At 70.7% G+C, this 54,476-nt stretch carries 59 protein-coding genes and 1 pseudogene (1 of these 60 running past the window's edge); 23 read left to right on the forward strand and 37 right to left on the reverse strand.

Annotation, left to right across the window (positions count from 1 at the left end; translation table 11 throughout):
- The 3 genes from AB0B45_RS40445 to AB0B45_RS40455 form a co-directional block, all read left to right on the forward strand.
- The coding region (locus AB0B45_RS40445; protein WP_358142401.1) for a fatty acid desaturase at positions 1–597 on the forward strand (597 nt) is incomplete at its 5' end.
- 143 nt (positions 598–740) lie between these two features.
- On the forward strand, positions 741–1,700 hold the full coding sequence (locus AB0B45_RS40450; protein ID WP_358142404.1) for a LysR family transcriptional regulator: 960 nt from the start codon (positions 741–743) through the stop codon (positions 1,698–1,700).
- 231 nt (positions 1,701–1,931) lie between these two features.
- Positions 1,932–2,282: an STAS domain-containing protein gene (locus AB0B45_RS40455; RefSeq protein WP_358142406.1), complete on the forward strand. Its 351-nt coding sequence runs from the start codon at positions 1,932–1,934 to the stop codon at positions 2,280–2,282.
- Positions 2,283–2,431: 149 nt separating this feature from the next.
- Here AB0B45_RS40455 and AB0B45_RS40460 read toward each other — a convergent pair whose 3' ends face one another.
- Positions 2,432–3,040 (reverse strand): DUF5994 family protein, encoded by a 609-nt coding sequence (locus AB0B45_RS40460; RefSeq protein ID WP_358142409.1) that lies wholly within the window; start codon positions 3,038–3,040, stop codon positions 2,432–2,434.
- 389 nt (positions 3,041–3,429) lie between these two features.
- Positions 3,430–3,702 (reverse strand): GlsB/YeaQ/YmgE family stress response membrane protein, encoded by a 273-nt coding sequence (locus AB0B45_RS40465; protein ID WP_358142412.1) that lies wholly within the window; start codon positions 3,700–3,702, stop codon positions 3,430–3,432.
- Positions 3,703–4,185: 483 nt separating this feature from the next.
- Here AB0B45_RS40465 and AB0B45_RS40470 point away from each other — a divergent pair, with 483 nt between their 5' ends.
- A complete protein-coding gene (locus tag AB0B45_RS40470) occupies positions 4,186–4,365 on the forward strand; it encodes a hypothetical protein (protein ID WP_358142415.1) in 180 nt (59 codons plus the stop codon).
- Between the two features lie 46 nt (positions 4,366–4,411).
- Here the strand turns inward: AB0B45_RS40470 and AB0B45_RS40475 are convergent, their stop codons facing one another.
- From AB0B45_RS40475 to AB0B45_RS40500, 6 genes are all read right to left on the reverse strand, one after another.
- On the reverse strand, positions 4,412–5,617 hold the full coding sequence (locus AB0B45_RS40475) for a helix-turn-helix transcriptional regulator (protein WP_358142418.1): 1,206 nt from the start codon (positions 5,615–5,617) through the stop codon (positions 4,412–4,414).
- A gap of 191 nt (positions 5,618–5,808) precedes the next feature.
- Positions 5,809–6,300 (reverse strand): universal stress protein, encoded by a 492-nt coding sequence (locus AB0B45_RS40480; RefSeq protein WP_358142421.1) that lies wholly within the window; start codon positions 6,298–6,300, stop codon positions 5,809–5,811.
- Positions 6,301–6,400: 100 nt separating this feature from the next.
- Positions 6,401–6,724, reverse strand: a complete 324-nt coding sequence (locus AB0B45_RS40485; RefSeq protein ID WP_358142424.1) for an STAS domain-containing protein — start codon at positions 6,722–6,724, stop codon at positions 6,401–6,403.
- Positions 6,725–6,854: 130 nt separating this feature from the next.
- A complete protein-coding gene (locus AB0B45_RS40490) occupies positions 6,855–7,364 on the reverse strand; it encodes a DUF5994 family protein (RefSeq protein ID WP_358142427.1) in 510 nt (169 codons plus the stop codon).
- 825 nt (positions 7,365–8,189) lie between these two features.
- Positions 8,190–10,352, reverse strand: coding sequence for an MMPL family transporter (locus AB0B45_RS40495; RefSeq protein WP_358142429.1), 2,163 nt, complete (start codon positions 10,350–10,352; stop codon positions 8,190–8,192).
- A gap of 23 nt (positions 10,353–10,375) precedes the next feature.
- Positions 10,376–10,924: a TetR/AcrR family transcriptional regulator gene (locus AB0B45_RS40500; RefSeq protein ID WP_358142432.1), complete on the reverse strand. Its 549-nt coding sequence runs from the start codon at positions 10,922–10,924 to the stop codon at positions 10,376–10,378.
- Between the two features lie 266 nt (positions 10,925–11,190).
- Between AB0B45_RS40500 and AB0B45_RS40505 the strand changes: the two genes are divergently transcribed.
- Positions 11,191–11,577, forward strand: a complete 387-nt coding sequence (locus AB0B45_RS40505) for a DUF6221 family protein (RefSeq protein ID WP_358142435.1) — start codon at positions 11,191–11,193, stop codon at positions 11,575–11,577.
- Positions 11,578–11,642: 65 nt separating this feature from the next.
- On the opposite strand, the gene AB0B45_RS40510 is transcribed toward AB0B45_RS40505, so the two are convergent.
- A complete protein-coding gene (locus AB0B45_RS40510) occupies positions 11,643–11,930 on the reverse strand; it encodes a hypothetical protein (RefSeq protein WP_358142438.1) in 288 nt (95 codons plus the stop codon).
- Between the two features lie 449 nt (positions 11,931–12,379).
- On the opposite strand from AB0B45_RS40510, the gene AB0B45_RS40515 reads away from it, so the two are divergent.
- A complete protein-coding gene (locus AB0B45_RS40515; protein WP_358142441.1) occupies positions 12,380–12,667 on the forward strand; it encodes a hypothetical protein in 288 nt (95 codons plus the stop codon).
- Positions 12,668–12,706: 39 nt separating this feature from the next.
- Here the strand turns inward: AB0B45_RS40515 and zwf are convergent, their stop codons facing one another.
- The 5 genes from zwf to AB0B45_RS40540 all read right to left on the reverse strand — a co-directional run bounded on the left by zwf (position 12,707) and on the right by AB0B45_RS40540 (position 18,166).
- Positions 12,707–14,026: a glucose-6-phosphate dehydrogenase gene (gene zwf, locus AB0B45_RS40520; RefSeq protein ID WP_358142443.1), complete on the reverse strand. Its 1,320-nt coding sequence runs from the start codon at positions 14,024–14,026 to the stop codon at positions 12,707–12,709.
- Positions 14,027–14,029: 3 nt separating this feature from the next.
- Positions 14,030–15,649 (reverse strand): glucose-6-phosphate isomerase, encoded by a 1,620-nt coding sequence (gene pgi, locus AB0B45_RS40525; RefSeq protein WP_358142695.1) that lies wholly within the window; start codon positions 15,647–15,649, stop codon positions 14,030–14,032.
- Between the two features lie 76 nt (positions 15,650–15,725).
- Positions 15,726–16,682, reverse strand: a complete 957-nt coding sequence (locus AB0B45_RS40530; RefSeq protein ID WP_358142446.1) for an acetylxylan esterase — start codon at positions 16,680–16,682, stop codon at positions 15,726–15,728.
- 24 nt (positions 16,683–16,706) lie between these two features.
- Positions 16,707–17,414: a hypothetical protein gene (locus tag AB0B45_RS40535; protein WP_358142449.1), complete on the reverse strand. Its 708-nt coding sequence runs from the start codon at positions 17,412–17,414 to the stop codon at positions 16,707–16,709.
- A complete protein-coding gene (locus tag AB0B45_RS40540; RefSeq protein WP_358142452.1) occupies positions 17,411–18,166 on the reverse strand; it encodes an FCD domain-containing protein in 756 nt (251 codons plus the stop codon). Before AB0B45_RS40540 ends, AB0B45_RS40535 begins: the two co-directional genes overlap by 4 nt.
- Before the next feature lie 73 nt (positions 18,167–18,239).
- On the opposite strand from AB0B45_RS40540, the gene AB0B45_RS40545 reads away from it, so the two are divergent.
- The 6 genes from AB0B45_RS40545 (at position 18,240) to AB0B45_RS40570 (ending at position 24,044) form a co-directional block, all read left to right on the forward strand.
- The gene (locus tag AB0B45_RS40545) at positions 18,240–19,421 is read left to right on the forward strand and encodes a (Fe-S)-binding protein (protein WP_358142455.1); all 1,182 of its coding nucleotides are present in this window, start codon (positions 18,240–18,242) and stop codon (positions 19,419–19,421) included.
- Complete coding sequence (locus tag AB0B45_RS40550; RefSeq protein WP_358142458.1) at positions 19,421–20,935, forward strand: FAD-binding oxidoreductase; 1,515 nt, start codon at positions 19,421–19,423, stop codon at positions 20,933–20,935. Before AB0B45_RS40545 ends, AB0B45_RS40550 begins: the two co-directional genes overlap by 1 nt.
- Positions 20,932–21,186: a hypothetical protein gene (locus AB0B45_RS40555; protein WP_358142461.1), complete on the forward strand. Its 255-nt coding sequence runs from the start codon at positions 20,932–20,934 to the stop codon at positions 21,184–21,186. Before AB0B45_RS40550 ends, AB0B45_RS40555 begins: the two co-directional genes overlap by 4 nt.
- Positions 21,170–22,627 (forward strand): amino acid permease, encoded by a 1,458-nt coding sequence (locus AB0B45_RS40560; protein ID WP_358142463.1) that lies wholly within the window; start codon positions 21,170–21,172, stop codon positions 22,625–22,627. Before AB0B45_RS40555 ends, AB0B45_RS40560 begins: the two co-directional genes overlap by 17 nt.
- Positions 22,624–23,673 carry an LLM class flavin-dependent oxidoreductase gene (locus AB0B45_RS40565; RefSeq protein WP_358142466.1) on the forward strand — a complete coding sequence of 350 codons (1,050 nt, stop codon included), beginning with the start codon at positions 22,624–22,626 and terminating at the stop codon, positions 23,671–23,673. The genes AB0B45_RS40560 and AB0B45_RS40565 overlap by 4 nt, the downstream gene beginning before the upstream one ends.
- A gap of 95 nt (positions 23,674–23,768) precedes the next feature.
- Complete coding sequence (locus tag AB0B45_RS40570; protein WP_358142468.1) at positions 23,769–24,044, forward strand: iron-sulfur cluster biosynthesis family protein; 276 nt, start codon at positions 23,769–23,771, stop codon at positions 24,042–24,044.
- A gap of 35 nt (positions 24,045–24,079) precedes the next feature.
- Here the strand turns inward: AB0B45_RS40570 and AB0B45_RS40575 are convergent, their stop codons facing one another.
- Complete coding sequence (locus AB0B45_RS40575) at positions 24,080–25,024, reverse strand: sugar kinase (protein ID WP_358142471.1); 945 nt, start codon at positions 25,022–25,024, stop codon at positions 24,080–24,082.
- A 71-nt stretch (positions 25,025–25,095) separates the two neighbouring features.
- Between AB0B45_RS40575 and AB0B45_RS40580 the strand changes: the two genes are divergently transcribed.
- Complete coding sequence (locus AB0B45_RS40580) at positions 25,096–25,704, forward strand: bifunctional 4-hydroxy-2-oxoglutarate aldolase/2-dehydro-3-deoxy-phosphogluconate aldolase (protein ID WP_358142474.1); 609 nt, start codon at positions 25,096–25,098, stop codon at positions 25,702–25,704.
- Between the two features lie 3 nt (positions 25,705–25,707).
- Here the strand turns inward: AB0B45_RS40580 and AB0B45_RS40585 are convergent, their stop codons facing one another.
- The 5 genes and pseudogenes from AB0B45_RS40585 to AB0B45_RS40605 form a co-directional block, all read right to left on the reverse strand.
- Complete coding sequence (locus AB0B45_RS40585) at positions 25,708–26,682, reverse strand: acetylxylan esterase (protein WP_358142477.1); 975 nt, start codon at positions 26,680–26,682, stop codon at positions 25,708–25,710.
- A gap of 92 nt (positions 26,683–26,774) precedes the next feature.
- Positions 26,775–27,785: a hydroxyacid dehydrogenase gene (locus AB0B45_RS40590; protein WP_358142480.1), complete on the reverse strand. Its 1,011-nt coding sequence runs from the start codon at positions 27,783–27,785 to the stop codon at positions 26,775–26,777.
- Positions 27,782–28,447, reverse strand: a complete 666-nt coding sequence (locus AB0B45_RS40595) for a ThuA domain-containing protein (RefSeq protein WP_358142696.1) — start codon at positions 28,445–28,447, stop codon at positions 27,782–27,784. Before AB0B45_RS40595 ends, AB0B45_RS40590 begins: the two co-directional genes overlap by 4 nt.
- Positions 28,444–28,896 (reverse strand): aldehyde dehydrogenase family protein, encoded by a 453-nt coding sequence (locus AB0B45_RS40600; RefSeq protein ID WP_358142697.1) that lies wholly within the window; start codon positions 28,894–28,896, stop codon positions 28,444–28,446. The genes AB0B45_RS40595 and AB0B45_RS40600 overlap by 4 nt, the downstream gene beginning before the upstream one ends.
- Positions 28,808–29,020: pseudogene (locus AB0B45_RS40605) on the reverse strand (sugar kinase); the annotation flags it as partial. The gene AB0B45_RS40600 and the pseudogene AB0B45_RS40605, both read right to left, overlap by 89 nt.
- Between AB0B45_RS40605 and AB0B45_RS40610 the strand changes: the two are divergent.
- On the forward strand, positions 28,974–29,099 hold the full coding sequence (locus AB0B45_RS40610) for a hypothetical protein (RefSeq protein ID WP_358142701.1): 126 nt from the start codon (positions 28,974–28,976) through the stop codon (positions 29,097–29,099). The pseudogene AB0B45_RS40605 and the gene AB0B45_RS40610 overlap by 47 nt on opposite strands.
- A 92-nt stretch (positions 29,100–29,191) precedes the next feature.
- Here the strand turns inward: AB0B45_RS40610 and AB0B45_RS40615 are convergent, their stop codons facing one another.
- Entirely contained in the window at positions 29,192–30,079 is an 888-nt protein-coding gene (locus AB0B45_RS40615; RefSeq protein ID WP_358142483.1) for a LysR family transcriptional regulator, read from the reverse strand.
- 62 nt (positions 30,080–30,141) lie between these two features.
- Here AB0B45_RS40615 and AB0B45_RS40620 point away from each other — a divergent pair, with 62 nt between their 5' ends.
- Both AB0B45_RS40620 and AB0B45_RS40625 read left to right on the forward strand, forming a co-directional pair.
- Entirely contained in the window at positions 30,142–31,116 is a 975-nt protein-coding gene (locus AB0B45_RS40620) for an aldo/keto reductase (RefSeq protein ID WP_358142486.1), read from the forward strand.
- A gap of 90 nt (positions 31,117–31,206) precedes the next feature.
- Positions 31,207–32,502 carry an alpha/beta hydrolase gene (locus AB0B45_RS40625; protein WP_358142488.1) on the forward strand — a complete coding sequence of 432 codons (1,296 nt, stop codon included), beginning with the start codon at positions 31,207–31,209 and terminating at the stop codon, positions 32,500–32,502.
- A gap of 7 nt (positions 32,503–32,509) precedes the next feature.
- On the opposite strand, the gene AB0B45_RS40630 is transcribed toward AB0B45_RS40625, so the two are convergent.
- Positions 32,510–33,409, reverse strand: a complete 900-nt coding sequence (locus AB0B45_RS40630; RefSeq protein WP_358142699.1) for a phosphotransferase — start codon at positions 33,407–33,409, stop codon at positions 32,510–32,512.
- Positions 33,410–33,496: 87 nt separating this feature from the next.
- Here AB0B45_RS40630 and AB0B45_RS40635 point away from each other — a divergent pair, with 87 nt between their 5' ends.
- Complete coding sequence (locus AB0B45_RS40635) at positions 33,497–33,955, forward strand: hypothetical protein (protein ID WP_358142491.1); 459 nt, start codon at positions 33,497–33,499, stop codon at positions 33,953–33,955.
- A gap of 42 nt (positions 33,956–33,997) precedes the next feature.
- Here the strand turns inward: AB0B45_RS40635 and AB0B45_RS40640 are convergent, their stop codons facing one another.
- The gene (locus tag AB0B45_RS40640; RefSeq protein ID WP_358142494.1) at positions 33,998–34,609 is read right to left on the reverse strand and encodes a class I SAM-dependent methyltransferase; all 612 of its coding nucleotides are present in this window, start codon (positions 34,607–34,609) and stop codon (positions 33,998–34,000) included.
- 66 nt (positions 34,610–34,675) lie between these two features.
- Here AB0B45_RS40640 and AB0B45_RS40645 point away from each other — a divergent pair, with 66 nt between their 5' ends.
- On the forward strand, positions 34,676–34,804 hold the full coding sequence (locus AB0B45_RS40645; protein WP_358142499.1) for a hypothetical protein: 129 nt from the start codon (positions 34,676–34,678) through the stop codon (positions 34,802–34,804).
- On the opposite strand, the gene AB0B45_RS40650 is transcribed toward AB0B45_RS40645, so the two are convergent.
- From AB0B45_RS40650 to AB0B45_RS40665, 4 genes are read right to left on the reverse strand one after another with little or no spacing between them, the layout of a single operon-like run.
- Positions 34,789–35,031, reverse strand: coding sequence for a helix-turn-helix transcriptional regulator (locus tag AB0B45_RS40650; protein ID WP_358142503.1), 243 nt, complete (start codon positions 35,029–35,031; stop codon positions 34,789–34,791). The genes AB0B45_RS40645 and AB0B45_RS40650 overlap by 16 nt on opposite strands.
- Positions 35,032–35,568, reverse strand: a complete 537-nt coding sequence (locus tag AB0B45_RS40655; RefSeq protein ID WP_358142506.1) for a hypothetical protein — start codon at positions 35,566–35,568, stop codon at positions 35,032–35,034.
- A gap of 59 nt (positions 35,569–35,627) precedes the next feature.
- Complete coding sequence (locus tag AB0B45_RS40660) at positions 35,628–36,704, reverse strand: Gfo/Idh/MocA family oxidoreductase (protein WP_358142509.1); 1,077 nt, start codon at positions 36,702–36,704, stop codon at positions 35,628–35,630.
- Positions 36,701–37,387 (reverse strand): TIM barrel protein, encoded by a 687-nt coding sequence (locus AB0B45_RS40665; RefSeq protein WP_358142512.1) that lies wholly within the window; start codon positions 37,385–37,387, stop codon positions 36,701–36,703. The genes AB0B45_RS40660 and AB0B45_RS40665 overlap by 4 nt, the downstream gene beginning before the upstream one ends.
- A gap of 44 nt (positions 37,388–37,431) precedes the next feature.
- On the opposite strand from AB0B45_RS40665, the gene AB0B45_RS40670 reads away from it, so the two are divergent.
- Positions 37,432–38,403, forward strand: a complete 972-nt coding sequence (locus AB0B45_RS40670) for an adenylate/guanylate cyclase domain-containing protein (RefSeq protein WP_358142515.1) — start codon at positions 37,432–37,434, stop codon at positions 38,401–38,403.
- Positions 38,404–38,481: 78 nt separating this feature from the next.
- On the opposite strand, the gene AB0B45_RS40675 is transcribed toward AB0B45_RS40670, so the two are convergent.
- Genes AB0B45_RS40675 through AB0B45_RS40700 form a run of 6 tightly spaced genes read right to left on the reverse strand, consistent with a single transcriptional unit; the run spans position 38,482 to position 44,888 of the window.
- Positions 38,482–39,444: an LD-carboxypeptidase gene (locus AB0B45_RS40675; protein WP_358142517.1), complete on the reverse strand. Its 963-nt coding sequence runs from the start codon at positions 39,442–39,444 to the stop codon at positions 38,482–38,484.
- Positions 39,441–40,349 (reverse strand): ABC transporter ATP-binding protein, encoded by a 909-nt coding sequence (locus AB0B45_RS40680; protein WP_358142519.1) that lies wholly within the window; start codon positions 40,347–40,349, stop codon positions 39,441–39,443. The genes AB0B45_RS40675 and AB0B45_RS40680 overlap by 4 nt, the downstream gene beginning before the upstream one ends.
- Positions 40,346–41,299, reverse strand: a complete 954-nt coding sequence (locus AB0B45_RS40685; RefSeq protein WP_358142522.1) for an ABC transporter ATP-binding protein — start codon at positions 41,297–41,299, stop codon at positions 40,346–40,348. Before AB0B45_RS40685 ends, AB0B45_RS40680 begins: the two co-directional genes overlap by 4 nt.
- Positions 41,292–42,110 carry an ABC transporter permease gene (locus AB0B45_RS40690; RefSeq protein WP_358142525.1) on the reverse strand — a complete coding sequence of 273 codons (819 nt, stop codon included), beginning with the start codon at positions 42,108–42,110 and terminating at the stop codon, positions 41,292–41,294. The genes AB0B45_RS40685 and AB0B45_RS40690 overlap by 8 nt, the downstream gene beginning before the upstream one ends.
- On the reverse strand, positions 42,107–43,096 hold the full coding sequence (locus tag AB0B45_RS40695) for an ABC transporter permease (protein WP_358142527.1): 990 nt from the start codon (positions 43,094–43,096) through the stop codon (positions 42,107–42,109). The genes AB0B45_RS40690 and AB0B45_RS40695 overlap by 4 nt, the downstream gene beginning before the upstream one ends.
- Positions 43,089–44,888: a peptide ABC transporter substrate-binding protein gene (locus AB0B45_RS40700; RefSeq protein WP_358142530.1), complete on the reverse strand. Its 1,800-nt coding sequence runs from the start codon at positions 44,886–44,888 to the stop codon at positions 43,089–43,091. Before AB0B45_RS40700 ends, AB0B45_RS40695 begins: the two co-directional genes overlap by 8 nt.
- Positions 44,889–45,042: 154 nt before the next feature.
- Here AB0B45_RS40700 and AB0B45_RS40705 point away from each other — a divergent pair, with 154 nt between their 5' ends.
- Positions 45,043–46,239, forward strand: coding sequence for an epoxide hydrolase N-terminal domain-containing protein (locus AB0B45_RS40705; RefSeq protein ID WP_358142533.1), 1,197 nt, complete (start codon positions 45,043–45,045; stop codon positions 46,237–46,239).
- 223 nt (positions 46,240–46,462) lie between these two features.
- Here AB0B45_RS40705 and AB0B45_RS40710 read toward each other — a convergent pair whose 3' ends face one another.
- Complete coding sequence (locus AB0B45_RS40710; RefSeq protein WP_358142536.1) at positions 46,463–47,062, reverse strand: hypothetical protein; 600 nt, start codon at positions 47,060–47,062, stop codon at positions 46,463–46,465.
- Here AB0B45_RS40710 and AB0B45_RS40715 point away from each other — a divergent pair.
- Positions 47,052–47,174 carry a hypothetical protein gene (locus AB0B45_RS40715; RefSeq protein WP_358142539.1) on the forward strand — a complete coding sequence of 41 codons (123 nt, stop codon included), beginning with the start codon at positions 47,052–47,054 and terminating at the stop codon, positions 47,172–47,174. The genes AB0B45_RS40710 and AB0B45_RS40715 overlap by 11 nt on opposite strands.
- 6 nt (positions 47,175–47,180) lie before the next feature.
- Here the strand turns inward: AB0B45_RS40715 and AB0B45_RS40720 are convergent, their stop codons facing one another.
- The 3 genes from AB0B45_RS40720 to AB0B45_RS40730 form a co-directional block, all read right to left on the reverse strand.
- The gene (locus AB0B45_RS40720) at positions 47,181–51,275 is read right to left on the reverse strand and encodes a hypothetical protein (RefSeq protein WP_358142542.1); all 4,095 of its coding nucleotides are present in this window, start codon (positions 51,273–51,275) and stop codon (positions 47,181–47,183) included.
- Between the two features lie 85 nt (positions 51,276–51,360).
- Positions 51,361–51,744 carry a cupin domain-containing protein gene (locus AB0B45_RS40725; RefSeq protein WP_358142545.1) on the reverse strand — a complete coding sequence of 128 codons (384 nt, stop codon included), beginning with the start codon at positions 51,742–51,744 and terminating at the stop codon, positions 51,361–51,363.
- A gap of 28 nt (positions 51,745–51,772) precedes the next feature.
- Positions 51,773–52,393 carry a methyltransferase domain-containing protein gene (locus tag AB0B45_RS40730; protein WP_358142548.1) on the reverse strand — a complete coding sequence of 207 codons (621 nt, stop codon included), beginning with the start codon at positions 52,391–52,393 and terminating at the stop codon, positions 51,773–51,775.
- 55 nt (positions 52,394–52,448) lie between these two features.
- On the opposite strand from AB0B45_RS40730, the gene AB0B45_RS40735 reads away from it, so the two are divergent.
- Together AB0B45_RS40735 and AB0B45_RS40740 are read left to right on the forward strand one after the other, a co-directional pair.
- A complete protein-coding gene (locus tag AB0B45_RS40735) occupies positions 52,449–53,270 on the forward strand; it encodes an alpha/beta hydrolase (protein WP_358142551.1) in 822 nt (273 codons plus the stop codon).
- 328 nt (positions 53,271–53,598) lie between these two features.
- On the forward strand, positions 53,599–54,476 hold the 5' portion of the coding sequence (locus AB0B45_RS40740; RefSeq protein WP_358142554.1) for a GNAT family N-acetyltransferase. The gene runs 13 nt beyond the window's last position; only the first 878 of its 891 coding nucleotides appear in the window; the start codon lies at positions 53,599–53,601; its stop codon lies off the right edge, out of view.

Genomic DNA, 54,476 nt, shown 5'->3' on the forward strand with positions numbered 1-54,476 from the left:
CCTTATCGGTACGGCATCGGCGTGCGCGGGCAGCTTCGGGGGCTTGCCCACGCGCATATGGGCTGGATGTTCACCGACGATCCGACTTCGCGTGAGCGCTACGCGCCTGACCTGCTCGCCGATCCGGCGATGGTCAGGGTGGCGCGCGCCTTTCCCGCGCTGTGCGTCGTATCGCTGGCGCTGCCGTTCCTGGCGGGCTGGGCGATCGGCGGCGGCCTGTACGGCGGGCTGACCGCGTTCCTGTGGGCCGGGCTGGTCCGCGTCGCCCTGCTGCAGCACGTGACCTGGAGCGTCAACTCGCTGTGCCACGTGATGGGGAGCAGGCCCTTCACGACCCGTCGCCACGATCGTTCGACCAACCTGTGGCCGCTCGCGGTGCTGTCGTTCGGGGAAAGCTGGCACAACGGCCACCACAGCGAGCCGACCTGCGCCCGGCACGGCCTCGACCGGCACCAGGTCGATCCCTCCGCGGGGCTGATCCGCCTCTTCGAGCGGTTCGGGTGGGCGACCGACGTGCACTGGCCCGACCCTGGCCGCACGGAACGACGCCGCCGCGCCGACGTCCCCGAACAAGCCCGCGCGCCGACGGCACGCTGAACCATGCCTCTGGCGATGGCTGCCGGCTGGGCCCGCAGCGTTGGGTCGGTTCAACCGCCACAAGCCCGCCGGCCACCGCGGGGACCTAGGGTGAAGGGAGACGGTCCGCATCAGCGCCGCCCAGGTGGAAAGGGGTGGCGGGCATGGAGCTACGCCAACTCCGCTACTTCGTGACGCTGGCCGAGGAACTGCACTTCGGCCGTGCGGCCGCCCGCGAGCACATCGTGCAGTCCGCGCTGAGCCAGCAGGTGCAGCGGCTCGAGCGCGAGCTCGGGGTACGGCTGCTGAATCGCAGCACCCACCACGTCGAGCTCACCCCGGCCGGTGCGGTCTTCCTCGTCGAGGCGCGCCAGATCCTCGACCACGTGGGCCGGGCGGCGCACGCCGCGCGCAACGCCGTCGCCTCCCCCCGCACGCTTCGGGTCGGCATCATCGACGCCGGATACGATTCCATGCCGCAGATCCTGCGCGCCCTACAGCAGCGTCATCCCGATCTGACGATTCACCAGGTCGAAGCCGGCACCCCTGAGCAGTACCGGCAACTGGCCGACGGGCGTCTGGACATCGGGATCGGCCGAGCCTCCCACACCCCTGCCGATGTGGCCTCCGAACTGATCCGGCTCGACCCGCTCGGCGTGCTGGTCCCCGACGATCACCCCTTCGCCATGCAGAACGGCGTGCCGGTCGCCTCCCTGGCCGACGAACCGCTCCTGCTCGGCGAGGACGCCCAGACGCCAGAGTTCAACCAGTTCGTCATCGAGCTGTGCCGCTCGGCCGGATTCTCGCCCATCGTCTACGAGGGGACCGTCGAGAGCACCCGTGCCGCCGCCGACCTCGTGCTCCAGCGCCGCTGCGTGCTGTGCGTCCCTTCCTCCTCCCGCACCTCCAACCGGCCGGGCACCGTCTGGCGCCCCCTCGTCGAACCGGTGACCCACTACCCGTGGTCGCTCCTATGGCGCTCCGGTGTCCCGTCCGCCCACGTTGCCGCCGTCATCGACAGTGCCCGGCAACTGGCACGCCGGCTCGGCTGGCTGGAAACCGCAGGCTCGATCTCCGGCCGGGAACCGCCAACGGTCATCAGCAGCGGTGATGACTCTTCCTGACATTGCTCGTTTCCCCCGTAGTGAGATGCGGCTTCACTGGGACCAGCACCGGTCAAGGCCACGAGCCGCGTCCGCTTCTGGCCATCGATACGGGCCCTCGCCAACGGGGGTGTTCAGGCGACGCCCCGCCATCACGAGCGGGCTTTCTCACCGGGGGTCTCCGCTCAAAGGGAAGACGGGGCCGGCAGTCGCCTGCTCAACGCCGACGGCATCCATCGATTGGAGGGCCGAATGGACCTGTCGACACACGCTCACCTCCCGTGGACGGTTTGCCACGTCACAGGAGACGTCGAACTCCTCAATGCGCACGCGCTCCGCGAACATCTGCTGGACGCTCTGGAGCAGCCAGGACACCGAGTTCTCCTCGACCTGTCCGCCGTGACCTTCATGGACGCCAGCGGGCTTGGTGTGCTCGTCTTCATCAAACGCATGGCCATACTGCGGGGCGGGGCTCTCCGTCTGCTCGCCCCATCCTCGGCGGTCTGCCGGCTACTGATGGCCAGCGGGTTGTCCGGCCATTTCACCGTGGGCCCCGATCTCGTGGTCGCGGAGCAGCCCGAGCCGGGACTCGAGGCCACCTGATCTCCAGTCGGGGGGCTCGGACGGCGACCCTCCTCTCGCGAGCAGAACGATCGGCTCGTGCGAGCCAGGGCACCCGGCGGAGGCAACGGGTCAGCGTGACACGCTGACGAGCCCATCATGTGCGGTGATCACAACGTCGAGGTGGCGGCTCACCGGATGGCAGCCGCCGACGGCACGCCCGCATCCTTCTGGCGGACATCGACCCGTCCACCTTCGTTCTCCCATTCGTCTTGTCCCGCGCCTCGTCCTTCCCGAGCGCGGGGCGCCAGAGGAGGATCTCGCGTGATGCTCGGGTCGGCGATGACATCCGTGGAAGACCCGCCGTTCATGCCCGCAGTGACCGCCGCGAACGCGGCCCTCGCCACCGCCGGCGTGGCACGCGGCGGTATCACCTGAAGCGTGATCTCCGGCTTTCCCCTGATGCTCAGGGTGACCAGCCGGCTGTCCATGGATCGGAACCATCCCACCCTGACCGCCCTGCCGGGAGCCGCGATCCGGTGCGGGATGTCGTCCCACGCGTCCACGTGCAGCCCGACTCGGAGGGTCATCTCCCCGAGGCGCTGGTCGACGGCCGCGATGAGTGCCGGTAGTTCGGCCGCCGCGTCGGTCGAACGGGGCCACCACGCGCCGTCCACTGGCCCCACGCGGTCAGGCGCGGGCGCGAGGCTCAGCCGTACGGCGGATGCTGGGGCCGGAGATCTCGGCGGAACGCGAGCGGCGGGAATCGTCCGGGGTGAGGTTTCTTGCCTTGTCGCCATGATCGACCGGCCGTCTCGGCCCGACTGGGACCGCAGTGGTGGAACGCCTCGGACGACGCCGACTTGATTACCGGCGTTCGAAATGCCCTCAGTGCATCTATTGTACGCCCTTCAACAGATCTTCGGGAACAAGTGTCCGCACAAGGCCCACCCCTAGGATTGCGCAGTCAACGCTGAGTCTTTTTCGTTCTGCAGCGCCAGGTAACCGGGAGCGCGTTTGCGGCCATCCCGAATTGAGCGAGAGGCAGAGAAATCCTTTTGCCGCCATGGCTCTCGCCCGCACGGCTGCGCCACATGGTGAACCCGTGAGTCCGCAGGTTCAGCGACGCAGCCAGGCGATCCGAGGATCCGCCCCGGCCGGCCGTTCACCGGCCGGCGGCCAGGCGATGTCACCGGTGGACGCTTCGACGCACGTTGATCATGTTGAAGACGATCAGGATCGCTGCCGATCCTGCGATCGCGGCGATCCACGTGGAGAGGTTGAAGAACTCGCCGGTACTGCCGACGTCGAAGAACAGAGCGGTGAGGGCGCCGCCGAACAGTGCGCCCGCCACACCGAGCAGGCAGGTGACGACGATGCCTTGCACGTCCTTTCCGCCCATGACGAGCTTGACGACGCATCCTACGATGAGGCCGAGAATGATCCAGGCGATGATGCCCATGACCGACTCCTGAGTGACGATGAATGTACTGGTCGATTTCGTGTCGGATTGTGACAGGAGAGTCGCCGCATTTCACCGCCTTCAGCTCCAAGCCTTTCCGACCAGCCAGGCCTTAAGGTGGCCCCATCGGTTACGTGGACCGGAGCAACATCTTCAATATACGCCCAAAAATTCTCCCCGGATAGCATTAACCGGGCTGACTTCTACCGAAAGAAGTGTAATCGAGTTCGCTAAGCAATTGTGAACGCCGGCAATCATGCCGACAAGGCAAGAAACCGCCGAGATCTCCGGCCCAAGCATCCGCCGTACGGCTGAGCATCGCGCGCCGCGCGTGACCATGCGGGGCCCGTGGACAACGCATGGTGGCCCCGCTCGACAGGAACGAGACGCGGGTCAAGACGACTGGGAGGATGCGGGCGCGTGAGGACGTACCGCATGTTGTCCCCCAAGGGAGATGGCCCGCCAGGCCGCACAGAGCCCAGGTTGCGCTTCGACGGAGAACAAGAGGCGGTGGGGGTGATCGCACGCACGCTGGACGAGGGGCGCAGCGTCATGTTGACCCGGTCGAGCCATGGCCGCGAGACCGAGAGGAACAGCGTGGTCCTCAACCCGGCCGACGCGGGCGTCGAAGAAGGCAGCGCCGAGGCCGGGCAGTGCCTGTAGCAGGGTAAGCCTCCCCTGCAGGTCGGTAGCCAAGCGGTACGAGCCGCTACAGCAGGATGCGGCGTCTGTGCCTTGCCCCCTGGGGAGGGATGTGGACTCTGGCGAGCTCTCGCATGGCTCGCAGGGCACCGGTCTGCCTGGCCAGGACGAGAGCCTGCTGGGCGGTTTCGACCGACCGTTCGCGCTCGTGGGCGTCGGCGTACGCGTGGGCCATACGAGCCAAGGCATAGGCGGCGGCATAGCTCGATCGCGCCTTCGGCGGTTCCTGTTCCAGGATCTCGATCGCGCCCATGGCGTGGCCGAGGTCGACGAGACACCCTGCGCACAGTGTGTTGTGGGCCTCGGTGGAACAGTCGAACCGGTAGTGCGTGTCGTCGCCGGGCTCGGCGAGTGACTGAGCGGACTCCTCCAGGCGGCGACGGCACATGTCCAGGTCCCCGGCGAGGGCGTGACCTTGCGCTTCGTGATGCCGGGACAGCGCGTCCACCTGTGGAGGGAGGTGGGTGCGTTCGCGGGCGGCGACGGCGAGGTCGACGAGCCGTCCTGGATCGCCGGCGGTGTCGGCAAGACCGCCGCGCTGGGCGAGCGTGTAGGCCATGAGCAGCGTGTCCGCTGCTTCACGAGCGTCGCGTATGGCCTCGTCCGACCATGTCAGAGCCCCGTCTGGGTCGCCGGCCTCGTGGTGCATGCGGCTGATCAGCTCCGCGTTCTCCGCGGCGAGCAGCAGGAACGCCTGCCTCACAGGCGAACTGGCGTCGCGATGGAATTCCTCGATCCCGGCGAAGACCGGCCGCAGGGCGTTGATCACGTCGGCGGGCCGGATCTCGGGGCGGGTGTAGGCGTCAAGGATCGCCTTGAAGTAGCTGACCGTTCCGTCATCGGCCCGATGGGGCGCCTCGATCGCTCGACCGGCGCGCTCCTCCTCCTCGGCGGTGAACCTCCCCGACAACAGCGGGATGCCCGTCAGGTAGTGCCACAGCGTGGTGCCGGCCGCGTCCCCCACGAACAGCTCCGCCTCGTCCACGTCGAACGCCCGGCAGAGCAGCTCCGCCTGCTGCTCGTCGGGCCGCGTCTCTCCGGCCTCCCAGAGCCGGATCATCCCGGTGAGCGTCTCCAGCGTGGGCAGCTGAGCACGCGACGCCTCGTCCGCCACGTCGGCCAGCCGCTTCCCGAGCTCCCTGCGGCTCCACAGCCGCCCGCGTCGCAGTACTCGCAGTCGCGCGGCCCAGATCGGAACATCGATGTCAACCATTGGCGTATCCCCCACCGTCCGAGTAGTCGCCGATGACCTCTCGTAGGCATTTGTGCCCATTGTCCGCTTTCTGGACCCGTTTGGTGAGGCCGAGCCGGAAGATGTACCGAACTATGCCGCGCACCCTCCTCAGCCTCGGCCGCCAGGGCGCGCCCGGAATCGGGCAGCAAGCGCACGAAGGTCGGGCGGGGTCAGCAGGCGGGGCGATCGGGGACGATCAGGATGGGCCGGTCGATGTGGCGAGTGAGATGTTTGACGACCGAGCCGGTCAGCAGGTGCGCGCTCAACCCGGTCCGGGCCGCCCCGACGACGATCATCATGGCGTGGTGCTGGCCCGCGAGGTCGAGCAACTGCCTGGCCGGGTCGCCGCGCCGGGTCAGGGACGTCCACGGCAGCGGGTGGTCCGCGAGTACCACGCCGACCTCGTCCCGTTCGGCGGCCGCGGCCGCCTGAGCACGGGTATCCCAGTCGGCCGCGTCTGGGTCGATCGGGTGGTCCGCCAGATCGACCACGTGGACGACCAGCAGGGACGCCTCCAGCCGTACCGCCAGGTCAGCGGCCGTCACCAGCGCCGCCCGGCCGGCTGGATGCCGGTCGTAGCCGACCACCAGCAATGTCTCCGCGGGGCCTGGCGCCGGTCCCGGCAGGTCAAGCTGCGGCACCCGCTCGTCGTGCTCGCTCATGAGGAACCTCCGGTGGCCGCCGGAGCCGGGGCCACACGCAGTAGGCAGCCCCCGAACCCGCTGCGATCGAACCGGCAACGTTGAGCGGCCGGGCATACGGTCAGGCCATCATCGGCAGGCTGCGGTCCAGGCCGGTGGTGTGCAACAGCCGGGACATGTACGGGCGGGGAGCCGTCAAGGCGACGGTGATGCCTTGCGCTCGGGCGCGACGCTGGATGCCGACCAGAACGGCCAGGCCTGAGACATCACAGGACGACATCTGCGACAGGTCGAGGATGAGCAGTCCGGTGCTGTGGCGCAACGTGGTCAGCAGCTGCTGGCGAAGCGCCTTGCTGGTGAAGATGTCGATCTCGCCGGACAGGTGGAGGGTGGTCGGGGCAGACGGGCCGGCACTGCCGAGCGGGGATGTGTCGATGGCGGTCATGAGGTTCTCCTATCGGAGAAGAGATGGAATGAGCGCCTGCCGACCGGTGGTCGGTCAGCCGCTGGATGGCGGTGTCGGCACCGCTCGATCCGGCCGGCAGGCAGCGCGTGGTTCGCGCTCGCATGGTCGGCTACCGAATGGAGCCGGCGGGCGCTCGGCCGAGGATGTGGCCGCCCTCGTTCTCCCGCGGTGCGGCGGGAAGATGCGCGATGGAGAGGATGTCGGCAGGACCAAGACCGGTCGTGTCCTGGGAGGTGAGCCTGAGCGCGGCCTCGGCGGGACCGCTCGCTGTCGCCGGCGGGATGACCAGCAGCGTGATGGGCTCGCCGCCCGAGAGGCTCAAGGTGATCACGCGAGGATCGGTGCTACGGAACCAATCGACCCTGACGTGGCGCTCTCCTGCCGGGATACGACGCGAGATGTGGTCCCATGCTTCCCGGGACACGCCGACGCGCAGCGTGGTCCGGCCGAGCCGCTGGTCGACGGCGGCGATGAGGCGGGGCAGCTCAGCGGCGGCGTCGCGTGAGTAGGGCCACCACGCCCCGTCTACGCCGGCCGGCCGATCCATCACGGGACTCAGACTGAGCCGGATCGCGGAAGCGACGGCACTCAGCGGCTTGGTACGAGAAAAGAGTGTCACGGCTGCCTGGCCTGCCCGGGCCCCGGAAGGAGCCGCGAATGGTCTATCGCCGTGGGCGACGCCGACCTGAATGCCAACGCGCGAAATGTCCTCGGTATCTGCAGTCTACCTCACTCGAGGAAGAATTTTCGGAATGGTGCAATTACGTAATTCCGAAGGCATGCAGGAATCGCTGCCACAAAATACAAGAACAACTTCCAGAAAAACGTCCTCACCCCCGGAGGGCTCCCCGGCTCGCCCTATTACCAGGTCCGTACGGCCCGCGGCGCACCGCACCCAAGCCCTCGACGAGCGGTGCATCCGCCGCCCACCCTCGCCAGGTCGAAGCCACCGCGTCAGCGGGTGGCACCAGAGCCAGGGAAAACCCGCACCGCTCGGCCCGGAAACCATCGAGCGGTTGCTTCTGCTCAGCCACCTCCCCGATCGGGCCGCCCGCGGCATCAGCGCGCGCTGGGGCGACGCAGCCGGCATCAACGACCACCGCGCCTGATTTGTCGGTGCGAATTGACAGTGTCCGCAGGGGCTCGAACGGCGGCCGGCGATCAACGGGCGCAGAAACATCGGCGAGAACCGTCGTGGGATGCCGGGTCCGGAGACAGGTGTCCGTGACAACGAAGTCGCCGGAGGTCATTGAAATCGCCTATGCCAAGCCAGCACCTTTCGCGACAACCCCGACTACACGCGGACAGGCCTCGGCCGGCGCGCCATCGCGCCTGGCCGCCGACCGGCGTCTCGCCGACCGGGCGGCGACGGCGCGGTGCTCTAGCGTCGCCCTGGACCGAGCTGTGGGCGAAGCCCGTGCGGCTTCGCCCACTCGATCGGATGTCAGATCTTGACGGCGTCCCTGGTGTCGTCGCGCTGCCGGGCGGCCAGGTTCCCGTGCAGACTCTCGCCTTCGATGTCGAGGTTCGGCAGGACCCGATCGATGGGGCGGGGCAGCCACCAGGCCGCGCGGCCGAGCAGGGACATCGCGGCAGGCACCAGGGTCAGACGGACGACGAATGCGTCGACGAGCACGCCGACGGCCAGCGCGAAACCGATGGACTTGATGATCGGATCGTGCATGAACACGAACCCGCCGAACACGGCCGCCATGATCAGCGCGGCGGCGGTGACGACGCGGGCGTTGTGGCCCAGGCCGTTGACGGTGGCCTGCTGCGGGCTGTCGCCGTGAACGAAGTCCTCACGCATGCGGGAGACGAGGAAGACCTCGTAGTCCATGGCCAGCCCGAACAGGATCCCGATGAGCAGGATCGGCAGGAAGCTCACCAGCGGCCCCGGAACGTCGACGCCGAACAGGTCGGCCAGGTGTCCCTGCTGGAAGATGGCCACGGTGATGCCGAATGTGGCGCCGACGGTGAGCAGGAAGCCCAGCGCCGCCTTGAGCGGCACCAGCACTGAGCGGAAGACCAGCATCAGCAGCAAAATCGACAGCCCGGCGACGAGCAGCAGGTAGACGGGCATCGCCTCGGCGAGTTTCGCTGACACGTCGATGCCGATGGCGGTGGCGCCGGTCAGGGCGATGGTGGCGCCCTGGATACCGGCCACGCGCTCCCGGATGGAGTGCACGGTCCGCTCTGTGGCCGCGTCGGTCGGACCGGTCTTGGGGATGATGGTCATCAGTACGGTGGTGCCCCGCTGGTTGGGCTGCGGCGGGGAGACGTGGAGCACGCCGTCCGTGGCGTCGATCAGCTGCGCGGCCTGCTTGGCGGCCGTGCCGGTGGCCGGGCCGTCGTCGCCGGAGACGACGGCGACCAGCCGGCCGTTGAAGCCGGGCCCGAACCCCTCGCTGATGAGGTCGTAGGCCTCGCGGGCCGCCGAGCCGGATGCCGCGGTGCCGGCGTCGGGCAGGGCCAGGCGCATGTCCTGGGCGGGCAGGGCCAGCGCGCCCAGCCCCACAACGCCGACCAGCAGAATCGGGACGCGCAGCCGGGTGACGAACCGGCCCCAGCCGTACCCGAAGCCCTCGCGCCCTGGGCTGGGTACCCGCCCGGCGCGCTGCCCGCGAGGCAGGACGCGGGCACCGGCGAAGCCGAGCATTGCGGGCAGCAGGGTGAGGGCGACCAACACTGCCAGGGTGATGGTGCCGGCCGCGGCCAGCCCCATGACGCTCAGGAAGGGAATACCGACCACGGAAAGGCCGGCCAGGGCGATGACGACGGTGGCACCGGCGAAGACCACGGCAGAACCCGCGGTGCCGATCGCACGCCCGGCGGCCTCCTCCGCCGCCACGCCCTCGGTGAGGTATTGCCGGTAGCGGAAGGTGATGAACAGTGAGTAGTCGATCCCTACGGCCAGCCCCAGCATCAACGCCAGAATGGGCGCGGTGCCGGTCAGCTCCAGCACACCGCTGAGGGCGAACAACCCGGCCATCCCGGCCGCGACGCCGATCAGCGCGTTCAGCAGCGTCATGCCGGCGGCGACCAGGGACCCGAAGGTGATGAGGAGGACTACGGCGGCGACCAGGACACCGAGCGCCTCAGTGGAGCCGATCTCCCCTCCGGCCTTCATGATCTCCCCGCCGTGCTCCACCCGAAGCCCGCGCACGGAGGCGCCGACCTGCTCGTACGCCGTGCGCTGGACGGCGGTGATTTCGTCGGCGGCGGTGTCGAACTGGACCTGGACCAACGCATGGCGGCCGTCTGGAGTGACCGAACCGGCCTTGAAGGGATCGATGGCGGCGATCACACCGGGAACTCCGCCGGCCTCCCGCACGACGGCCGCGACCGCGGCCTTGTCGAGCTTTCGCTTTTCGGGCGCGGCGAGGACGATGGTGCCGGTCACGCCACCGGCCTGCGGGAACTGCTCCCGCAGGGAGTCGAGGGCCCGCTGGGACTCCGTGCCTGGGATCGAAAAATTGTCAGTGGTGGGGCCCATGAAGGCGGCGGCCGCCCCACCAAGCACAGCAAGCAGAACCAGCCAGACGGCGAACACACGCCCTCGGCGCCGGAAGGAGAACCGGCCGAGCCGATACAGCACAGAAGCCATGAAGGATGTCTTTTCCTCGAAGTTCAGCGGGGTTCGCGGCCGAGCGTGCGCAGGGCGCCATCGATCAGCTCGGTGCGCAGGTCCTCGTCCGGCACCGGCACGTCGCCGGCGCAGGTGACGGAGACTGCGCCGATGACCATGTAGGCAGTGACCAGACCCCTGGACTCGGTCGAGCCGTCCACCATCGCGGCCATCAGCCGCGCCACGATGGCGGGCACGGCGCCCAGGGCCGGATGGCCGGCCAGCACGGGAATGTCCTGGAACAGGACCTTGACCTCGCGCCGGAACCGCATGGCCAGATCGACGAAACCAGTGACGGCCGCTTCCACGGCCTGGTCTCCTTCCAAACCGGAGAGCCGGGCGTCCAGCGCGCCCAGCCCTTCGCCGGCAGGGGTCAGCAACTCGGCGAGGATCGCCTCTTTGCTGACGAAGTAGTAGAGCAAGGACGCCTTCGAACAGCCGACCACCTGAGCGATGTCATGCAGCGAGGTGCCCTTGTAGCCACGCGTGGCGAAGAGATCCAACGCCGAGTCCAGGATGTGGCCGCGCAAAGCGGAAGCAGGACGTGCCATACCCTCACAATAACTGTCCGATCGGTCAGATCTGACCGATCGGACAGGATTCGGTTGTGGCCTTCCTCTCATCCGTGATCGCTGGAGTCGCCGCGGGCACGGTTGATGCGCTCAAACCAGACATATGAGACGTGATCATGATGAAACGGCGTAGTGAGGTCGTAGGCGCCATCGGAAGCCGCTCCACTCGGTCATACTGCGCAGAAAGGCCCAGCATGGCCGAGGGCGTGCCTGCGACGGTCAGATCGACCTACTGGAGATCGCTGATGGACGACCTGTTCGCCTTCCTTCGCGACCGGCTCGACGAAGACGAGCGGGTCGCCCAGGCGGCACTCGAGGGGCCGAGGGAGGCCGGCGAGCCCATGCCGTACGGCGAGGCCGCCGACCATGACGCGATCGCCGGGCCGGGACACTCGGGTGGCGGGAAGCGTCCTCAAGCCGATCACATCGCCAGGCACGAACCGGCCCGCGTGCTCCGCGACATCGAGTCCAAACGGCGAATCCTGGACGAGCTGGAAGGGTTCATCGCCGAGGCCGAGTACCTGCCCGAGGATGAGCGCAACGCGGACAGAGCGACGGCGTTCGGGATCGTTCACCTGCTCGCCCTGCCGTACGACGACCACGTCGACTACCGCGAGGAGTGGAAGCCGTGAGCACACCGGCGGGCGGATGAGCCGGCGGGCCGAGGCCCGCACGGCCGTTGTGCAGAACTCCGCCGTCAGAGCCCGGCTGGAGTCCTGGTCCTCTCCGAGATGTGGGCAGGCTCCATCTGGGTCCGCTCGTCGCCGGTGTCGTGGATCTCCTCCATGTGCAGCGCCAGCCCGAGCGCGAAGCACGTGGGCGCCCACTCGCCGATGAAGATGCCCCACCTGTCGGCCCGGTCGATCCCCGCGGCCTCCGCGTTCTTGGACGCCAGCCAGGACGCGAACGAGGCGCCGATGGACGCGATGCCCGCGGCGTACATGAGCGAGGATCGGACGCCCATCTTGTGAAGGGTGTGGATCATGGTTCCCCCTGTTTGTGTGATGAGGGGGCCTCCTACCCGGGCCATGGGAGCCGATTCGAAGCCGCCGCCGGCTTTGCCACCTTTTTCCCGGCTCCGATGCGGGGGATGCGCAGACTGCCCGACTGGTCCGGGCCTGAGCCCTGACGTCATGACCGACGATGTGGCCATCGTCAAGGCGCGGCTCAGCGCGACCGCCGAACGCGAAAGCGGCTCCCCGCCCGCCAGCGGGGAGCCGCCTCGACCCCACTACCCATCGCCAAGCCCACCAGTCACAACGGTGGTCTCCCGTACAGCGTACTGATCGGGGAGACCGAATGCCGCGTTACCGGATCACTCCCCGCCCGAGGACCACGCCGACGAGTCTCCGGCTCTCACCAGCCTGCCGCTGCTGCCCGACATGTGATGATGGAGGGGAAGGGTCAGCCTCCGATTGGAAGGCATAGTCGTGGGTGCCGTACATCCTGCCGATCCACGTGCCCGAGGAGGCGTGCGAGATGACCGCTATGAAGGTATGGCGTGACTTGTTGTCCGACATGGCAGGCAGCCAGCAGCGAGTGACGATTCACCTGTCGGGCGGCCAGTCGCTCAAGGGAGTTGTCGTCGAATTCGACCGCGTCAACGAGGTCGTCGTCCTCGACGAGTACGCGCAGGGTTCCGCGGTGATGAGGCACGAATCCCCTGTGCACACGATCGTGCTGGCGGCGGTCCAGGCCGTCACGGTCCACAAGCACGATTAGGTACGCGAGACCGGCCCGAAGCGGCGAAGGCGGGTGCGGTCAGCCGACGGGGTGCCACCCACCGGGTGCGAGGTGCGCGGCGCCCGCGGGCCATGTTCCCTTGGCATGGGGCTCGGGCGTGCCGTCGAACGTCAGGATGTCCTGGACGATGCGCCACGACTCCTCCACCAGGTCGAACCGTACGAAATGCCGGGCGTCCCCCGCGAGCGCGTCCTTCAGCACCTGTTCGTACGCCTCCTCCGCGGGCCCGAGCACCTTGGTGAAGTCGACCGACACCGGCACCCCGAGCGTCCTGTCCAGCACGTCGGGTTCCTTGGCCTGCAGGTCGAAGGTCACCCCGGGGTCCGGGTGCATCCTGAACCTGATGAGGTTCGGCGCGGGCCTGGCGCTGAAGTAGGTGACGGGTGGCCTGTGCAGCTCGGCGACGATCTCCAGGGCGTCGACGGGCAGGCATTTGCCGGTGCGGACGCAGAACGGCACGCCCGCCCACCGCCAGTTGTCGATCGTGGCGCGCAGCGCGATGAACGTCTCGGTGCGCGAGTCCGGGGCCACGCCCTCGGTGTCCCGGTACCCCTCGTACTGCCCGCGGACCACGTCGGACTGCTGGATGGTGCGGACCGACCGCAGCACCCGCCACTTCTCGTCGAGGAGTGCGCGGGCGTCGCCTGACGGCGGGGCGTCCATGGCGGTGTAGGCCAGGAGCTGGAGCAGGTGGTTCTGCACGACGTCGCGCAGCGCCCCGACCTCGTCGTAGAACGATCCCCTGTCGGCGACGTCGAAGTCCTCGGCCAGGGTGATCTGGACGCTGCGCACGTAGGTGCGGTTCCAGATGGGCTCCAGCATGGTGTTGGCGAGGCGGAAGACGATCAGATCCTCGACAGGTTCCTTGCCGAGGAAGTGGTCGACGCGGAAGAGGTGGTCCTCGTCGAAGCAGGTGAGGAGCTCGGCGTTCAGCCGCTTGGCCGATTCCAGGTCGTGGCCGAAGGGCTTCTCCACGACCAGCCGCGCGTTCTTGCTGAGCCCGGCAGCGGCCAGGCCCTTGGCGACCGTGGCGAACAGCGAGGGCGGCACCGCGAGGTAGTGGGTGAGGAACCCGAGCCCCTCGACCTCCTTGCGCAGCCGCTCGAAGGTGCCGGCGTCGGCGAAGTCGCCGGCGACCAGGCGCAGGTCGAGGCGGGGTGACAGGTCCTTTCCCACGGCCTCGCGCGCGAAGGCGCGCAGGCCGTCGAGGTCAAGGTCGGTCTTGGCCACCCCGACGACCGGCACGTCCAGCTGGTCCGTGTCCGCGAGTTTGTCGAGCGCCGGCAGCAGCATCTTCTTCGCCAGGTCGCCCGTCATGCCGAACAGGACCAGTGCCATGGATCAGACCTTTCTTCCCCGCATCTCCCTGTACTTGCGCACCAGTGCGGCGGTGGAGGCGTCGGGCGCCTGCGCGGGGGGCTCCTCGGAGGTGAGCGCCGGAGCCAGGTCCATCGCCATCTTCTTGCCCAGCTCGACGCCCCACTGGTCGAAGGAGTCGATCCCCCAGATCGTGCCCTCGACGAGCACCGTGTGCTCGTAGAGGGCGACGAGCTGGCCGAGCGTGGAGGGGGTCAGCCGGGAGGCGAGGATGGTGGAGGTGGGCCGGTTGCCCGGCATCACCTTGTGCGGCACGACCTCGGGGGGCGTGCCCTCGGCCGCGATCTCCTCAGCCGTCTTGCCGAACGCCAGCGCAGAGGTTTGCGCGAGCAGGTTGGCCGTCAGCAGGTCGTGCATGCCCTCGGCGTCCTCGTTGGGCAGGCCGAAGCCGAGGAAATCGGCAGGCACCAGCCGCGTGCCCTGGTGCAGCAGCTGGTAGAAGGCGTGCTGACCGTTGGTGCCCGGCTCGCCCCAGAAGATCTCCCCGGTGTCCACGGTCACCGGCGTGCCGTCGGCCTGCACCGACTTGCCGTTCGACTCCATGGTCAGCTGCTGCAGGTAGGCGGGGAAGCGGTGCAGCCGCTGGCTGTACGGCAGGACCGCGCGGGTCTGCGCCCCGAAGAAGTCGTTGTACCAGATGCCGAGCAGGCCCATGAGGACCGGCATGTTGGCCTCGAAGGGCGCGGTGCGGAAGTGCTCGTCGATGGTGTGGAACCCGTCGAGCATCTCGCGGAAGCGCTCGGGCCCGACGGCGATCATCACCGACAGGCCGATGGCGCCGTCGAAGGAGTAGCGCCCGCCGACCCAGTCCCAGAAGCCGAACATGTTGGCCGTGTCGATGCCGAACTCGGCGACCTTCTCGGCGTTGGTGGAGACGGCGACGAAGTGCTTGGCGACGGCGTCCTCGCCGAGGGCTCCGACCAGCCAGGCGCGGGCCACCTTGGCGTTGGTCAGCGTCTCCAGCGTGGTGAAGGTCTTGGAGCTGACGATGACCAGCGTGGTGGCGGGGTCGAGGTCCTTCAGCGTGCCGTGGATGTCGGCGGGGTCGATGTTGGAGACGAACCTGGCGGTGATGCCCGCGTCGGCGTAGTCGAGCAGCGCCGCGTAGGCCATGGCGGGCCCGAGGTCGGAGCCGCCGATGCCGATGTTCACCACGGTCTTGATGGCCTGGCCGGTCTGGCCCTTCCAGTCGCCCGAGCGGACCCTGGCGCTGAAGTCGCTCATCTTGTCGAGGACGGCGTGGACGTCGCCGACCACGTCCTGCCCGTCGACGACGAGCTTGGCGTCGGCGGGCATGCGCAGCGCGACGTGCAGGACGGCGCGGTCCTCGCTGACGTTGATGTGCTCGCCGGAGAACATGGCGTCGATCCGCTCGCGCAGCCCGGCCTTCTCGGCCAGCGCCAGCAGCAGCTCCATCGTCTCAGCGGTGGCACGGTGCTTGGAGTAGTCGAGGTAGAGGTCGCCCGCGGTCACGCTCATCCGCTCGGCCCTGCCGGGGTCCTCGGCGAACAGCTCCCTCAGGTGCTTGCCCGCCACGGCCTCGTGGTTGGCCTTCAGCGCCGCCCATTCGCCGCTCCGACTGATGTCCACGTCTCCTCCTCGCACTCTCAACCTGACGACGTACCCGCGATGGCTGATCCATCGCACCGCGGGGAGGTTATCAAGCGGTCATGAACCGATATTGCGACTGCGTCAACGCCTCTTCCTGTGCCGCTTCTTCCGGGTGGTCGAAGTGTCCGGTTTCCAGCACGTACAGCTCTTTGGGGCCGCCGAGCGCGTTGTAGATGGCGTACTGCCCTGGAGGGGGGACGGAGGGGTCGAACAGCGCCGCGCCCACGTGCACGGGCTTGCGCACGAAGGTGGCGGCGGTGGCGGAGTCGAAGTAGGCGAGGACGTCGAGCACCTCGGGGTGTTCGGCGTGGTACTCGCGTACGGCCGCGCCGCTTCCCGTGCAGGGCAGCGTCACCCGCAGCGGGTGGTTGCCGAAGCTGGGGATGACCAGCGCGCCGCTCGTGAACCTGTCGTCGAAGGCGAGGACGAAGGGGCCGATGCCGCCGCCGAAGCTGGAGCCGATGTAGTCGAGCCGTACGGCGGCCGTCTCGGGCAGCAGCTCGGTCAGGGCGGTGGCGGCGCACCACATGTCGGCGACGCAGCCGCCGTGGATGTAGGTCTCGCGGGAGCCGATGCCGTACAGGACGTGTTCCTGGGCGTCGGAGGGCAGGTCGGGGTGGAGGCTGCGGGCGGGCAGGCCGCGCGCGCACGGCCAGATGGTGGCGGTGCCCTGGATGTTGACCCTGACCTCGGGGTGGTCCCTGCCGCCGTAGCCGTGGGCGACGACGCGCGCCCTGGTGACGTGGCCGTCGGCGGGGACGCTGAGCCATCCGCCGATCCTGAACCCGTCGACGGAGGTGTAGGTCACGCCGTGGAAGCGCAGGCCGTCGGCCTCCCACTCCGCGGGGCCGAGCTTGGGCGCGACGCTGACCGCCATTGCCCGCTCGTGCCTGCCCCGCCAGAACTCCTCGAAGTCCGCGGGCGCCTCTGGAGCCGGTACGGCCAGCAGCGCGTCGAGGTCGTAGCCGTAGGTCGGGTCGAACGTGAACTCGTGCCGCGGTGTCAAAGCCAGCCCCTCCATGCAAGATCGTCAGGCCAGCTTAACTGCCCTTTCCCTCGCCTCGGAAACGACGCTCCACGGCGGATCGGGAAGCCGCTCGGTCTCGGCTCCCTCCCGCGTCAGCAGCGATCCCGCGGGGAGTCTGGGCGAGTTGCCCGCCACGACCCTGCCCTCGGCGTTCACCAGCGTCACCTGGGTCGGGCACGCGGCCAGCACGCCGAGCAGGAGCGCCTCGAACCTGGCGGCCCGCACGTCGGCGCCGACCACCCCGAGGAAGCGGCCGTCGACCCGGGCGGGCGTGGTGAAGGTGAGCATGTAGGTGTCGGTGCCGCCGTAGTCGACATAGGGCCCGACGACGTGGCGGCGGCCTGTGCGCTGTGGCACCGCGAACCATTCGGCGGCGGTGTAGTCGTAGAAGTCGAGGCTCTCGGGGTCGAGGTCGACATCGAGGAAGATCGGGTCGTCCTCGGGCGGGGCCTGCCACCAGTCGAGCCAGCGCGGCCGGTCGGCGAGCACGCCGGGGGCGACGATCACGCCGGTGCCCGCGGCGATGCCGTGCAGGCGGCGCAGGCAGCCGAAGATCTGGGGGCGCACCGCCGCCAGGTCGCCGGAGGTGAAGGAGGGATGGGATCGGTAGCAGGCCTCCATGCCCGTCCTGATGTCCTCCAGCGCGTGGAAGACGTCCTCGACGATCGCGTGGACCCGCTCGGCCACGTGGGCCACCTGTGGATCGCTCATCGCCACTCCCGTTGGTCCTGGGTGACAAGTCGCCAATGGAACTCCATCAGACGCTCGGTCCCTCTGTCGAGGTGCTCCTCGGTCAACGTTCGCGCACGGTCGGCCTGCCGTACGGTGATGGCCTCGATGACCTGGCGGTGGCTGCGGACGACCTCCTGCGGGTCGACGGCTTCGCCGTAAGGGAGCCAGAGCAGCTCGCCGACCTCGGACTGGATGTCGATCTCCGCTCTGGTGAGCCTGACGGACTGGGCCGCGGCGGCGACCTCGATGTGGAAGCGGCCGTCGGCGCGGCGGCGCTCGCCGACGGTGGTGGCGGCTTCGAGGCGGTCGACGACGTGGTGGAGTCTGGCGACCTGGTCGGTCGAGGCGCGCAGGGCGGCCAGGCGGGCGGCCGTGCCCGCGATGGCGGCGCGGTAGTCGCCGATCTCACGCAGCTCGGAGCTGCTGAGCTCGCGGAGCCTGTTCCTGAGCCTGGTGGTGGAGGGGTCGGCGGGGCCGCGCACGAACGTGCCGCCGCCCCTGCCGCGCCTGGTCTCGACGAGGCCGCGTTCGCGGAGGGCGGCGAGGGCGGCGCGCAGGGTGACGGTGGAGACGTTGAGGGAGGCGGCCAGCTCCAGTTCGGCGGGCAGCTGGTCGCCGTCGGCGACGAGGCCGAGCGCGATCGCCTCGGCCAGACGGCGGACCACGACCTCGACCCTGCCCGAGCCGTCGTCGACAGGGGCGAAGACGGCGGCGCCGGGGAGCTGATGCACAGCAGACAGCATATTGCCTTTTGAAATATGAACTCATAGTTTTAATCGCAACCCGATCTGAGGGAGGCCCACGTTGCCTGATCCCGAGAAGAGGTTCGCCGAGGAGTGGCGGAACGCCGCCTACAACTGTTTCTCCTCAGGCCACAAGTTCTGCCGCGAGGTCTGCCCCGTCATGCAGGTCACGCGCAACGAGTCGTGGAGCCCCACCGCCTTCCACGCCAACGTGGTGGCGATGGAGCAGGGCTCCCTCGAGGTCGCCGAGGTCGCGGCCGACTACGTCAACTGCACCGGGTGCGGCGCGTGCGAGCTGCGCTGCCCCAACTCACTGTTCACCGGCGACTTCTACCGCTTCCGCACCAGGACCGTCGACCTGGTCAAGGCCGTGCGGGCGCTCGCCGTACGGGAGGGCGTGCACCAGCCCGGCTGGCAGCGGTGGAACCTGCTCACCGACGAGCAGACGCACGAGCCCGTGGCCTCGGAGGTGTCGCAGGAGCGGGTGCGGGACTGGGCGCAGGGGCTCGACCTGCCGGTGGGCGGGGAGACCATCCTGTTCGTCGACTGCGAGGCCGCCTTCCACCGGACGACGGCGCCGCGGGCGGTCGCCCGGATGCTCAACCTGGCGGGCTACAAGTTCGGCCTGATGAACGAGCAGTGGTGCTGCGGCGGGCCCGCCGCCGAGATGGGGTACGAGGAGCAGGCGCTCCGCTTCGCCTGGCACAACCTGGAGGACTGGAGAGCCAGTGGGGTGCGGCGGGTCCTGGTGCTCGACCCGCACGACTACATCACCTTCACCGAGGACTACCCGAAGTACTTCGGGGAGTCGTTCGACATCGAGGTGGTGCTGGTCATCGAGCTGCTCGCCGCGCTGCTCAGGGAGGGACGGCTGGTCCCGCACGTGCCCGTCGAGCGCACGGTGACCTACCACGACCCGTGCAGGCTCAACAAGCGCAAGGGGATCTGGCAGGAGCCCCGCGAGATCCTGCGGGCGATCCCCGGGCTGACCTTCCACGACGTGGACAGAGTCAGCCAGTGGTCGTACTGCTCGGGCGCGGGCGGCGGGCTGGCCGTCGAGAAGCCGGAGCTGACCGCCAGGATCAGCGAGATGCGCATGGGCAAGGCGGCCGAGCTGGGCGTGGACACCCTCGTCACCGCCTGCCCGTGGGCCGAGCGGCCGCTGACCGAGGCGGGCCACGCGCGCGCCATCGGCGTGGTGGACCTGCACGAGCTGCTCGCCGAGTCGCTGGGGGTGGCCTGATGACCATCACCATGGGCGACCCCGTGCTGGAGGAACTACGCCAGGTTCTCGGCCACGACCACGTGCTGACGGGCAGGGCCGACCGGCTCAACAGGACCCGCGTGCCCGCGCCCTTCCCCGTGCACCGGTGGGCGGAGCGGATGCCCGACCTGGTGGTCATGCCGGGCTCCACCGAAGAGGTGGCCGAGGTGCTGAGGCTCGCGCACGCCTACCGGATCCCCGTGGTGCCGCGCGACGGCGGCACCGGGCTGACCGACGGCGCGGTGCCGCTGCGCGGCGGCATCGTCGTGGATGTGAAGCGGATCAACCAGATCAAGGAGATCGACCTCGAGAACAGGACGTGCACGGTCGGCACAGGCATCAACGCGCTGAAGCTCAACGAGGTGCTTTCACGACACGACCTGTTCTACCCCGACGACCCCGCGTCGTATCCGTGCTCGCTGGTCGGCGGCAGGATCGGCACCAGCGGCTGGTCGCTCATCGGCTCCCGGTACGGCCACAGCCGCGACCTGGTGCTCAGCTTCGACCACGTGCTGCCGACAGGGCAGGTCATCCACGTCGGCGACGGCATCGGCAGGAAGATCACCAAGTCGTCGAGCGGCTACCAGCTGAAGCACCTGTTCATGGGGCACCAGGGCACGCTCGGCATCGCCACCGAGGCGACGCTGAAGCTGTTCCCCAAGCCGGAGGCGGAGTTCTCGCCGTTCTGGGCGTTCGAGGACTACGACAGCGCCTACGCCGTGGTCGGACAGCTCGCGAGGGCGGGTGTGGCCACGTTCGCGGGGGCGGTGCTGTTCGACGAGTGGAAGGTCGCCTACCTGCGACGCGACGACGAGGCCTACATCCCGCAGCCGTCCTCGGTGAAGGCGCTGGTCTGCGCGGCCATGTACGGCTACGAGGACGAGGTGCGCGCGGGCGGCAGGCGGCTGATGCGGATCGCCCGCTCGATGGGCGCCCGCTATCTCGGCGACGAGATCTCGCAAGGCGACTGGGCTGCCCGGCACGACCGCTACGCCACTCCCCTGCACGGCCGGACCCGCTCGGGACAGGTGGTGCCGATGAGCTGGCACTGCGAGGACGCCTCGATCAACTACACCGGGCTGCCCGCCGTACGGCTGGCGTGGCACGAGATCGCCGACCGGCTGCGGCGGGAGTCGGACGTGTTCGACGACTGGGGCATGTTCGCCTACACCAACGGCTCCACCGGCGCCGACTACCTGACCGAGATCGACATCGGCATCTGGGAGCAGCGCCTCGACGACGCGGCGTGGGCCGCGTGGGTGGCCGCCAAGCGCGACCTGGCGGCGGTGACGCTGAGCCACGGCGGCTCGATCAGCGCCTGCCACGGCTCGTGCCGCGAGGGCGAGGTGGACCTGGTGCCCGAGGAGCTGGGCGGCGGCTTCGACGTGATGCTCGCGATCAAGCGGGCCGTCGACCCGCACAACATCATGAATCCGGGCAAGTACCTGCTCGACCGCGCCTACGCCGAGCCGTCAGGTGAGGAGGAGCCGTGAGCTACCGCTACCACGACGAGATGACCCCGCCCCCGCCCGAGCGCGCCTCGGAGGTGGCGGTCACCAGGTTCGAGCACGTCTACGAGGTGGATCCGGCCCTCATGACCGAGCACGTGACCCAGCAGACCTTCCCCAACTGGGACACGCTCCGCCTGGCCCGCTCCCGCGCCGACCACCTGGCCTGGATGCACAGGCACTTCGCGCACAAGGTGATCTCTGGCGAGGAGCTGCTCGATGGCCTCGACCGATGACGGCAGGCTGGCCGACCTCGGCTACACCTCCGAGTTCCGCAGGGAGATGAGCCTGTGGGCGAACTTCTCGCTCGGCTTCACCTATCTGTCTCCCGTCGTCGGGATCTACACGCTGTTCGCGGTCTCGCTGGCCACCGGCGGGCCGCCGATGATCTGGAGCCTGGTGATCGTCGGCGCCGGGCAGTTCCTGGTGGCGCTGGTGTTCGGCGAGATCGTCTCGCAGTACCCGCTGACCGGCGGCATCTACCCATGGGCGCGCCGCCTGTGGGGGCGCACGTGGGCGTGGATGACCGGCTGGGTGTACCTGATCGCGCTGCTGGTCACCATCGCCAGCGTCGCGTACGGCGCGGGCCCCTACCTGTCGGCCTTCCTCGGCATCGGTGTGAGCACGACGAACACGATCATGTGCGCGCTGCTCATCCTGGCGGTCGCGGTGGCGATCAACCTGGTGGGGACCAGGGCGCTGGCGCTCGCGGCGATCATCGGGTTCTCCGCGGAGCTGGTGGGGGCGATCGCCGTGGGCGGCTGGCTGCTGCTGACCCAGCGCCATCACGGGCTCGGCGTGCTGTTCGACTCGTTCGGGGCGGGGTCGGAGACGGGCTATCTCGCCGCGTTCCTGGCCGCCGGGTTGATCGGCATCTTCCAGTACTACGGGTTCGAGGCGTGCGGTGACGTGGCCGAGGAGGTCCCCGACCCGACGCGGCGCATCCCGAAGGCCATGCGCATGACGATCTACGTGGGAGGGGCGGCGGCGATCTTCGTCTGCCTGGCGTTGCTGCTGGCCGTACCGGACTTCGCAGCGGTGATCTCGGGCGCGAGCCCCGACCCCGTCTCGGAGGTGCTGACCGCGGCGTTCGGGCCTGTGGGGCTGCGGGTGGTGCTCGGGATCGTGCTGGTGTCGTTCCTGTCGTGCGCGCTGAGCCTGCAGGCGGCGGCGAGCAGGCTGCTGTACTCCTACGCGCGGGACGGCATGATCGTCGGGAGCCGGCTGTTCCGCAGGTTCTCGGCCGCGCGGCACGTCCCGCCGTACGCGCTGCTGGTGGCCGCGGTCGTGCCGGGGCTCGTGGTGGCCGGGTCGATCATCTCCGAGGACGCCCTCGTCAAGATCATCTCATTCGCGACGCTCGGCATCTACCTGGGCTTCCAGATGGTGGTGCTGGCGGCGCTGCGGGCGCGGCTGCTCGGGTGGCGCCCTTCGGGGCCTTTCACGCTGGGCGCGGCAGGCCTGGCGGTCAACGTCGGCGCGCTGGTCTACGGCGTGCTGGCGATCGTGAACATGATCTGGCCGAGAACGCCTGACGCCGCCTGGTACGACAACTGGCTCGTGGCGCTCTCCGGCCTGGTCGTCGTGGGTCTGGGGGCGCTGTACCTGGTCGCCGCCAGACCGCAGGAACTCGGCGTGGCCCCGGCGGGCGACGCCATTCCCCAGGAGGAGCGATGAAGTTCAGTTACGTGATGCTGCCCGACTACCCGCTCCAGGAGTCGCTGGCGGCGATCAGGCTGGCCGAGGAGCTCGGCTTCTACGCCTGCTACGCGGCCGACGAGACCTGGCACAAGGACCTGTGGCTGCTGTTCGCCGCGGCCTCGCAGCAGACCAGCAGGATCAGGTTCGGGCCCAGCGTGTCCTCCGTGGTGCTGCGCGAGCCCTCGCTCATCGCCCAGGCCGCCGCCACGCTCGACGAGCTCAGCGGCGGCCGCGCCGAGGTGGTGCTGTCCAGCGGCAACTTCGGGCTGCTGGCGCAGTACGGCATCGACTGGACCGTCTCCAAGCCGCTCTCGCGCGTGAAGGAGGCCGCGCACGTCGTCCGCACGCTCCTGGACGACGGCGCGATCACGTTCGAGGGCGAGTTCTTCCGCTACAACGGGCTGTTCACCTTCGCCAGGCCCGTGCAGGAGCACCTGCCGGTGAAGCTCGGCGCGATGCGCGGACCGCGCTCGTTCCGGGCGGCGGGCGAGCTGTCGGACGGCGTGCACCACGCGCTCAGCTACACCCGCGAGGCCTACGACTACCTGGTCTCGGAGTTCAGGACGGGTGCCGAGCGGGCGGGCAAGGACTGGTCGGCGATGGACATCGGCGCGTGGGTCGTCTTCGCCACGGGCCCCGACTCGGCCGTGGCGAAGGAGGCCGCCCGCAGCATGGTCGGCCTCTACGCCTCGTCGATGCCCGCCGAGCAACTGGAGCGCAACGGGGTGGACCCGAACGCCATGAAGCCCATCGTCGACGCGCTGGGGGCGGGCGACCTGGCCAGGGCGATCGAGCTGACCAGCCCCGAGCTGGGCGACAGGCTGTCGATCGCGGGCACCCCCGAGGAGTGCGTGGAGAAGATCAGGCGCGAGATCGAGCCCTCGGGCGTCAACCACATGATCCTCGCGGTGACGGACGCGAAGCTGGTCAAGCAGTTCATGGGACGTGACCTGCCCGAGGTGGCCTCGGTGGAGGAGCAGCTCAGGCTGATCCATGACCGCGTCATGCCCGCCTTCGCCTGACCGTTCGTCATCATGCGGGCTCAGGAGGTGTGTAGGGCGAAGCAGACGGGGCAAGGACCCCCAATCCCTGCAACCGAGAACGAGGAGGAGCCGTAGTGCTCACTCTCACACCCAACGCAGCCCAGGTCATCAAGGACCTGACCGCCCAGCAGAATGCGGAGGCCAGCGGCATCCGCATCTCGTCACAGGGGGACGGCCAGGGATCCCTGGTGCTCAGCATGGCCACCGCGCCGGAGCCCACCGATGAGGTGGTGGAGGCCGAAGGAGCCCGGGTCTATCTCGACCCCGTGGCGGCCAGCGTCCTCGACGACAAGTCGCTGGACGCCGACACCGACGGGGAGGGTGGGGTCGCCTTCCACGTCACGGGTTGACCGGAGGCCTCTCGGGGGGCTCCCGGTCACACCTGTCATCCCGCGAGGAGCGCGGCGGCCTCGGCGGCCGAGGGAAGGCCCTCGACGTCGCCGCGCACCTCCACGATGCGCCCGGCGAGCGCGCTGCCGACCAGGGCCGCGCGCTCGCGAGTGGCGCCGTTGAGCCGGGCGGCGAGGTAGCCGCCGAGCAGCGCGTCACCCGCGCCGACGGGGTCGCGCACCACGCGCGCGGCGCTCGGCAGATGGCCGGGCTCGCCGTTCTCGCCGTGGTAGAAGACGCCGTCCGCGCCTGCTTTCAGCACCACCTCGACCCCTTCGGGGCGACGTGAGCCGACCGCGGCGAAGACGTCGGCGGGGTCCGTCGTTCCGAAGAGCGGCTCGGCCTCGTCCTGGCCGAGCACCAGCACGTCGGTGCGCGACAGCAGGTCGAGGACGGTGGCGAGCACGCGGTCCTGCCGGCCGAGCGCGGGACGGAGGTTCGGATCGACCACCAGCCGCGCGCCCGCCGAGCGAGCGCCCTCGGCCAGCGCCCTGACGAGCCGCTCGGGCCCCTCTCCCAGCGCGATCGTGATCCCGCTGACGACGATCGCCCTCGGTCCGGCCTCGAGGATGGCGGCGGCGTCGCCTTCGTCCATGCCCGCCGCGGCGGAGCCCGCCCGGTAGTAGTGGACGCGCCTCGCGCCGTCAGGCAGCACGTCCTTGAAGAAGACCCCCGTGGGCCTGGTGTGATCGCGGCCGACCAGGGAGGTGCCGACGCCGAGGGAGCGGGCGGCGGCGACGACGCGCTCACCGAACGGATCCGCGCCGACCCGTGAGGCGAACCACGCGGACCCGCCGAGCCTCGCGACGGCCGCGCACACGTTCAGCTCGGCCCCTCCGACGTGCACGCCCATCCGCTCGGCGGTCGCCAGGTTCTCCCCCTCAGCGGGCTGGAGCAGCACCATCGCCTCTCCGACCCCGACCACGTCTGGACGAGTCACCACATCTCCCTAGCTCGCGGCGTGCTTCTACAATGCGGAAAATCATCCCATCACTCCCCGCAGGAGCGACCGTGCGTGACTTCAGGTGGCGGCTGACCGAGCGCGTGGTGGCCGACCGGGTGATCGGCATCATCCGCGCGCCGTCCGCGGAGACCGCCGTCTCGTACGGCAGGCGGCTCGCCTCCGCGGGCCTGACCGCCATCGAGGTCTCGCTGTCCACGCCCGACGCCCTGAGCGCCGTCCGCACGCTGGCGACCGGCGCCTTCGTCGGCGCGGGCACCGTGCTCGACGCAGCCCAGGCCGTGATGGCGATCGAGGCGGGCGCGCGCTTCCTGGTCTGCCCCACGCTCAGCGCCGGCGTGATCGGCGCCGGCCACCGCCACGGCGTGCCGGTGGTCGCGGGCGCGTCGACGCCGACGGAGATCGTCGCCGCGCTGGAGGCGGGCGCCGATCTCGTCAAGCTCTTCCCCGCCGCGCAGACCTCGCCCGAGGCGCTGCGCGACGTCCTGCAGGCCCTTCCCCAGGCCCCGATCGTGCCCACGGGCGGGGTGAGCGCCGCCACCGCGCCAGAGTGGATCGCCGCGGGGGCCGTGGCCGTCGGCATGGGCGGCGAGCTCACCCGCGGCGAGCCCGAGGAGGCCGCGCCGCGCGTCCGCGCGCTGCTCGAGTCGCTCCGTTGACGCTCAGGCCAGCAGCTTGGCCACGTAGCGGAGCTGCTCCTCGCGCTGGAATCCGCCACCGCCCTCGTGGTTGTTCCAGGGCCAGACGGTGATGTCCTTGTCGCCCTGCCAGTGGTTGTAGGCCGCGTACACCGTCGAAGGCGGGCACACGTCGTCCATCATCGCCACCGAGTACAGCGCGGGAACCCGGCCGCGGGCGGCGAAGTTCAGGCCGTCGAAGTAGGACAGCGTGCGGAACACGGTGTCGGCGCTTGCCCGCTGCGTGGCCAGGAAACGGACGATCTCCTGGTAGGGGTCACGGCCGGTGATCTCGACCGCCCTGCGGAAGTGGGTGAGGAACGGGACGTCGATCAGCGCGCCCTTCACCGAGGGCCGCAACGCGGCGACCGCCTGCGCGATGCCGCCACCCTGGCTGCCGCCCGACACCACGATCCTGCCGGCGTCGACGGCGGGGTGCCCCTCGGCCACCTCCACGGCCCTGACGGCGTCGGTGAAGACGCGCCGGTAGTAGTAGTCGGCCGGGTCGAGGATGCCCCTGGTCATCATGCCCGGGGCCTGCGGCGACTGCCCGCCGTGCGGGTCGGCGGTCGCGCCGGGGCTCGTCATGTTGTGCGCGCCCTGACCTCGGGTGTCGACGACCAGCACCGCGAGGCCCGCGGCCGGCCAGGTGAGGTGGTCGTGGGCGAACCCCCTTCCGCCCGAGTAGCCGATGTACTGCACCACGCACGGCACTGGCCCCTCGGCCCCGCGCGGCACGATCAGCCACGCGTTGATCCGATCGCCTCCCCAGCCGGCGAAGGAGGTGTCGTAGACGTCCACGGTGGTCAAGGGGAGATCGTAGGGGGTGAAGGCGGGAGCCAGATCGTGCTGGGCGGCCTCGGCGAGGGTGGCGCTCCAGAACGCGTCGAAGTCGGCGGGCTCGTCGCGGTCGGGACGGTACTCACGCAGCCGGTCGAGGGGGAGGTCGAACAGAGGCACAGGGTCTCCCAACATCAGTGGTCGGATCCTGATATTTCACCTCATCAGGGAGGCAAGCGCTATCCGACTTCCTTGGCCGCGCCGATCACGGCTCAAGCCGTGACGCCGAGCGCGGCCGGATCGACGGCGTGCACCAGCGGTTCGCCGTCGAGTGCCCTGCGCACCTCCTCCAGCGCGTGCACGCCGAGCCGTTCCAGCTCGGTGCCGAGGGATCCCGCGACGTGCGGGGTCAGCACCACGTTCGGCAGCTCCCACAGCGGCGAGTCCTGGGCCGGGATCTCCGGCTCGGTGACGTCCAGGATGGCCGAGAGGCGGCCCGCGCGCAGTTCGGCCACCAGGGCGTCGTGGTCGACCAGCGAGCCCCGCGCGGTGTTGATCAGGGTGGCGCCGCGGCGCATCGCCGCCAGCCGGGCCGCGCTCACCAGATGCCTGGTCTCCGCCGTCGCGGGGGCGTGCAGCGAGACGATGTCGCAGGAGTGGAACAGCTCGTCCAGGGCGACCTTTCTCGCGCCGAGCGCGACCGCTCCCGCCTCGTCGAGGTACGGGTCGCTGAACAACACCTCCATGTCGAACGGCCGCAGCAGCTCCGCGACCTTGCGGCCGGTCCGCGAAGCGCCGACCAGGCCGACCGTCTTGCCGTAGTTGCCGACCTCCCGGTAGTCGCCGAGCACGTCGACGTACGCCCTGCGATCGCGGTAGTCCGTGGCCATGGCGAGCACGCCCTTGTTGGCCAGCAGGATCGCCGCGACGGTGTATTCCGCGACGGGGACCGCGTTGGCGGCGGCCGCCGAGCTGACCGCGACGCCCCTGTCGAACACCGCCCGCGTCACGTGTCCCTTCACCGACCCCGCCGCGTGGACGACGGCCCGCAGGCGAGGCGCGAGCGCGAGCGCCGCCTCGTCGATCACGGGCGCGCCCCATCCGGTCAGGAGCACGCGCGCGGATGCCAGCCGTTCGCGCGCGCTCTCGCCGGTGAGATCGGTGAGCGGCGCGCTCCAGCCCTCTCCCGCCAGAACGCGCAGCCGGTCGGCCAGCTCCCCCCGGAAGAGCCGCTCGGGCAGCCCTGGCGCCATCGCGGGAACGACCTCGGGCCCGGCGCTCACCGGGCGGCCCAGACGAGACCGCGCCTGGTGAGCGTGCGCACCGTGGGATCGCGCAGGTCCGCCGTCCGGTGGCCGATCGCGGAGAAGAAGATCTTCCCCTTGCCCCACCGCCTGGTCCACACCACGGGCATGTCGAGGGGCGCGCCGCCGTGCCCGCCGTCGGCCGGGTCGACGGCGGTGCTCGCCAGCACGGTGTTCAGGCCGTCGGACAGCATCCAGTACTGCTCGCTGTGCACGTCGAAGTCGGTCAGCCCTGCCATGATCGGGTGCTCGGCGTGCTCCGGGCTGATGACGACCCGGTAGTGGAGGAAGTCGGCGGGACGGAAGAGGAACAGGCCGCCGACCATGCGCAGGTAGTCCGGGCTGTCCGCGAAGGTGGCCACCACTCCCCCGTGCCAGCCGGCGAACCCGGTGCCCGCGTGGACGGCCGACACCAGCCCCGCGCACTGCTCTCCGGTGAGCCGCCCCGCCGTCCAGCACTGCACGATCAGGTCGGTGCCCGACAACAGCCGCCTGTCGGCGTAGACGTCGAGCTCTGCGGAGACCGTGAGGTCGAATCCCGCCTCCTTCAGCTCGCCCAGGAACAGGTCGGTCGCCTCCACGGGTTCGTGGCCCTCCCATCCGCCACGCACGACCAGCGCGCGGCGCGTGGGGCCGCTCATCGCGTCCCCGAGGGGCCGGCGGCCCACGCGGGAAGGGTCAGCGGCGTGCGCTGGAGGCCGATCCACTGCCGCCTGGTGAAGCCGGCCATCTGGTTGTCCGCGCCATGCCTGGCGTGCGCGTCGTTGACGTGCACCTCCCCGGCCCGCAGCCGCTCGGCGACCCCCATGCCGCGCATGAGGTCCTGGGTGAAGACCGAGTTCATGAGCATCGGGTACCCGTTGGTCAGGGCGATGGCCTCCTCCTCGGTGTCCACGACGGTCACCGGCAGGACAGGGCCGAAGATCTCCTCGGTGAAGGCGCCACATCTCGGCCTTGCCGAGCGTGCGGGCGCAGTTGTCGATGAACAGCGGGGCCTCGATCTCCCTGCGCAGCATGTCGGCGAGCGGCACCGCCGTCCAGCCCAGTGTGGGGGCGTAGACCAGCTCGCGCCCGTCCGCCGGCACGGCACCCGGCACTCCCACGCCGACCCCGAGCAGCTCGCGCGGGTCAAGGCCCACCTGGGCGGTCACCTCGGCCACGCCCGCGATGACGAGCTGGGCCACCGCCTCGGGGTCGAGCCTGGTACCGGCCACGGGGGAGGTGGCGGTCGCGATCGTGCGCAGCCCCGACGCCCTGGTGAGGTCCTGCCTGCTGGCAGGACCCTGCAGGTAGAGGCGTGACAGGAGGGCGGAGCGATTGTGGCGACGCAGGTCACGGGTCGTCTGCTGGACCGCACGTTTCACACTCGGGATTCTGCCAGAGCGTCAGGTCCTGTCAGCGCGCGGGCGATCTTCATGGTCGCCCGGGAGCAGCGACTGCAGGAAGGCGGTCACGGCGGGGCGGCGGTCGGCGGCCCGCCAGGCGATGGCCAGGCGGGCGGGCGGCAGCCCGGAGACGGGACGGCTGACCAGTCCTGGCCGCTTGTACAGCTCGGCGTTGCCCTCCGCGAGCAGCACGACGCCGAGCCCCGCCAGCACCGCCTCGAACACCTCGTCGGCCGAACTCGCCTCAGCGCCGACGATCGCGTCGGGCCTGCCGAGCCAGAACTCCCTCAGCGGCCCCGCCGCCACGGGCAGCGCCACGAGGGGCTCGTCCGCGAGTTCGGCGAAGGCGATCTCCTCCCTGCCCGCCAGCGGATGACCCTCGGGCATGCAGACGAAGCGCCGCTCGGTGGACAGCACGAACGTCGCGATCCCCTCGGGCGCGGGCAGCCACAGGAAGGCCACGTCGGAGCTGCCGTCGGCCAGCCCCACGCTGGCGTCGTCCCATCCGACCACCCGCAACGACACCACCCAGCCCGGCATCCGCTCCCTGAAGCTGCGCAGCGCCTCGGCCTGGATCCCCCGTCCGACGGCGGTCTGCAGACCGACGACGAGCGTGCCGGTGGGGGCGGCCTGCCGTATCAGGTCGAGGCCCTCGTCCCAGCGCGCGAGCAGGTCGCGGGCGACGGGCAGGAGCGCCTCGCCCTGGCGGGTGAGCGCGAGGCCGCTCGGCACGCGCTCGAACAGCGTGCAGCCGACCTGCCGTTCGAGCGCCCTGAGCTGTTTGGACAGCGCGGGCTGGGACACGAACAGCCGCTCGGCCGCCCTTGTCACGTGCAGTTCCTCGGCGGCGGCGACGAAGTACCGCAACTCGCGCAGATGGACGTCCATAACCACTGGTTATACCGGCATGTCTTGGACCGCGGCGGCGCCTGAGGTCGATGCTCGGAGACATGAGAACTCTTGGCAAGCTCACCGTCCCGCCGATCGGCTTCGGGGCGATGGTCCTTTCACCCGGCATCTACGGGCCCATCGACGACGACTGGGCCATGGACGCGCTACGGCACGCGCTCGACCACGGCGGCACCCACATCGACACCAGCGACGCCTACGGGCCCGACGGGCACAACGAGCGGCTCGTCGGCAGGGCGATCAAGGGCAGGCGGGAGGAGGTCGTCGTGGCGACCAAGTTCGGCCTGGCCGTGCCCTCCGGGGTGGAGTCCCGCGCCATCCCGGTCGGGTACGCCTTCGGTGAGCTGCGCGGCAACGCCGACCCCTCCCTGGTGCGCGGCTACGCCGAACGCAGCCTGCGCAACCTGGACACCGACGTGATCGACCTGTACTACCTGCACTACCCCGACCCAGGCGTGCCCGTCGAGGAGACCATGGGCGCGGTCGCCGGACTGGTCGAGGCAGGTCTGGTACGGCACGCGGGCCTGTCCAACGTCACGGCCGACCAGCTGCGCAGGGCGCACGGCGTGCTGCCGATCGCGGCGGTGCAGGTGGAGTGGTCGATGTGGCGCCCGATCGAGCCCGACCTGCTGGCGACGGCACGGGAGCTCGGCGTCGGCGTGGTGGCGTGGAGCCCGCTGGGCTCGGGCTTCCTCACCGGTAACGTCTCGAAGCTGGAGGAGGGCGACTTCCGGCACAACGCGCCGCGGTTCGACGCCGAGAACCTCGCGAAGAACAACGACAGGTACGCGCCGATCAGGCTGCTGGCGACCGAGCTCGGCATCACGCCCGCCCAGCTGGCGCTGGCGTGGCTGCTGCACCAGGACGAGCACGCCGTCCCGATCCCCGGCAGCAGGACGCCCGCGCACATCACAGAGAATCTGGAGGCGGCGGGCATCACGCTGCACCCCGACACGCTGGCGCGGCTGGACCGCGCGCTGTCCTCGTTCGACGTCGTCGGCGGCACGCTGCTCTGACCGCCGCCGGGCGCCCGAAGCCGACGGGAGCGCCGGGTGCTGCGAGGGAGATCTGGCCACTTTCGACGATCTTCCAGTAGCTTCGGGCCTGTGCCGTTGCCCGCGTGGCGTCGTCCCGTCAGGCGTGGCCTGCGGGCGCTGGGACGCGCGCTGGCCGGCGTCTGCGTCATCGTGCTCGCCCCCGTGCTGGCCCTGGCCACGCTGGCGGGGCTGGCGGCCGCGTCCACCGCCCCCGCGGTCCTGCTCGGCGCCGCGCTGGCCGCCTTCGCCGCGATCCTGTTCCTCGGCCTGCTCCTGCTGCTGCCCCGGCCCGCCGCCAGGCTCCCCCGGTGGTTGCGCGCGCTGGCGATCCTCGGCGTCGAAGCCGTGGTCGTCTGGCAGGTCGCCACGGCCACCCTCCACCCGCTCGCCGCCGCCGCCGCGCTCCCTGCGGTCGCGGGTCAGAGGACGTGGACCCTGCCGAGCGGGTCCAGGCTCGCCTACGTCGCCGCGGTCCCTGAGAAGCCGCGGGCCGTACCGCCTGTAGTGGTCCTCCATGGCGGCCCTGGCCTGGCCGACCTGGGCGGCGACGCGCGGTTCTTCGGCGCCCTCGCCGCTGAAGGACACCCCGTCTACGTCTACGACCAGCTCGGCGCGGGCCGTTCGGCCCGGCTGCCCGATCCGCGCGGATACGGCCTGACCAGGGACGTCGAGGATCTGGAGGCCATCCGCGCACAACTGAGGGCCGAGCGGCTCGTCCTGGTCGGGCATTCCTCGGGGGCGCGCCTGGCCGCCGCCTACCTGGCCCGCCATCCCGAGCGCGTCGCCAAGCTCGTCCTGTCCTCGCCGAGCGACCTGGCGCCCGCCCCGACCGGTGCCGCGCTCGCCCGCCTGGACGTCGCGCGCAACCGTGACCTGGCCCTGGCCCTGCTCCACCCACGCGTCCTGGCCGCGTACACGCTCGCGCGGGTGAACCCGGCCACCGCCCACGCCGTCGTCGGCGACCGCGAGCTCGACACCCGCCTCGCCGGCTATTCCCGTCTCCTCGCCCCTTCCCAACGCTGCCCCGCCGCCGGAGGCACGACCGGCAGGGACGCCGCCCTCGGCGCCTACGCGAACCTCGCCGACCGGCCCACCCCCGCCTGGGTACGGCAGGACATCACCGGCAACGCCACCCCCGCCCTGGTCATCAAGGGCGCGTGCGACTACCAGAGCTGGTCGTCGGCGACCGGCTACCTGCGCGCCCTCCCCCAGGCGAAGCTCGTCTACCTCCCCGGAGCGGGACACGACGCCTACCGCGACCGACCGGCGCCCTACCTGGCGGCCGTCCGCGCCTTCCTCGCCGACCGTCCCCTGCGGGACTACACCGGCGACCTGCCGCCACCCGGCTACCAGGGCCCGCCGTGAGGCGGCCTCACCCGCCCCACCGCTGCCGCAGCCACTCCATGGTCGAGCGTCGCGAGCTCTCCCGCCGCCACCGCAGGTGCGGCGCGTGCGGGGGCCCGGCGAGAGTCGCGGTGTGCGTCCAGTAGCCGGCCAGCGCCACCAGGAACGCGTCCACCCGCTCCGCCTCGGCCCCTGCGGCCCACCGGCCGAACAGCTCCGCGGGGTCGAGGCCGCCCAGGTCCGACTGGAGCAGCAGGCACACCTGATCCACCCAGGCGGGCCCGGCGCAGGCCCTGCCCCAGTCCAGGATCCACGCCGAGCCGTCGACGTCGATCAGGTAGTTGTCGAAGCGCGGGTCGAAGTGCAGCAGCGACGTCCCCGTCACCAGTGACTCCCAGCACGACTCGACCTCGGCCAGCCGTTCCAGGTGGGCGCGTTCCCAAGGGCCGAGCTCCACCTCGCCGAACGCACCGTCCCGCCGTATGGCCCGCCAGGTCACGCAGCGCCCCGCCATCCGGTCCGCCACCGACGGCAGCCCGCCCGCAGGGGCCGCGCTCCTGGCCATCGCGGCCACGATCGCGTCGAGCTCCGCCACCCGCCACGGCTGGTGCGGCAGCCTGCCTGGCACGACCTCGAAGCAGAGCAGCACCCAGCCCCAAGCCTCGACGGAGAACAGCAGCACCGGTGTGGGCGTGCTCGGGGGAAGGAGCGGCGCGACGGCCGTCTCGACCCGGTAGTCGGCCGCCACCGGCTCGTCGGAGGGGACCGCCTTGACGAACACCTGCCCGCCACCCTCCAGCGAAGCGACGCCGAGCACGCCCCACGAGAACCCGCCCGCCGTCGGCCGCACCCCCTCCACCCTCGCGCCCAGACGGCGTTCCACCTCGGCGCGCAGCTCAGGGGGCAGCTCGTGCCACGCCCGCCGCACGGTCTCCAAAGCGCCTCCCCTGTGGTCTCCCGCAACCGTCCGCAAGTGGCTCTTCAGCATGCCCGCTGCCTGCCGTACCGTCACCCCATGATCAGCGTCGATCCCGGCTACAAGCACATCAGGAAGCTCCTCACCCCGGGTGAGCGGCTCGCCCTGCCCGGCCACGATCTCAAGTGGTACGACCTGCGGCCCGAGGACGTCGTCATCCCCGACGAGGTGGTGCGCGAGGCCCGCGCCGTCATCACGCCCGCCGACAACCTGGGCGAGCTGGGCTTCGTCATCCTGCACAGGGTCGGCCCCACCTACCTGCTCCTGCTGTGCACGTGGCGCGGCGAGAACGAGCTCTGGGAGACTGTGTACGGCAAGACGGACGGCCCCTTCGAGCGGATCCCCTTCGACGACACGCACAAGGGGACCTACTGCGTCTGGGAGATGGGCGCCCTGATGCATGAGCAGCAGGCATGGATCACCTACCTGCTGTCGGAGCGGGACGAACGGGCCAGGTCCGCCTACCTCGAAGACGTCAGGCCCGCCTCGCTCATCTAGGACCCGTCGAGGGCGTCCGCTGCGGGCTCCGTCGTTCGCGGCTCACACCGTCGCGATGAGGGCGTAGCGCTCGTCGTCGATCTCCTTGCCCCACAGCAGCGGATCGGTCAGCGGCTCCACGCGCAGCTCGGTGACCAGGTCGCGCACGGCCTGCGACAGCGTGAGCGCCCTGACCCCGCCCGCCCACGGCATCCCCTCGACGGCGCCCGTCCCCCACCTGCCCTCGACCAGCACGAGCCTGCCGCCCGGCCGTACCAGATCACGCCAGCGGCGCAGCGCGGCGTGCGGATCGGGCAGGTTCCACACCACGTGGCGGCAGAGCAGCGCGTCGAACAGGCCCGCGCCCACCGGAGGGTCGGCCGCGTCGCCGACGATCACCTCGGCGGGACGGCCCGCCAGTTTCCTCCTGGCCAGTGCGGCCATGCGGGGCGACAGGTCGACGCCGGTGACCGTGTGGCCCTCCTCGGCCAGCAGCAGCGCCAGCGATCCCGTGCCGCAGCCGACGTCGAGCACGGCGGCGGGCGGCTCTGGCAGCCAGGACACCAGGCGGCCCCGCCACGCCTCGCGCACGGCCGGGTCGCGCAGGCCATGGTCGGGCTCCTCGTCGAAGGAGGCGGCGGCATGATCCCAGAAGACACGCGGAGAGGTGGTCACGATGGGATGATGCCTGCCGCCACCGACAGATTCGCGAAACCTCAGGCAAGTCCGAGGACCTCGGGGATGACCGGGGCGGTGGCCGCCACCGCGAAGAACTCCTCAGGAAGGGCCGAACCGCCCGCGATCACCGGGTTCGTGGTGGATGTCCTGGCCGGTTGGATGTCAGGGTGGCCGTGCTACGACGAGCCCTGATCACGAGAGCGCGGGACGACTGAGAGCAGGTCGCCGGGTTGGCAGCCAAGGACGTCGCAGAGCGCTGTGAGTGTGGAGAACCGTATCGCCCTGGCTCGGCCGTTCTTGAGGATCGACAGGTTCACAACCGTCACGCCCACGCGGTTCGCAAGCTCGGCCAGGGTCATCTGCCGGTCCGCGAGGATGCGGTCGAGGTGGCAGACGACTCGGTGATGGTCGTCATCCATCTAGACCATTCCCTCGACGTCGTCAGCCAGTTCCCCGCCGCGCCGGAAACTCTCGGCGAGCACGAGGAGTAGCAGCGCCACAGGAATGGGCGTGAGCGAGATGGAGAGATCATGGGTCACGAACGGGCTGCCGGGGCCGGCGAGGTTCAGTCTTGTGTGGACCATGAGCGCCGCGACGTGGGGAAGTGCGCCACCGACGATCCCTGCGAACAGGACCACTCCCGCCAAGCCGGCGATCCTGGCGGGGTTGCCCTTGCGGAAGGGCCTTCCTTCGGCCACGGAGAGCAGGAGGGGGCGCATCAGCAGGGCGCCAATGCACAAGCACATCCCCAACACGGCGATGTCGCCGCGGGCGAGCAGCTGTTCGGGAACGGTGGAGTCCCAGGCGACCAGCTCCAATTCACCGCCCGCCGGCCGCACCTGGGCGATCTCTGGTAGGCGGACATTCGGGAGGTCGACGGCCGGTGTCCCGCCAGCGGCGGCCTGCACGGTCAGGGCGCCGTATCGATTATCGATCGTATCGACAAAGAATAGCATCGATACTCGATATGTAAAGCGGGAGCGGGTCCCCCCAGATGACCCAAGGACGCCGACGCTCAGTCGACCGGATGGTCCTCCCACACCTCGGGAGGGGCGAACGTCGAGGTGACATCCACGAAGCTGGCTTCGTCGGCCGAGCGGAGTATCGCCGCCATCACGTCCACGACGTGCAGAGCCAGCTCGCCCGACGCCCGGTGCGGCCGCCCCGCCGCGATGGCGCGGGCCATCTCCAGCACGCCGATGCCGCGCCCCGCGCTGGTGCCCGACACCGGCAGGTCGGTCCAGTCGGGGGCCCCGGTACGGCGCAGCCGTACGGGACCGGTGAAGTTGTTCGGGTTGGGCGCGGCGAGCGTGGCCTCGGTGCCGGTGAGTTCGAGGAAGTCGCCGCGCGCCAGCGGGGAGTCGAAGGAGAACACGGTCGTCGCCCGTTGCCCTCCCGCGAACTCCAGCAACGCGCTGACATGGGTGAGCACCTCGACGTCGAAGACGGTGCCGGCCAGCGGGCCGGCGCCGACCGTCCGCCTGGCGTGCGCCTTGCTCCCGTTGGCCGCCACCCTCGTGACCGGCCCGAACAGCACGGCGAGCGCGGTCAGGTAGTAGGGGCCCATGTCGAACAGCGGCCCCGCGCCGGGTTTGAAGAAGAACTCGGGGCTGGGGTGCCAGCGCTCGGGTCCTGGACCCTGCAGGAGCGTGATCGCGGACAGCGGCCGGCCGATGTCCCCGGCCGCGAGCGCGCGGGCGACGGTCTGCAGGCCCGCGCCGAGGAAGGTGTCGGGCGCGCAGCCCACCCTGACCCCCGCCCGTTCGGCGGCGGCCAGTAGCTCGCGGCCGGCGGCGGGGTCGAGCGTGAGCGGTTTCTCGTTGTAGACGTGCCGTCCCGCGCCGATGACCTCCATCGCGACGGCGGCGTGCGCGGCGGGCACGGTCAGGTTGACGACGATCTCCACGTCGGGGTGGTTGACGACCTGGGAGACGTCGCCCGCGACGGGCACGCCGTACTCCTTGGCGACGGCCTTGGCCCTGTCCACGTCGAGGTCCGCGCAGCCGACCACCCGCAGTTCGGGCATGGCGGTGAGGTTGGTGAGGTACTGCTGGCTGATGTTGCCGCAACCGACGATCGCGACTCCGGTCACCGCTCCACCTCGCGCAGGTAGGCGAGGGAGTCGGTGAGCGCCTCGAAGATGTCGGTGGCGCACCTGTCGAGCTCGACCACCCGCATGGCCTGCGGCGCGGCGGCGAGGATGTCGGGGATGGGCAGCGTGCCGGAGCCCACGGCGGTCATCGGCTCGGTCAGGTTGGCGGGGCCGTCCTTGACGTGCAGGAACCGGACCCGCTCCCCCAGTCTGCCGAGCAACTCGGGCACGTCGGCCCCGCCGACCGCGGCCCAGTAGACGTCCACCTCCAGCAGCACGCCGGGGTCGAGCAGGTCGGCCAGCGCCTCGAGCGCGGGCCGGCCGCCGACGTGTGAGGCCAGCTCCCAGTGATGGTTGTGGTAGCCCACGCGCACGCCGCGCGCCTTGCCCCACGCGGCCGCGGCGTTCAGGGCGTCCGCGGTCCGCTGGACACCCTCCGCCGTGGTGAACTCCGCGGGGTCGACCATGGGCACGATGAGCGTGTCGGCGACCTTCAGGTACTCCTCCCTGTCGGGGCCGAGCAGGGGGGCGTGCGCGGAGTGGATCTCGAACCCCTCGACGGGGATGAGGTTGAAGGGCTCGACCGCCTCGTAGCCGATCGAGGCGAGTCTGGAGAGGGTGGTGGAGGGGTCGGCGGCCAGATGGTCTCGGAGGGTGTAGAGCTGCACGGCATAAGACCTCATGGTGTTGAACGCTAACTACGCCAGGTGTGTGGTGCAATGTCCCCATGACGGTCGAGGATCCTCATATCGACCTGCTGGCAGAGGCCTTCCTCCGCCAGCCCAGGCGCTACACCAGCCGTCAGGTCGCCGCGATGGCCGGGGTGCCGGTCTACCGCGCGCGGCGCTACTGGCGCGCGCTGGGGTTCGCGAACGTCGCCGACGACGCCGTGGTGTTCACCGAGGCCGACGTCGACGCGCTGAAGACGCTGATCAACCTGGTCGGCGACGGCTGCTACGACGAGGAGCACATGCTCCTGGTGACCAGGGCGCTCGGCAGGGCGGCGGCCAGCCTGGCCGAGTCGCAGGCCGAGCTGGGCGCGGAGACGCTCGACCTGGCGGGCGTGCCGCTGGCGCAGCGGCCGACGGCCTGGCGGGCGCGAGCCGACCGCGTGGTGCCCTCGCTGGAGCAACTGCTGGTCTACACCTGGCGGCGGCAGCTCGCCTCCGCCGCGGGCCGCATCGTGGACCAGGAGGTCGGCACGGTACGGCTGGCCGTAGGCTTCGCCGACATGGTCGGCTTCACCAGGCTCAGCCGCCAGATCCCGGAGAGAGAGCTGGCAGGGCTGGTGGAGCGGTTCGAGGGCCGCTCGGCCGACGTCGTCACCTCCTCGGGCGGCAGGGTGGTCAAGACGCTGGGCGATTCGGTGCTGTTCGTCGCCGACCTGGCCAGGGTGGCGGCCGAGATCGCGCTGCACCTGGTCGAGGTGCACGCGCCCGACAAGGCCATGCCCGACCTGCGGGTGGGGCTGGCGATCGGCCCGGTGATCAGCAGGATGGGCGACGTGTTCGGCACGACCGTCAACCTGGCCAGCAGGCTGACCTCGCTGGCCCCCGCGGGTGGCGTGCTGGCCGACCCCGCGCTCGCGGAGGACCTGTCGGCCGCCGCCGGGTTCGCCCTTCTGCCCGCCGAGCCCATGATCGCCAAGGGCCTCGGCGAGCTGCTGCCCTCCCTGGTCCGGAGGGCGCCTCGGGTCTGAGGCGCCCGCGGGGTCTCGGGTCTGGGCGGGGTCTTCTCTCTCAAGGCCGCGTGGTGTCCATGGGCTGGGCGGGGTCTCTCAGGGCCGCGCGGGGCCGCCCGCCTCGTCGTGGTCGGCGGGCGCGGTGAGGACGGGCTCCAGGAAGGTCAGGGTGCCGCGCTCGGTGTCGAGGCGGGCCCGCACGCCGATCGGGTAGGTCTGCATGGCGATGCCGTGGCCGATGTCGGCGCCCGCCATGACGGGGACGCCGAGGTCGCCGAGGCGCTCGACCAGCATGCGCTCGACGTCGCGGGGGTCGCCGCAGTCGGTGAAGGTGCCCAGCAGGATGCCTGCCACGCCGTCGCTGTAGGTGGCGCGGCGCAGCTGGGTGATGTAGCGGTCGAGGCGGAACAGCTCCTCGTCGACGTCTTCCAGGAAGAGGATGGCGTCGCGGGCGGGAAGGCTGGTGTCGGTGCCGAGGGAGGCGGCCAGGAGGGTGGCGGTGCCGCCGAGCGTGCGGCCTTCGGCGACGCCGGGTACGACGGTCCTGAAGTCCGGAAACGTCAGCTGGCGCACGTCTTCGGGGGTGAAGAGCAGCTTCATCAGCTGGTCGAAGTCGTACTGCCCAGGGCCCTGGTAGAAACCGTCGCACGCGACCATGGGGCCGAACAGCGAGACCCAGCCCAGTTTGGCGGCGACCGCCTCCAGCAGCGCGGTGACGTCGGAGTAGCCGACCACCACCTTCGGCCGGTCGGCGGGCACGCGAGACCAGTCGACGAGTTCGAGCGTGCGCTGCATGCCGTACCCGCCGCAGGCGCAGAAGACGGCGGCGAAGGACGGGTCGGCCAGCGCGCCGGTCAGCTCGGTGGCGCGGGTGACGTCGTCACCGGCCAGGTAGTCGTACTCGGTGCCGCCCATGCGCGCGGCGCTGAAGACCTCGGGCTTGAGGCCGACCGCCTCCATGGCGCGCAGTCCCCTGTCGAGGTTGTCCTGTTTGGGAGGGCCGCTCGCGGCGATCACCGCCACGCGGTCGCCGGGTCGCAGAGCAGGCGGACGGATCACGAGATCTCCTTCAGGGGTGTCAGGTGCAGGGGTGTGAGATGACAGGCGACTCCCGCGAGGACGGGCGGGTCGATCGAAGCGCACTCGTCGGTACGGCTGGCACAGCGGGGGTGGAACCGGCACCCCGGCGGGATGCGGGCGGGGTCGGGCGGCTCGCCCTGCAGCGGCGTCGCCGTGCCCGACGCGGCGGCGAGCATGGCTCTGGTGTAGGGGTGGCGGGGCCTGATCAGCACCTCCTCGACGGTTCCCGTCTCGACGATCCTGCCGAGGTACATCACCGCGACCCTGTCGGCGATGTTCCAGGCGAGACCCAGGTCGTGGGTGACGACCAGGGCCGACATCCCGAGCTCGTCCCTCAGCCCGAGGATGAGCTTGAGTATCTCGCCTCTGACCGAGGCGTCGAGCGAGGCGACGGGCTCGTCGGCGACGATCACCGACGGTTCGAGGGCGAGCGCCCCGGCGATGACCACGCGCTGCTGCTGCCCGCCCGACAGCTCGTGAGGGTAGCGCCTGAGGTAGTCCTCGGGTGGCCGCAGCCCGGCCCTGGCCAGCGCGGAGGTCACCCTGTCGCCCTTCAGCCCGTGCAGGCGCGGCCCCTCTGCGACGGCCGCCTGGACGGTCTGCCTGGGGTTCAGCGCCCCGCCGGGGTCCTGCAGGATGAGCTGGACGTGGCGGCGGTACTCCTTCAGCCGCCGGTAGTCCAGCGGAGCGCCCTGATGGCGGATCTCGCCGCGGGTGGGTTTGACCAGGCCGACGAGTGCTCTGGCCAGGCTGGACTTGCCGCAGCCCGACTCGCCGACGAGCGCGACGATCTCGCCCTGCCGTACCTCGAGATCGACTCCGTCGACCGCGCGCGCCCGCCCGTAGGCGATCTCCAGCCCGCGCGCCTCCAGCACCGGCGTCATGACGCCTCTCCTTCCAGTACGCGCACGCAGGCCGCCGCGCGGCCCTGGCCGCTGGGCCACAGCTCCATCGTCCGGGTACGGCAGGCGGCCTCCGCCGACACGCACCGGGGTGCGAAGGCGCAGCCGTCACCGAGGTCGGCGATCCTCGGCGGGTCGCCTGGCAGCCCCTCGGGCGCCAGCCTGGACGCGGGGTCGCCAATCGTGGGGAACGCCCTGGCCAGCGCCCTGGTGTAGGGGTGGCGGGGATCGTCGATCAGTTCCCGCGCCGGGCCCGTCTCGACGATCCGTCCCGCGTACATCACCGCGAGACGCTCGCACATCTGGGCCAGCACCGCGAGATCGTGACTGATCATGATGACACCAATGCCCGACTCGCGGACCAGGTCGCCGAGCAGCCGGAGGATCTGTGCCTGCACCATCACGTCGAGCGCGGTCGTCGGCTCGTCGGCGATGATCAGGTCGGGCCGGCAGGCGAGTGCCATCGCGATCATTATGCGCTGCCGCTGGCCGCCCGAGAACTCGTGAGGGTAGTCGCCCGCCCTGCGCGCGGGCACGCCGACCGCGTCGAGCAGTTCGGCGGTCCGCCTGCGCGCGGCCTTCGCGTTCACCCTTTCGTGCAGCAGGATCGGCTCGCAGATCTGGTCGCCGACCGTGCGGACCGGGTTGAGCGCGCTCATCGCGCCCTGGAACACCACCGAGGCGGCGTTCCATCGGACGGCGCGCAGCCTGGCCCAGCGCGCGGTGAGCAGGTCCTCCCCCTCGAACAGCACGCGGCCCGCGACGCGGGCGGTGTCGGGCAGCAGGCGCAGCAGGCTGAGCGCCATCGTGGACTTGCCGCAGCCCGATTCGCCCGCGATGCCGAGCGTCTGGCCGCGGTCCAGCTCGAAGCTCACTCCTCTGACGGCCTGGGCGGGGCCGTAGCTGACGTTCAGATCACGCACCTCAAGCATGGGCGGCCCTCCTGGGGTCGAGCAGGTGCTCGACGGCCCGCCCCGTGAGCGTGAAGCCGAGCACGACGATGAGGATCGCGACCCCTGGCGGCAGCAGGTACCACCACGCGCCCGCCGTGACCGCCCCGCCCGAGAAGGCGGCCTGAAGCATGGACCCCCAGGTCACGCTGGTCGGGTCGCCGAGGCCGAGGAAGGTCAGCGTCGCCTCCGACAGGATCGCCGAGGCGACGGTCAGCGTGCTGGAGACCAGGATCAGCGGCAGGACGTTGGGCAGCACGTGGCGCAGCATCACCTGCGTGTTGCCGGCGCCGAGGACCCTGGCCCGTTCGATGAACGGCCTGGCCTCCACGGCGAGGGTCTGGGCGCGGACGAGGCGGGCGGTGGCCGTCCATGAGGTGACGGCGATCGCGACGGTGATGGAGGCCGCGCCCTGGCCGAGCACCGCCGACAGCGAGATGGCCAGCGGCAGGCTGGGCAGCGCGATGAACCAGTCGGTGACGTGCATGAGCGCCTTGCCGAGCGCGCCCTGGTAGTGCCCGGCCAGCAGGCCGACGGCGCTGCCGAGCACCACGGTGAGCGCGGTGGCGATCAGTCCGATGGCCAGCGACTCCCGCGCGCCCCAGATGACCAGCAGCAGCACCGAGCGGCCCGCCTGGTCGGTGCCGAGCGGGTATCCGGCGACGGGCGGCGACAGTTGCGGTCCGGTGACCTTGACCACGTTGAGGTCGGCGTCGCCGATGTAGAGGGGGGCGGTGAGGGCGAGCAGCGCGAAGGCGGCGAGCACCCCCGCGCCCCAGAGCAGCGATCTCACTGGGCACGCACCCGGGGGTCGAGAAAGCGGTAGGCGAGGTCCGCCAGCAGGTTCATGATGATCACGCTCGCGCTGAAGATGATGAACGTGCCCTGAAGCAGGGGCAGGTCGGGGATCTTGAGTGCCTGGTAGGTGAGGTAGCCGAGCCCCGGCCACGAGTAGACGGCCTCGACGGTGATCGCGCCGCTGACCAGCGTGCCGAGGTGCATGAAGATCATGGTGACCGAGGGCAGCAGGGCGTTGGGCGCGGCGTGCCTGCGCCGTACGTCGGCGTCGGCGAGGCCCTTGGCGCGGGCGGTGAGCAGGTAGGCCGCTCCCCGCTCGTCGATGATCGAGGACCGCATGACCGTCACGTACTGCGCGAAGATCACCAGGACCATGGTGAGGCAGGGCAGGACGAGGTGGCGGGCCACGTCGAGCGGGTCGGTGCCGGGCAGCGAGGGGTCGCTCATGCCGCCCGCGGGCAGGAGCCCGGGGATGCTGAAGGCGACGAGCAGGATCATGCCGAGCCAGAAGGTCGGCACCGACCACAGGGTCAGCGACGCGCCCGAGGTGATCCTGTCGAACACGCTGCCCTGCTTCCAGCCGCTGCGCATGCCCAGCCACAGCCCCAGCGCGACCGAGATGGCCGCGGAGGTGCCCATGAGCAGGAGCGTCGGGCCGAGCCGCTCGGCGACCAGGGTGGAGACCTGCTGCTGGAACTGCCAGGAGTAGCCGAGCTCGCCGCGCAGGGTGTCGCCGACGAAGGAGAGGAAGCGCTGCCACAGCGGGTCGTCGAGGCCGAGCTGGAGCCGGAGCTGGGCGAGCTGGGCCTCGCTGGTGGGGCGGCCCCTGGTGAGGGTCCTGACCGGGTCGGCCGGCATGAGGCTGAAGATGACGAAACCGATGACGAGCGTGACGAAGAAGCTGACCACGGCGGCGGCGAGCTTCTCCGCGAGGTGGCGGCCGAAGCCGCGCACCGCCGTACCCGGTGAAGCACTACTCACGGTCGCCCGCCGTCTTCCTGCGGCGCACCACGAGCGTTCCGCCGACGGCTGCGATCACCAGCGCGCCCAGCCCAAGCCACACCGCGCTGCCGCCACCGCCGCCGGAGCCGGACGCCTTCGTTGCGGCGGGCGGGGCGGCCTTGAGGTAGCTCCAGAAGGCGGTCTGCGCGGGGTGGAGCCCTTCGGCGTCCGGCGTGCCGGTGACGATGCCTTTCACGGTGTCGGTGCGGGCCACGTCGAGGGTGTTGGCGTAGTAGAGGATCTGGTCGACGTTCGCCCTGTACAGCTTGCGCTGCATGTCAGCGACGATCTTCGCGCGCTCGGCGGGGTCGGCCGTCGTGAGCTGCCGCTCGAACAGGGCGTCGTAGTCCTTGTCGCAGTAGTACGCCTCGGTGTTGCCACCGGTGCCGTCGTCCTTCGGCAGGGTGGCGCAGGTCTGGATGCCCAGCAGGTAGGTGGGGTCGGGCCCGGTGGTCCAGCCGTCCATGAGGATGTCCCAGTCGCCCTTGGCCAGGTCGCTGTTGAGCGCGCTCATGCTGAGCGGCTGGATGGTCAGCTTGACGCCGATCGCCTGCAGCCAGCCGACGAGGTAGGTGGAGATGGCGGCGTCGGCCGAGTCGTCGGAGTGCGTGCCGAGTCTGAAGGCCAGCGGCTTGCCGCTCTTCGGGTCGACCCTGACGCCGTCGGCGCCCTTGGCGTATCCCGCGGCGTCGAGAAGCTGGTTGGCCTTGGCGGGGTCGAAGGTGTGCTCCTCCTCCGGCGTGGGTTTCCAGCTCCACTGCGGCCACGCGGGCGGCAGGTAGCCGTGCCCGAGCCTGCCGAGGCCGTTGATGACCTTGGTGACCAGCGTGGGCTTGTCGATGGCCAGCGCGATCGCGTCACGCACCACCTGTTCGCGCAGCGCGGGGTGCCCGGTGCCGATGGGCTTGCCGCTGCGGGTTTTCGCGCCGGGGTTCAGCTCGATGCCCGTCCACCCGTTGCCCACCTCCTGTACGGCCAGCAGCGAGGCATCGCCTTTGAGCGCGGTGAACTGGGTCGGGTTGATGCCGTTGATGTAGTCGAGCTGGCCGCTGCGCAGCGCCGCCACCGCCGCGTCCGACTCCTTGAAGCTCTGCTGGACGAGGTGGTCGAAGGCGGGCGCGCCGAGCACGAAGCTCTTGTTGGCGTCGAACTTGGCGTACTGCTCGGGCCTGTAGTCGGTCAGCGTCCACGGCCCGTAGCCGACGACGGGGAAGGCGTCGTTCCTGTAGTCCTTCAGGCCTTTCACGTGCGGCTCCCACACGTGCTTGGGCACGATGGGGATGCCGCTGATCGGGATGCTGACGTACATCACGTTCGCCTGCGGCTTCTTCGTCTTGATCACCAGCGTCGTGGGGTCGGGCGCGGCGACGTTCTCGAAGTTGCCGACCAGCGAGCCGTTGGCGGTTCCCGCCACGGTGTCGGTCCTGATGAGGTTGAGCGTCCAGGCGGCGTCCTCGGCGGTGATCGGCTGCCCGTCGCTCCACTTCAGCCCGTCGCGGAGCTTGAAGGTCCAGGTGAGCTGGTCGGGCCCCTGCGTCCACTCGGTCGCCAGGTAGGGGCCCGGCTTGCCGTTCTCGTCGAGGGAGTTGAGCGAGGGGTAGATCGTGCCGAAGATGTCGAGCGCGCCGTTGAAGAAGGCGAGGAAGGGGTTGAGCGTGTCGACGCCCGACCCCGACATCTTCACGCGCAGCGTGGTGTCCTGGGCGGGTGTGGTGGGGGCGGCCGCGGTCGTCAGCAGCGCGCCGGCGAGCAGCGCTTTTCCAATCCACATGGGGGTGTGCTCCTCGGGGGGTGGGGATGTAGGAATGTTGGCGACCCTGGCGCCCCACCCCAACGAACGTGAACGCTTATGAGCCTCACCCCTCAAATTTTCGAGGCTCTATTGCGGAACGAATCTTTCCGCGATCGGCTCTAGCGTTCCTTCCATGAAGCCCTTTCGCATCGACATCCCGCAGAGCGACCTCGACGACCTCAGGCAGCGTCTCGCCCGCACCCGCTGGGCGCGGCAGCTGCCGGGCGGCGGCTGGAGCAGGGGCGTTCCCCTGGACTATCTGAAGGAGCTGGCCGGCTACTGGGCGGACGGGTTCGACTGGCGGGCGCAGGAGGCGAAGCTCAACGCGTTCCCGCAGTTCGCCACCGAGATCGGCGGCCAGACGATCCACTTCCTCCACGTACGCTCGCCCGAGCCGGGCGCGCTGCCGCTGATCATGACGCACAGCTGGCCGAACTCGGTGGCGGAGTTCATGAACGTCATCGGCCCGCTGACCGACCCGCGCGCCCACGGCCTCGACCCGTCGATCGCCTTCCACGTGGTGGCGCCCTCGCTGCCGGGCTTCGCCTTCTCCCCCTTCCCTCCACCCCCCACCTCCGAGCCCGCCACCTCCCCTGAGCCCGCCACCCCACCTGGACCCGCCATCTCGCCCGAGCCGACCGCCTCACCTGAGCCCGTCGCCGAGCGTGCGTGGAGTGTCGAGCGGGTCGCCCGCACCTGGGCGGAGCTGATGGCCCGGCTCGGCTACGAGCGGTACGGCGCGCACGGCAACGACGCGGGCGCGCTGGTCACACCGCGGCTCGCGGTCGCCGACTCCGGGCGCGTGGTGGGCTCGCACATCACCGCGGGCCTCGGCATCCCGACCGACTTCTCCGAGCTGACCGAGCAGGAGGCCGCCGAACTGGCGCCGTTGGCGCAGCTGATGGCGGGAGGCAGCGGCTACGGCCCCTACCTGGCCAACCGCCCGCAGACACTCGCCTACGGCTTCTCCGACTCCCCTGTCGCGCAGCTCGCCTACCTCGTCGAGCGCTTCCACGAGTTCGACGGCTGGCCCGGCGAGGAGCTCGACCGTGATCTGGTGCTGACCAACGCCTCGCTGTACTGGCTGACCGACACGGGCGGCTCGTCGTCGTGGACGTACTACGACGGCGCGGCCGGCCTGCCGATCGATCAGAAGCTGGTGCCGACCGGTGTCTCCCACGGAGGGTCAGCGCTGTTCCGCAGGATCGCCGAGCGGGGCAACGACATCGTGCACTGGGGTGGCAACGAGAGCTCGAGCCACATGGTCGCGATGGCGTCGCCGGAGTCGCTGGTCGGCGACCTGCGGCTGTTCTTCTCGATGGTGCGCTAGGTTGGATCATGACGGTGCCCTGGGTCCGCGGTCGCGCGGCCCAGGGCACTGTTCCAGGACGGCCTGGCGCTCGCAGAGGTCGGTGACGCTCCACGGGCCGCGGTCACGCCGCGGGTCTTCTCGAACACGCTCATCAGGGCGGCGCCACCGACATTCGCAGCCGGATTCCTGGGTGACGGGACGGCCGTAGACGCCGCGCCTCAGGGTCGGCCGGTGAGAAGGATCAGTGGGCGAGGCTGACGGAGGTCGGGATGCTCCACGGTCCGCAGTCGGAGCCGAAGGTGCCGCGGTCGCACCCCTGCACAATGAAGGCGAACCTGTTCACCTCGTGCCCGTTGGTCGTGGTTCCGACGCCGTCCAGCGCGTAGGGAGACAGCGTGTACTGGCCGCTCCACGGGGTCAGCCTGCCGACCTGGACCTGCGTGGCCTGCCCGCCGTCCTTGCTCCAGCGGACGTTGAAGTGGTCCCAGTCACGGCCCAGGCCGCTCCACTTGAAGACGGTGGTGTTCCCCTTGGTGAACACGCGCACCAGCGTGCCGTTGCCGAGGTTGGGGGACCAGACGATCTTGCCGTTCTGGTAGCGCTGCCACGAGCCCTGCTTGTCAGGGAAGCCGAACTCCTGGGTGACAGGACATCCGTAGACGCTGTTCGCGGCGCCGTTGGCACGCCACAGGCCGCCGATGAGGCTGCCGTGCTGCGCCACGAGATGGACGTCACACGCTCTGGTCGTCGAGGCCTGCGCGACGCCCGGTGCGGCGAGGACGGCTGTCGCGGTCGCGACGGTCGCGGCCACGGCGAGGAGTGAACGAGAGGTGCGGGCCATCGACGTGGTCCTTCCGGACGAGGTTCGCTGCTGCGACCTGTTTACGCCCGACCGCTTTCACCTGGACTTCCGCGAGTTTCACCTGACCTGCCACGGCTTGAAGGCCACTTGACGACGCCTAGCCGCAGCGCCCCGCCTCGACCGACGACACCTTCCACTCCGCCCCTGGGAACGGCGACATGAAATGCGTCAGCAGGTCGATCGCGTAACCCGGCGCCTGACCTCCGGGATCGAGCAGCGAGACCATCTGCGGGCCGTCCGCGCCGCGCAGCGTCAGGGCGTTGCCCCGCCTGGCAGGCACGACACCCGGCTTGGTGCCGACGGTCACGCAGGCCAGCGGCACGCCGCCCGCCGTGACGGCCTGCTTGGAGCTGATGGGCCGCATCCGCTGGTCGTAGCGGCGCAACCGGAGCGACGTGGCCCTGCCCATGCTCACCCGCTGGTCGAACACGTCGGCGCCGACGCTCCTGGTGACCTTCACGTCCAGCCGTACGTCAGGACGCAGGTCCACCCCGCTCGCCCGCAGGTCGAGCCGGTCGTAGCCGCCCTCGAACCCCGGCGAGACGAATCCGACGGCCGGCGACGTGGAAGCGCCGAACGGCACCTTGCCCGGACGGATCCGCAACCACGACATCTTGTGCACGGCGATCGTGACGTCGTCGATCCTGCTGCGGCCGAGCCCGAACTGTCCTTCGAGCTGGTAGGCGAGAAAGCCGCCCGCGTACGGCACGTCCTTGCGCGAGGAGACCTTCTGCGCCGCGACCGGCTGCAGGTCCAGTCCCGTGCGGGCGCGCAGCAGCCGGGTGGGGGCGGGCTTGGACGCCAGGTCGATCGACAGGTCGGGGTTGAGCCTGGCGGTGGTGTCCGCGCCCAGGTCGCCTACCTCGAGGAAGGTGTCGAGTACGCGGCCCTGGGGCGGCTGGTACACCTTCTCGATCAGCCCCGCCTGTACGGCCAGCAGCCCGTCGAGGGTGCCGGCGTTGGCCTTGTAGGTGAGGTTCGGCAAGCGCAGGGCCGAGGCGGTGGAGTCGGCGTCGACGCCGAACACGGAGGGGACGTCGGTGAAGCGCAGCAGGCCGGTCGCCTCCCCCGAGGTCACGGCCGCTTCCAGCCGCTCGACCCTGGCCGAGTTGTGGACGCGGATCCTGGTGCGGCCGCCGTACGCGCCGGTGACCGAGACCGCGGCGGGCACGGGGTCGACGAGCACCCGGCCGCGCAGCCTGCCCCCGTCGGTCTCGGCGCGGACGTCCAGGGTGCCCAGCGTCGCCGGGGGCTCGACCTTGTAGGCTGCGGTGACGGACTGCCCCTGCACCCCGAACGGGCCGACGGTCATGCTGGTGATCGCCGAGGGCAGGCCGGTGAGAGTGGCTGCGGCGCGCATCGGGACGGGGGCCAGCACGCGGCTGTCGAGGTAGAGCGCGAGTCTGCGGCCGGCCGGGTGGAAGCCGGAGAAGGTGAAGGTCTTCTTGACGAGGTCGACGTTCACCTTGCCTGGCAGGCCCTTGAGGTCGACGAACGCCCTGACGCCCGGCTGGGCGAGGGTGCCGCCGTCGACGAGCGAGACCCCTCCCTTCACGTGGGGCGCGTCGGGGACGGCTGTCGCGTTGCCGAGCCAGACCTGGCCGGTGAGGTTGACGTCGGAGGCGTCGTAGGCCAGCCGGCCGTTGGCGCTGGACACCGCGACGCGGCCGGGGGCGGGGCCGAGGGTGGCTTTGGCACCGAAGCTGTCGCCCGTGGCGGTGCGCAGGTCGGCGTCCACAGCGATGGGGCGGCGGGCGGCCTGGACGTCGGCCGTGAAGCCTGTGCCGGTCTCGTTCTGGGTGAGGTCGGCCTTGCGCAGGCCGTCCAGGCGGACGCTGGCGTCGAACCTGCCGGTCGCGGCGTCGTGGTGCGCGGCCAGGTGCGGGCCCGTCGGGGCGGTCGCGCCCTCGTGGTTGGCGACCGCGATCGTCGCCGACCCGATGGGCCCCGACAACGCCCTGAACCTCACTCCACCACCTGGGATCCCCGCCTGACCGGCGTTGCTCGGCGCCGGGGTCGCAGCCGTGCCGCCTGGCGTCGCGGTGCCGCCTGGCGTCGCGATGCCGGGGGCGGTGCCGGGGGCGGACCAGGTGGCCTCCCAGCGGGCGGGCACGCCGGTCGCGGTGAACGCGGCCCGCAGGTCGCCCGCCCTCGCCGACGCGACGACCGAGGAGACGGTCGCGTCGGCGGTCCAGTCGAGCCTCCTGCCCTCGGTGTCGGCGACCGCCGTGACATGCCCGCGCACGCCCTTCACGCTCGCCCGCACCACCCCCTGGGACGCGGCGGCGCGCAGGTCGATCCTGCCGAGCCTGCCAGGTGTCCGCACGTCCACGGTCGTCTTGGGGCCGAGCGCCCACGACGCCTTCACACTCCCCCGCACCCCGCGCACGCTGCCGTCCACGCTCAGGCCCGTCTTCGGGTTGGCGTAGGTGGCGCGCAGCCGTTCGATGGTCCCGTTGGCGGTGTAGGCGGCGGTGCGGGCCTCGGGGTCCAGGTCGGCGGAGACCTTCGCGGGCGTGTTGGAGATCTCCAGCCTGGCCAGGTGCGTCCCGTCGATGTCGGCGGCGCCCGTGAACGGCTTGCCGCCTGAGTCGAGGGCGAGCTTGACGTGCGGCGTGGCGCCGTACGTCACCTCGAAGCCCGCCACCCCGGTCAGCCGTCCCGACACCCCCAGCCGCGACCCGTCCTTGATCATGGTGACGTGGTTGCCCGGCGGGCCGGCGATCGCGCCCTGCCCGCGCTGGAGCAGCAGCGTCAGCCCGCCGAGCGCCGAGCTGGCGGTATGGACGATCTTGTTGGCGGCGGCGTCGTGCTCGACCGTGATCCTCGCGGGCAGCCCCGTGAGGCGCGCGCTGACGACGGTCTGGTCCCTGGCCGCGTCGTAGAAGCTCAGGTCGGCGGTCTTGGCTCGGGGCGCGCCCGAGGTGACCGACAGACCCGTGGACCGGGCGGTGGCGCGGAACTCGCGCGGCAGCCTGGTGATCGACAGTCCCGCGGCCCTGGACAGCTTGCCGTCGCTGAACACGTAGTCATGGAAGGTCGCCCTGGCGATCGGGTTCGCGCTGGCGAAGTGGACGTCGCCCGGCCTGGTCAGCTCGGCGGTCAGCTCGGAGCCCATCCTGTCCACCGTCACCTGGGTGAACCTGCGCCGGTCCGCGACCACAAGCGCGTCGAGCGCGGCGTTCGCCGAGGCGGTCGCGGTCAGCACGCTCTTGTTGCCGTCGAACCTGGCGTGCGCGCTGAAACGCTCGGTGGCGGGGGTCTGGCGCAGGCTGAGCAGCGCCTTGCCCGCCAGTCCTGCGATGGTGGCGGCGGAGGATCCCGGGGCGCTACGCCGTACGGTCGCCCGTACATCGATCCGCCCCTCCGCCAGCGCGCCCACGTCGACGGTGAAGGCACCCCAGTCGCGTCCCTCCAGCGCGGTGCCCCTGCGGTAGCCGTCGAAGCCGACCTTGACCACTCTGTCGGAGTTGACGGCGTACTCGGCCCACACCTGCGCCTTGACCGGCCCGCCGAGCTGGACGACGCCGAAGCCTATGCCGACGCTGTCGCCCTCCGCCTTCTGCGGGACCAGCGTGGCGAGCAGGTCGGGCGTGTCGTCACCGGTGACGTCCGCCTGGACGGGCGTGCCCACGGGCCGCGCCGAGGAGCACGCGGCAGGCAGCTCCGCACTGGCCGCGCACAACTTGAACGTCATCAGCGGCACCCCGTCCCGCACGACAGGGAGCTCCGCCTTGAGCGGGAGCGGCAGCTTGAGGCCCTTCTTGACCGGCAGCAGGCTCAGTCCACCCTGCTCGGCGTCGGGCAGGACGAGCTCAGGCGACGGGCTCGGCCCCGCCATCCGCTTCTCGGCCTCCGCGACCACCTGGTCGACCAGCGTCGGCCCCGCGGGCACCGTGGCCACCAGCTTGCCCGGACCGTCCGGCCGCTCGGCTCCGGCCTTCGCCGCCAGCGAGGGTTGCCTCGCCATCGCGGCCTGCGCCGCCGCCGGAACCTGTACACGCGCCACCGGCTCGACCCGCGGCCTGCCGTCCTTCGGACCGCTCACCGCCGCACCGCGCACCACCCCTGGGGGAACCATGCGAGTGGCCGCCGTCCCGGGTGTTCGCTCGGCCATCGGTACGGCATGCGCCGCCGTGGGCACGCCGGCAACCAGCGCGCAGGCGAGCAGAACACAAGACAGCCGCGGCATGACTGGCTTTCCCCCGGGAAGTGTGGCCGACTGATCACGAAAGGTAAGAGACGACCATATATCCCACAATCCGTCAAGGCGGGATTTACTCGGAAAGATTCACCACAATTGCCTCCTGCGTACTCCGCGCGATCACCACGACTGCCTCGACCTCGGGGTCGGGGTTCTCCTCCCGATGCGGGACGAACGGCGGGACGTAGACGTAGTCGCCGGGCTTGGTGTCGATCCGCACCTCCTCCCCTTCGCGTACGAACACGAAGGACGGCGAGCCGCTGACCACGTAGATGGCCGTCTCGGAGGCGCCGTGATGGTGGGTCGCCGACACGGCCCCCGGGGCGACGTGGGTCTGCCCCATCCACAGCGCCGATGACCCGACGCTCTCGCCACTGATGGCCGCCCGCCTGCGCATGCCGCCGGTCTGCGCGGTCTCGGAGGTCAGGTCGCCGGGCTGGACGTGATGCAGTGTCATCCGCGTTTCCTCTCGCTGGGCGTCGCCCTCACGGGCACTGCCTCCTGCTGGGGCCGGGTGCCGCGAAGGCGGTGAGCGCCTTCAGCTCGTGTCTCTCCACGTCCTCGAACAGCTCGCCCATGGCGGTCTGGATCATCGCCAGCTTGTCCTCCGCCAGCCTGAGCTTTCCCGCGATCCGGCCGGGCAGGCTCCCGCCGTGCCAGGCGATCACGGCCATCCCCCCGGGCTTGAGCACCCTGTGGAGTTCCCGCACGCCCGCGCCGAGGTCCGGCCAGAGGGCGACGTTGTTGACGGATACCGCCTTGTCGAAGCTCCCGTCGTCGAACCCGGTCGCGTCGGCCGTCCCGAGCCTCAGGTCGACCCGCCCGTCACCTCGGTACGGCCGGGCGGCCTGGTCGCGCATCTCGCGGGAGGGGTCGACGCCGCAGATCCGCGCGGCGGGCCCGGGTTCGAGCATTCTGACGAGCTTGCCGGGGCCGTAGCCGACTTCGAGGACATGGTCGCCCGGCTGGACGTCGAGCAGTTCCACGAGTTCGCACTGCTCGTTGGTCAGGAGCATGAGGCGGCCTGCCAGACGTCCGGCCAGGCCGCGTGGCTGCGCGAAGGGAGAGGTGATCGGACGGTCGAACGCCCACGGCGTTTTCTCCATGCTTCGACTCTATGCCAGCCTTGACAAAAAAATTTGTCGGTGAGAGGCTCCTCGCATGAAGACAGAGACCTTGCAGGTTCCAGGCGCACAGCTCTACTACGAGGTCCAGGGTTCCGGCCCGGTCCTCGTCATGATTCCCGGAGGTCCCACCGACGCGGGCATCTTCGCGGCCGTCACCCACGTGCTCGCCGACCGCTACACGGTCGTCGCCTACGACCCGCGCGGCAACTCCCGCAGCGTGCCCGACGACCCCACGCTCGACCAGGACCCGAACGTCCACGGCGACGACGCGGCCGCGCTGATCGCCGCGCTGGGCGACGAGCCCGCGTACGTGTTGGGCAGCAGCGGCGGCGCGCAGATCGGCCTCAACCTGGCGGCCAGGCACCCTTCCCTCGTACGCACGCTGGTCGCGCACGAGCCGCCGTGCATCCCCCTGCTGCCCGACGCCGACGAGGTCATCGCCGGCATGATCGAGGTGGAGGCGGCCTACCACCGCGAAGGCGTGCCCGCGGGCATGAAGCGGTTCGAGGAGCTCATCGGCATGGGCGAGAACGAGCCCGCGCCGCCTCAGCAGCCGCCGACGCCCGAGCAGATGGAGATGTTCGGCAGGATCGGCGGGAACCTCGACTTCTTCCTCGCCCACGGGGTCAGGCCGCTCAGCGGCTACGCGCCCGACGTCGAGGCACTGCGGTCGGGTCAGCCCAGGATCGTCGTCGGCATCGGCGAGACCACCGAGGGGCAGCTCGCTCGCCGTACGGCGATCGCGCTGGCCGGCCGTCTGGGCGTCGAGCCCGTCGTCTTCCCCGGCGACCACGGCGGGTTCACGACCGCGGCCGAGCCGTTCGCCGCCAAGCTGGACGAGGTCCTGCGCGGCTGAGATCGGCCGGTGACCACGTGGTGGTGGCGTGAAGGGTCATGTCGGCGACAGGGAAACGCCTGGCGTCGACGTAACCCTTCACCGGCCTGCAGGACGCCGAGCACCACGAGCGCCGCTTCGACCGCGCCGAGCGCGGCGGCCTGCCGTGGCAGGCGACCACGCTCAACGCGACCGCCGTGGAAGGCGACCCCGCTCCACGCGACCGCCGTGGCAGGTGGCCGAGCGGGCACGCGCCAGGCGGAGGCGGCAGACCGGAGATCGCCCGTTTCGCCGCCGGCCCGCCGCTCGAGCCCGCGGCCGCGCCGGCACTTCTCGATCGGAGGGCTGTATGACCACCTACCGCGCCGCCGTACCCGCAGACCAGGCCGGAATCTACGCGGTCTGGTCGGCCGCCTTCACCGCCCCGCGCCTCGTCCCGCTCTACGAGACCGACGACGGCCGGTTCACCCGCACCTTCGTCGCGGAGGGAGCAGAGGGAGCGGAGAAGGTCGAGGCGGTCGTCTACTGGCTGCCGCGCCGCCTGCGCACCGCCGACGGCGGGTCCGAGCTGGTGGGCGGTGTCGCCAACGTCGCCACCCTGCCCGCCGCCCGGGGCCGCGGCCACATCAGGAGCCTGCTGGCCTTGGCCGCCGAGTCGATGACGGCGGCGGGCTGCGCGTGGTCGCTGCTGTTCACCGGCCATCCGGGCGTCTACGAGGGCTCGGGCTGGAAGGTCTTCCGCCAGCGTCGCGTCCGGGGCCCGCTCGCGGCGCCCCGGGTCAGCCCCTCGTCATCGTCCGTACGGCAGGCCTCGCTCGCCGAGTGGCCGCTGCTCGCCGAGCTCTACGACCGCCACAACGCGAGCCGTCCGCTCAGCACGGTCCGCACCTGCGACGACTGGCGGCAGCGGGTCCCACTCTTCTACGGCGCCCCCGTCGACCTGCTCCTCGACGAGGGTTCGGGGTACGTCGCGGTGCGCTGGCACGCGACGTCGGTGGAGCTTCTCGAAGTGGCGGGGCACCTGCCGCCGCTGCTGTCCCGGGTCGCCGCCGAGGCGGCAGGGCGCGGCATCACCGAAGGCTCGGCCCGTCTCACGCCGGACGATCCCGCGCTGCCGTACCTGCTGGCCGAGGCGCACGTCGTCCACGACACCTCGGGCATGGCCCGCCCGCTGGCCCGCGATCCCTCCGTCACGCTCAACGCCTCGAACGCCGTCCACTGGAGAGC

The sequence above is a fragment of the Nonomuraea sp. NPDC049152 genome, from assembly GCF_040648355.1.
Classification (GTDB): domain Bacteria; phylum Actinomycetota; class Actinomycetes; order Streptosporangiales; family Streptosporangiaceae; genus Nonomuraea.

Bases quoted from the DNA above. Each gene is read 5' to 3' on its own strand.
- AB0B45_RS40450 (WP_358142404.1), top strand. From the start codon at position 741: ATGGAGCTACGCCAACTCCGCTACTTCGTGACGCTGGCCGAGGAACTG.
- AB0B45_RS40455 (WP_358142406.1), top strand. From the start codon at position 1,932: ATGGACCTGTCGACACACGCTCACCTCCCGTGGACGGTTTGCCACGTC.
- AB0B45_RS40460 (WP_358142409.1), bottom strand. From the start codon at position 3,040: ATGGCGACAAGGCAAGAAACCTCACCCCGGACGATTCCCGCCGCTCGC.
- AB0B45_RS40465 (WP_358142412.1), bottom strand. From the start codon at position 3,702: ATGGGCATCATCGCCTGGATCATTCTCGGCCTCATCGTAGGATGCGTC.
- AB0B45_RS40475 (WP_358142418.1), bottom strand. From the start codon at position 5,617: ATGGTTGACATCGATGTTCCGATCTGGGCCGCGCGACTGCGAGTACTG.
- AB0B45_RS40480 (WP_358142421.1), bottom strand. From the start codon at position 6,300: ATGAGCGAGCACGACGAGCGGGTGCCGCAGCTTGACCTGCCGGGACCG.
- AB0B45_RS40485 (WP_358142424.1), bottom strand. From the start codon at position 6,724: ATGACCGCCATCGACACATCCCCGCTCGGCAGTGCCGGCCCGTCTGCC.
- AB0B45_RS40495 (WP_358142429.1), bottom strand. From the start codon at position 10,352: ATGGCTTCTGTGCTGTATCGGCTCGGCCGGTTCTCCTTCCGGCGCCGA.
- AB0B45_RS40500 (WP_358142432.1), bottom strand. From the start codon at position 10,924: ATGGCACGTCCTGCTTCCGCTTTGCGCGGCCACATCCTGGACTCGGCG.
- AB0B45_RS40505 (WP_358142435.1), top strand. From the start codon at position 11,191: ATGGACGACCTGTTCGCCTTCCTTCGCGACCGGCTCGACGAAGACGAG.
- AB0B45_RS40510 (WP_358142438.1), bottom strand. From the start codon at position 11,930: ATGATCCACACCCTTCACAAGATGGGCGTCCGATCCTCGCTCATGTAC.
- zwf (WP_358142443.1), bottom strand. From the start codon at position 14,026: ATGGCACTGGTCCTGTTCGGCATGACGGGCGACCTGGCGAAGAAGATG.
- AB0B45_RS40535 (WP_358142449.1), bottom strand. From the start codon at position 17,414: ATGAGCGATCCACAGGTGGCCCACGTGGCCGAGCGGGTCCACGCGATC.
- AB0B45_RS40550 (WP_358142458.1), top strand. From the start codon at position 19,421: ATGACCATCACCATGGGCGACCCCGTGCTGGAGGAACTACGCCAGGTT.
- AB0B45_RS40560 (WP_358142463.1), top strand. From the start codon at position 21,170: ATGGCCTCGACCGATGACGGCAGGCTGGCCGACCTCGGCTACACCTCC.
- AB0B45_RS40565 (WP_358142466.1), top strand. From the start codon at position 22,624: ATGAAGTTCAGTTACGTGATGCTGCCCGACTACCCGCTCCAGGAGTCG.
- AB0B45_RS40595 (WP_358142696.1), bottom strand. From the start codon at position 28,447: ATGAGCGGCCCCACGCGCCGCGCGCTGGTCGTGCGTGGCGGATGGGAG.
- AB0B45_RS40610 (WP_358142701.1), top strand. From the start codon at position 28,974: ATGACGAGCTGGGCCACCGCCTCGGGGTCGAGCCTGGTACCGGCCACG.
- AB0B45_RS40615 (WP_358142483.1), bottom strand. From the start codon at position 30,079: ATGGACGTCCATCTGCGCGAGTTGCGGTACTTCGTCGCCGCCGCCGAG.
- AB0B45_RS40620 (WP_358142486.1), top strand. From the start codon at position 30,142: ATGAGAACTCTTGGCAAGCTCACCGTCCCGCCGATCGGCTTCGGGGCG.
- AB0B45_RS40635 (WP_358142491.1), top strand. From the start codon at position 33,497: ATGATCAGCGTCGATCCCGGCTACAAGCACATCAGGAAGCTCCTCACC.
- AB0B45_RS40645 (WP_358142499.1), top strand. From the start codon at position 34,676: ATGACCGGGGCGGTGGCCGCCACCGCGAAGAACTCCTCAGGAAGGGCC.
- AB0B45_RS40650 (WP_358142503.1), bottom strand. From the start codon at position 35,031: ATGGATGACGACCATCACCGAGTCGTCTGCCACCTCGACCGCATCCTC.
- AB0B45_RS40655 (WP_358142506.1), bottom strand. From the start codon at position 35,568: ATGCTATTCTTTGTCGATACGATCGATAATCGATACGGCGCCCTGACC.
- AB0B45_RS40665 (WP_358142512.1), bottom strand. From the start codon at position 37,387: ATGAGGTCTTATGCCGTGCAGCTCTACACCCTCCGAGACCATCTGGCC.
- AB0B45_RS40670 (WP_358142515.1), top strand. From the start codon at position 37,432: ATGACGGTCGAGGATCCTCATATCGACCTGCTGGCAGAGGCCTTCCTC.
- AB0B45_RS40680 (WP_358142519.1), bottom strand. From the start codon at position 40,349: ATGACGCCGGTGCTGGAGGCGCGCGGGCTGGAGATCGCCTACGGGCGG.
- AB0B45_RS40685 (WP_358142522.1), bottom strand. From the start codon at position 41,299: ATGCTTGAGGTGCGTGATCTGAACGTCAGCTACGGCCCCGCCCAGGCC.
- AB0B45_RS40700 (WP_358142530.1), bottom strand. From the start codon at position 44,888: ATGTGGATTGGAAAAGCGCTGCTCGCCGGCGCGCTGCTGACGACCGCG.
- AB0B45_RS40705 (WP_358142533.1), top strand. From the start codon at position 45,043: ATGAAGCCCTTTCGCATCGACATCCCGCAGAGCGACCTCGACGACCTC.
- AB0B45_RS40710 (WP_358142536.1), bottom strand. From the start codon at position 47,062: ATGGCCCGCACCTCTCGTTCACTCCTCGCCGTGGCCGCGACCGTCGCG.
- AB0B45_RS40720 (WP_358142542.1), bottom strand. From the start codon at position 51,275: ATGCCGCGGCTGTCTTGTGTTCTGCTCGCCTGCGCGCTGGTTGCCGGC.
- AB0B45_RS40725 (WP_358142545.1), bottom strand. From the start codon at position 51,744: ATGACACTGCATCACGTCCAGCCCGGCGACCTGACCTCCGAGACCGCG.
- AB0B45_RS40730 (WP_358142548.1), bottom strand. From the start codon at position 52,393: ATGGAGAAAACGCCGTGGGCGTTCGACCGTCCGATCACCTCTCCCTTC.
- AB0B45_RS40735 (WP_358142551.1), top strand. From the start codon at position 52,449: ATGAAGACAGAGACCTTGCAGGTTCCAGGCGCACAGCTCTACTACGAG.